General features: G+C 67.9%; 47 protein-coding genes and 1 riboswitch (2 of these 48 only partly in view). Of the genes, 15 read left to right on the top strand and 32 right to left on the bottom strand.

From position 1 onward, the window contains the following. From AC1RL8_RS23495 to AC1RL8_RS23445, 11 genes are all read right to left on the bottom strand, one after another. Positions 1 to 1,249: the 5' portion of an esterase-like activity of phytase family protein gene (locus AC1RL8_RS23495; protein WP_492686747.1), read on the bottom strand. Its footprint begins 104 nt before the window's first position; the window shows 1,249 of its 1,353 coding nt (coding positions 1-1,249); it begins with the start codon at positions 1,247 to 1,249; its stop codon lies off the left edge, out of view. A gap of 75 nt (positions 1,250 to 1,324) precedes the next feature. Next, positions 1,325 to 3,646, bottom strand: coding sequence for a penicillin-binding protein 1C (gene pbpC / locus AC1RL8_RS23490; RefSeq protein WP_492686748.1), 2,322 nt, complete (start codon positions 3,644 to 3,646; stop codon positions 1,325 to 1,327). A gap of 21 nt (positions 3,647 to 3,667) precedes the next feature. Continuing rightward, positions 3,668 to 9,670: an alpha-2-macroglobulin gene (locus AC1RL8_RS23485; RefSeq protein ID WP_492686749.1), complete on the bottom strand. Its 6,003-nt coding sequence runs from the start codon at positions 9,668 to 9,670 to the stop codon at positions 3,668 to 3,670. Positions 9,671 to 9,794: 124 nt separating this feature from the next. Next, entirely contained in the window at positions 9,795 to 10,271 is a 477-nt protein-coding gene (locus AC1RL8_RS23480; RefSeq protein ID WP_492686750.1) for a DUF2269 family protein, read from the bottom strand. Next, a complete protein-coding gene (locus AC1RL8_RS23475; protein ID WP_492686751.1) occupies positions 10,268 to 10,654 on the bottom strand; it encodes a DoxX-like family protein in 387 nt (128 codons plus the stop codon). The genes AC1RL8_RS23480 and AC1RL8_RS23475 overlap by 4 nt, the downstream gene beginning before the upstream one ends. Next, positions 10,651 to 11,769, bottom strand: a complete 1,119-nt coding sequence (locus AC1RL8_RS23470) for a saccharopine dehydrogenase family protein (protein WP_492686752.1) — start codon at positions 11,767 to 11,769, stop codon at positions 10,651 to 10,653. The genes AC1RL8_RS23475 and AC1RL8_RS23470 overlap by 4 nt, the downstream gene beginning before the upstream one ends. Then, complete coding sequence (locus AC1RL8_RS23465) at positions 11,766 to 13,376, bottom strand: FAD-dependent oxidoreductase (RefSeq protein ID WP_492686753.1); 1,611 nt, start codon at positions 13,374 to 13,376, stop codon at positions 11,766 to 11,768. Before AC1RL8_RS23465 ends, AC1RL8_RS23470 begins: the two co-directional genes overlap by 4 nt. A 117-nt stretch (positions 13,377 to 13,493) precedes the next feature. Continuing rightward, positions 13,494 to 15,050: a polyamine aminopropyltransferase gene (locus AC1RL8_RS23460; RefSeq protein WP_370680733.1), complete on the bottom strand. Its 1,557-nt coding sequence runs from the start codon at positions 15,048 to 15,050 to the stop codon at positions 13,494 to 13,496. Further along, the gene (locus AC1RL8_RS23455; RefSeq protein WP_062473571.1) at positions 15,047 to 15,265 is read right to left on the bottom strand and encodes a DUF350 domain-containing protein; all 219 of its coding nucleotides are present in this window, start codon (positions 15,263 to 15,265) and stop codon (positions 15,047 to 15,049) included. The genes AC1RL8_RS23460 and AC1RL8_RS23455 overlap by 4 nt, the downstream gene beginning before the upstream one ends. Before the next feature lie 60 nt (positions 15,266 to 15,325). Further along, positions 15,326 to 16,807: a DUF4178 domain-containing protein gene (locus AC1RL8_RS23450; protein ID WP_492686754.1), complete on the bottom strand. Its 1,482-nt coding sequence runs from the start codon at positions 16,805 to 16,807 to the stop codon at positions 15,326 to 15,328. 106 nt (positions 16,808 to 16,913) lie between these two features. Further along, complete coding sequence (locus AC1RL8_RS23445; protein WP_101490731.1) at positions 16,914 to 17,963, bottom strand: SPFH domain-containing protein; 1,050 nt, start codon at positions 17,961 to 17,963, stop codon at positions 16,914 to 16,916. A 176-nt stretch (positions 17,964 to 18,139) separates the two neighbouring features. Here AC1RL8_RS23445 and AC1RL8_RS23440 point away from each other — a divergent pair, with 176 nt between their 5' ends. The 3 genes from AC1RL8_RS23440 (at position 18,140) to AC1RL8_RS23430 (ending at position 21,558) form a co-directional block, all read left to right on the top strand. After that, the gene (locus AC1RL8_RS23440; RefSeq protein ID WP_062473579.1) at positions 18,140 to 20,488 is read left to right on the top strand and encodes an NADP-dependent malic enzyme; all 2,349 of its coding nucleotides are present in this window, start codon (positions 18,140 to 18,142) and stop codon (positions 20,486 to 20,488) included. Between the two features lie 180 nt (positions 20,489 to 20,668). Next, on the top strand, positions 20,669 to 21,082 hold the full coding sequence (locus AC1RL8_RS23435) for a guanyl-specific ribonuclease (protein WP_056574987.1): 414 nt from the start codon (positions 20,669 to 20,671) through the stop codon (positions 21,080 to 21,082). 50 nt (positions 21,083 to 21,132) lie between these two features. Beyond that, complete coding sequence (locus AC1RL8_RS23430) at positions 21,133 to 21,558, top strand: barstar family protein (RefSeq protein ID WP_095747788.1); 426 nt, start codon at positions 21,133 to 21,135, stop codon at positions 21,556 to 21,558. A gap of 284 nt (positions 21,559 to 21,842) precedes the next feature. On the opposite strand, the gene rsmA is transcribed toward AC1RL8_RS23430, so the two are convergent. The 3 genes from rsmA to AC1RL8_RS23415 are packed head-to-tail and all read right to left on the bottom strand — an operon-like array spanning position 21,843 to position 26,651. After that, positions 21,843 to 22,610, bottom strand: coding sequence for a 16S rRNA (adenine(1518)-N(6)/adenine(1519)-N(6))-dimethyltransferase RsmA (gene rsmA / locus AC1RL8_RS23425; protein ID WP_139702942.1), 768 nt, complete (start codon positions 22,608 to 22,610; stop codon positions 21,843 to 21,845). A gap of 26 nt (positions 22,611 to 22,636) precedes the next feature. Further along, positions 22,637 to 24,040 (bottom strand): peptidylprolyl isomerase, encoded by a 1,404-nt coding sequence (locus AC1RL8_RS23420; protein ID WP_062473582.1) that lies wholly within the window; start codon positions 24,038 to 24,040, stop codon positions 22,637 to 22,639. A gap of 19 nt (positions 24,041 to 24,059) precedes the next feature. Next, a complete protein-coding gene (locus tag AC1RL8_RS23415; RefSeq protein ID WP_492686755.1) occupies positions 24,060 to 26,651 on the bottom strand; it encodes an LPS-assembly protein LptD in 2,592 nt (863 codons plus the stop codon). Between the two features lie 132 nt (positions 26,652 to 26,783). On the opposite strand from AC1RL8_RS23415, the gene AC1RL8_RS23410 reads away from it, so the two are divergent. The 5 genes from AC1RL8_RS23410 (at position 26,784) to AC1RL8_RS23390 (ending at position 32,006) form a co-directional block, all read left to right on the top strand. Beyond that, on the top strand, positions 26,784 to 27,881 hold the full coding sequence (locus AC1RL8_RS23410) for an aminoglycoside phosphotransferase family protein (RefSeq protein WP_492686756.1): 1,098 nt from the start codon (positions 26,784 to 26,786) through the stop codon (positions 27,879 to 27,881). 79 nt (positions 27,882 to 27,960) lie between these two features. Continuing rightward, the gene (locus AC1RL8_RS23405) at positions 27,961 to 28,692 is read left to right on the top strand and encodes a 16S rRNA (uracil(1498)-N(3))-methyltransferase (protein WP_492686757.1); all 732 of its coding nucleotides are present in this window, start codon (positions 27,961 to 27,963) and stop codon (positions 28,690 to 28,692) included. Between the two features lie 107 nt (positions 28,693 to 28,799). Beyond that, positions 28,800 to 30,155 (top strand): M20/M25/M40 family metallo-hydrolase, encoded by a 1,356-nt coding sequence (locus AC1RL8_RS23400; protein WP_492686758.1) that lies wholly within the window; start codon positions 28,800 to 28,802, stop codon positions 30,153 to 30,155. Positions 30,156 to 30,255: 100 nt separating this feature from the next. Beyond that, a complete protein-coding gene (locus tag AC1RL8_RS23395) occupies positions 30,256 to 30,720 on the top strand; it encodes a YidB family protein (protein WP_095948391.1) in 465 nt (154 codons plus the stop codon). A 107-nt stretch (positions 30,721 to 30,827) separates the two neighbouring features. Continuing rightward, entirely contained in the window at positions 30,828 to 32,006 is a 1,179-nt protein-coding gene (locus tag AC1RL8_RS23390; protein ID WP_492686759.1) for an MFS transporter, read from the top strand. 3 nt (positions 32,007 to 32,009) lie between these two features. On the opposite strand, the gene AC1RL8_RS23385 is transcribed toward AC1RL8_RS23390, so the two are convergent. Together AC1RL8_RS23385 and AC1RL8_RS23380 are read right to left on the bottom strand one after the other, a co-directional pair. Continuing rightward, positions 32,010 to 32,885 carry an alpha/beta hydrolase gene (locus AC1RL8_RS23385; RefSeq protein WP_492686760.1) on the bottom strand — a complete coding sequence of 292 codons (876 nt, stop codon included), beginning with the start codon at positions 32,883 to 32,885 and terminating at the stop codon, positions 32,010 to 32,012. A gap of 150 nt (positions 32,886 to 33,035) precedes the next feature. Then, positions 33,036 to 34,547: a M20 family metallopeptidase gene (locus tag AC1RL8_RS23380; protein WP_492686761.1), complete on the bottom strand. Its 1,512-nt coding sequence runs from the start codon at positions 34,545 to 34,547 to the stop codon at positions 33,036 to 33,038. A gap of 92 nt (positions 34,548 to 34,639) precedes the next feature. Here AC1RL8_RS23380 and AC1RL8_RS23375 point away from each other — a divergent pair, with 92 nt between their 5' ends. Next, on the top strand, positions 34,640 to 35,419 hold the full coding sequence (locus AC1RL8_RS23375; protein ID WP_492686762.1) for a DUF72 domain-containing protein: 780 nt from the start codon (positions 34,640 to 34,642) through the stop codon (positions 35,417 to 35,419). Between the two features lie 21 nt (positions 35,420 to 35,440). Here AC1RL8_RS23375 and AC1RL8_RS23370 read toward each other — a convergent pair whose 3' ends face one another. Beyond that, on the bottom strand, positions 35,441 to 35,944 hold the full coding sequence (locus tag AC1RL8_RS23370) for a bactofilin family protein (protein WP_099794230.1): 504 nt from the start codon (positions 35,942 to 35,944) through the stop codon (positions 35,441 to 35,443). Between the two features lie 113 nt (positions 35,945 to 36,057). Between AC1RL8_RS23370 and AC1RL8_RS23365 the strand changes: the two genes are divergently transcribed. Then, entirely contained in the window at positions 36,058 to 36,990 is a 933-nt protein-coding gene (locus AC1RL8_RS23365; protein WP_492686763.1) for an ion transporter, read from the top strand. On the opposite strand, the gene AC1RL8_RS23360 is transcribed toward AC1RL8_RS23365, so the two are convergent. The 4 genes from AC1RL8_RS23360 to AC1RL8_RS23345 all read right to left on the bottom strand — a co-directional run bounded on the left by AC1RL8_RS23360 (position 36,935) and on the right by AC1RL8_RS23345 (position 39,995). After that, positions 36,935 to 37,522: an IMPACT family protein gene (locus AC1RL8_RS23360; RefSeq protein ID WP_099794232.1), complete on the bottom strand. Its 588-nt coding sequence runs from the start codon at positions 37,520 to 37,522 to the stop codon at positions 36,935 to 36,937. The genes AC1RL8_RS23365 and AC1RL8_RS23360 overlap by 56 nt on opposite strands. Before the next feature lie 37 nt (positions 37,523 to 37,559). Beyond that, positions 37,560 to 38,147, bottom strand: coding sequence for a methionine biosynthesis protein MetW (gene metW / locus AC1RL8_RS23355; RefSeq protein WP_159279095.1), 588 nt, complete (start codon positions 38,145 to 38,147; stop codon positions 37,560 to 37,562). Further along, entirely contained in the window at positions 38,144 to 39,304 is a 1,161-nt protein-coding gene (gene metX / locus AC1RL8_RS23350; RefSeq protein WP_062473608.1) for a homoserine O-succinyltransferase MetX, read from the bottom strand. The genes metW and metX overlap by 4 nt, the downstream gene beginning before the upstream one ends. A gap of 127 nt (positions 39,305 to 39,431) precedes the next feature. Further along, entirely contained in the window at positions 39,432 to 39,995 is a 564-nt protein-coding gene (locus tag AC1RL8_RS23345; protein ID WP_062473609.1) for a TMEM165/GDT1 family protein, read from the bottom strand. Between the two features lie 9 nt (positions 39,996 to 40,004). Next, a riboswitch (yybP-ykoY riboswitch) is annotated at positions 40,005 to 40,191 on the bottom strand. Positions 40,192 to 40,450: 259 nt separating this feature from the next. Here AC1RL8_RS23345 and rbp point away from each other — a divergent pair. Then, positions 40,451 to 40,993, top strand: a complete 543-nt coding sequence (rbp, locus tag AC1RL8_RS23340) for an RNA-binding regulator (RefSeq protein ID WP_492686764.1) — start codon at positions 40,451 to 40,453, stop codon at positions 40,991 to 40,993. 108 nt (positions 40,994 to 41,101) lie between these two features. Here the strand turns inward: rbp and AC1RL8_RS23335 are convergent, their stop codons facing one another. From AC1RL8_RS23335 to AC1RL8_RS23320, 4 genes are read right to left on the bottom strand one after another with little or no spacing between them, the layout of a single operon-like run. Beyond that, positions 41,102 to 41,887 carry an SDR family oxidoreductase gene (locus tag AC1RL8_RS23335; protein WP_492686765.1) on the bottom strand — a complete coding sequence of 262 codons (786 nt, stop codon included), beginning with the start codon at positions 41,885 to 41,887 and terminating at the stop codon, positions 41,102 to 41,104. Between the two features lie 43 nt (positions 41,888 to 41,930). Then, positions 41,931 to 42,581, bottom strand: coding sequence for an LPS export ABC transporter periplasmic protein LptC (lptC, locus tag AC1RL8_RS23330; RefSeq protein WP_070063362.1), 651 nt, complete (start codon positions 42,579 to 42,581; stop codon positions 41,931 to 41,933). Further along, on the bottom strand, positions 42,578 to 43,126 hold the full coding sequence (locus tag AC1RL8_RS23325) for a KdsC family phosphatase (RefSeq protein WP_062473615.1): 549 nt from the start codon (positions 43,124 to 43,126) through the stop codon (positions 42,578 to 42,580). Before AC1RL8_RS23325 ends, lptC begins: the two co-directional genes overlap by 4 nt. Then, on the bottom strand, positions 43,126 to 44,127 hold the full coding sequence (locus AC1RL8_RS23320) for a KpsF/GutQ family sugar-phosphate isomerase (protein ID WP_062473617.1): 1,002 nt from the start codon (positions 44,125 to 44,127) through the stop codon (positions 43,126 to 43,128). Before AC1RL8_RS23320 ends, AC1RL8_RS23325 begins: the two co-directional genes overlap by 1 nt. A gap of 86 nt (positions 44,128 to 44,213) precedes the next feature. Here AC1RL8_RS23320 and AC1RL8_RS23315 point away from each other — a divergent pair, with 86 nt between their 5' ends. After that, on the top strand, positions 44,214 to 46,205 hold the full coding sequence (locus tag AC1RL8_RS23315) for a monovalent cation:proton antiporter family protein (RefSeq protein ID WP_492686766.1): 1,992 nt from the start codon (positions 44,214 to 44,216) through the stop codon (positions 46,203 to 46,205). A gap of 16 nt (positions 46,206 to 46,221) precedes the next feature. Here the strand turns inward: AC1RL8_RS23315 and AC1RL8_RS23310 are convergent, their stop codons facing one another. The 7 genes from AC1RL8_RS23310 to rpmH all read right to left on the bottom strand — a co-directional run bounded on the left by AC1RL8_RS23310 (position 46,222) and on the right by rpmH (position 51,914). Continuing rightward, a complete protein-coding gene (locus tag AC1RL8_RS23310; RefSeq protein ID WP_492686767.1) occupies positions 46,222 to 47,142 on the bottom strand; it encodes a zinc ribbon domain-containing protein in 921 nt (306 codons plus the stop codon). A 96-nt stretch (positions 47,143 to 47,238) separates the two neighbouring features. After that, positions 47,239 to 47,700: a Crp/Fnr family transcriptional regulator gene (locus tag AC1RL8_RS23305; protein WP_070063366.1), complete on the bottom strand. Its 462-nt coding sequence runs from the start codon at positions 47,698 to 47,700 to the stop codon at positions 47,239 to 47,241. Between the two features lie 101 nt (positions 47,701 to 47,801). Further along, the gene (gene mnmE / locus AC1RL8_RS23300) at positions 47,802 to 49,214 is read right to left on the bottom strand and encodes a tRNA uridine-5-carboxymethylaminomethyl(34) synthesis GTPase MnmE (RefSeq protein ID WP_492686768.1); all 1,413 of its coding nucleotides are present in this window, start codon (positions 49,212 to 49,214) and stop codon (positions 47,802 to 47,804) included. Between the two features lie 78 nt (positions 49,215 to 49,292). After that, positions 49,293 to 50,975, bottom strand: a complete 1,683-nt coding sequence (yidC, locus tag AC1RL8_RS23295; RefSeq protein ID WP_492686769.1) for a membrane protein insertase YidC — start codon at positions 50,973 to 50,975, stop codon at positions 49,293 to 49,295. Next, positions 50,972 to 51,259 (bottom strand): membrane protein insertion efficiency factor YidD, encoded by a 288-nt coding sequence (yidD, locus tag AC1RL8_RS23290; protein WP_056574909.1) that lies wholly within the window; start codon positions 51,257 to 51,259, stop codon positions 50,972 to 50,974. Before yidD ends, yidC begins: the two co-directional genes overlap by 4 nt. Next, positions 51,256 to 51,678, bottom strand: a complete 423-nt coding sequence (locus AC1RL8_RS23285; RefSeq protein WP_492686770.1) for a ribonuclease P protein component — start codon at positions 51,676 to 51,678, stop codon at positions 51,256 to 51,258. Before AC1RL8_RS23285 ends, yidD begins: the two co-directional genes overlap by 4 nt. 101 nt (positions 51,679 to 51,779) lie before the next feature. Further along, entirely contained in the window at positions 51,780 to 51,914 is a 135-nt protein-coding gene (gene rpmH / locus AC1RL8_RS23280) for a 50S ribosomal protein L34 (protein WP_007834827.1), read from the bottom strand. 308 nt (positions 51,915 to 52,222) lie between these two features. Between rpmH and dnaA the strand changes: the two genes are divergently transcribed. From dnaA to gyrB, 3 genes are all read left to right on the top strand, one after another. Next, complete coding sequence (gene dnaA / locus AC1RL8_RS23275) at positions 52,223 to 53,602, top strand: chromosomal replication initiator protein DnaA (RefSeq protein WP_062480418.1); 1,380 nt, start codon at positions 52,223 to 52,225, stop codon at positions 53,600 to 53,602. A gap of 89 nt (positions 53,603 to 53,691) precedes the next feature. Beyond that, entirely contained in the window at positions 53,692 to 54,798 is a 1,107-nt protein-coding gene (dnaN, locus tag AC1RL8_RS23270) for a DNA polymerase III subunit beta (RefSeq protein ID WP_056574900.1), read from the top strand. 134 nt (positions 54,799 to 54,932) lie between these two features. Further along, positions 54,933 to 56,683 carry the 5' portion of a DNA topoisomerase (ATP-hydrolyzing) subunit B gene (gene gyrB, locus AC1RL8_RS23265; protein WP_062480420.1) on the top strand. The gene runs 871 nt beyond the window's last position, so 1,751 of the gene's 2,622 nt are visible here — the first part of the coding sequence; the start codon lies at positions 54,933 to 54,935; its stop codon lies beyond the right edge, outside the window.

Genomic DNA, 56,683 nt, shown 5'->3' with positions numbered 1-56,683 from the left:
CGACCACGATGTGCGTGGCGTCGACCACGTCGACGTTCTCGATGGTGAAGAACGGGAACTTGAGCACGCCGTCGTTCAGCGGTTTGCGCGCGAGCTTGTTCGGGTCGGCGATGTTCAGCAGGTCGATGTAGCCGATCTTGCGCACTGCGCCGCCCACGTTCGCGTCGCTCAGCTCGACCTTGTAGACGCGCTTGAACTTCGCGATGTCATGGAAGCAGTCGGTGCGTTTCTGGCCTTCGGGGCAGGCCTTGTCGCTCGTGCCTTCGCCGTTGTCGCGCTCGATGATGAGGCCGGTGGTACCGTCGATCATGTTGAAGTCGCCGATGGCGTGGCCGTTGGCTTCGAGCACGTACTTCCAGTGGCGGCCCGTCCATTTTTCCGAGGCCACGTCGAACTCCAGCACGCGCAGCGCTTCCTTGCCGTCGAGCTTCTCGTAGTCCTTGGCTTCGGCGTTCCACACCGGGCCTTCGAGCAGTGCATAGAGCTTGCTGCCGTCCTTGGACGAGGCCATGCCTTCGAAGCCCTTGGAGCGCTTGATCTGGAAATCGACCGCACCACCCGGTGCGCCCGGCGTGGTCACGGCCGGATGGTCGGGCGAGCGCACGGCCTTGCCGTCGACCTGCGTATCGAACACCGCGAGCACCTTGCCCTTCAGGTCGGCCTTGATCAGGAAGGGGCCGAACTCCTCGCCGATCCACAGCGCGCCGCCGGCGAACTGGAAGCTCTCGGGATCGAAGTCCGAGCCCGTCAGGTAGCGCTGCTTCGTGCCTTCGTGAACGATGCGGAACGGCACCTTCTTGTCGGGGTCGTGCAGGAAGATGGTGTTCAGGCGATTGAACTTGCCGCTCTTGAAGTCCACCTTGTAGTGGTTCAGGTAGAGCATGAAGTCGGGCGAGTTGGCCTTCGCGCCGGCGCCGTTGTCGGTGAGGATCCAGAACGAGCCGTCGTCCATCTTCTTGATGCCCGAGTGCCCCTGCAGCGGCTGGCCCTTGAAGGGCACCGACACGCCGGTGCCACGGCCCGCCGAGAGGCCTTCGACGGTGCCCAGCGCCTCGACGCGCTTGCCCGAGGTGAACTTGCCGCTGGCCTGCAGGTCGGCCGGCGCATCTTTCGGTGCGGCGACGAAGCTCTGCGCAGGCAGCACGGCGTGGCCGGCGAGCGTGGCGGGGAAGGCGGTCTGTGCGGCCGCGCTGCCGCAGGCGAGCGCGGTGGCAAGAGCGATGAAGGAGAGGGAGGCGAGACGCGTCATGGGCAGAAGAAAGGTTTCAGTCGAAACGCGAGACCATGCCGATTGCGCGTGACGGCGCCGTGACATCCACCAGCTTCAAGGTGCGATGTCCACCGTCACTTCGCGCGACTCGGCGCGGCCTTGGTCATCGACCGCGCGCAGCACGTAGCGCCGGCCTGAATCGGCCATGTCCGGCATCCAGGTGATGCCTTCGCCGGGCGCGGCCTTGCCGACCAGTGCGTCATCGGCAAACCAGTAGATCGTCTGCGTGCCCGCCGCGGCTTCGGCGCGCAGCACGAGCGGCTCGGGCTTCTTCACGCGCAGCGTGTGCCGCACGCCGCGCAAGGGCGATGTAATGAGCGGCGCCGTCTCCGAAGCCTCGCCCTTCTCGCAGCCATCGGTCGGCAGGCTCGCGCGCGGCAGGCCCGCCTGGCGGAACAGCCGCCGCATGTCGCTGCCCCACTGCTCGACCACCTGCTGGCGCGCATGGGGCTGCGGCCCGCACACCACCTTGCCGGTGGTTTCATCGACCCACACGGCGCGGTGCAGGTTGCTCACCTGGATCGGCGACTTGCCGGCGATGAACCATGTCGTGGTGCGCACCGGGCACAGCGCATCGGGCAGTCCGCCCGTCGCGGTGCACACCTCGACCTGGCGCAGATCGGGCGGCTGTCGCGTCGCGATCTCGCCGGGATCGAGCCGCTCCGCGCGCAGCGCATCGACCATGCGCAGGAACAGCGGCGCGGCCGCATCGACGCCCACCAGCGCGGGGTTGCTCGTGCCATCGAAGTTACCGACCCACACCACCAGCACATGGCGGCCGAACACGCCCGCGGTCCACGCGTCGCGAAAGCCCCACGAGGTGCCCGTCTTCCATGCGATGGCGGGGCGCGCAGGCAGCGTGGTGTCGGGGCGCGGCGTGTGGCGCAGCATGTCGAGCGTGATGAACGAGGCCTCTTCGCTCAGGAGGCGCAGCGGCTGCACCGGCCGCTCGTCGGGCGCGGGCTGCGTGTAGCGCAGCGGCTGCGAGATGCCGCCGTTCGCGAGCGTGGCGTAGAGACCCGCAAGCTCCTCGGGCGTGACTTCTCCGCCGCCCAGCACCAGCGCAAGGCCGTAGTGCGATTCGCTCTGCAGCTTCTGCACGCCCGCGAGCCGCATGAAGTCGTAGAGCCCTGGCTTCGACAGCTTCGCGGCGACGGCCACCGCGGGGATGTTGCGGCTGCGAATCAGCGCCTCTTGCGCGGGCAGCGGGCCGGCGAAGCGGTGGTCGAAGTTCTCGGGCGTGTAGGGGCCGAAGGAGGTCGGTGCGTCCTTCAGCATCGTCTTCGGATGCAGCAACCCTTGGTCGAGCGCGAGTGCGTAGATGAAGGGCTTGAGCGTGGACCCCGGCGAGCGCTTGGCCTGCGTGCCGTTGACCTGCCCGGCGATGGCGTCGTTGTGCCAGTCGGCCGAACCGATCAGCGCGCGCACCTGCATGGTCGAGGCGTCGAGCAGCAGTGCGCTCGCGTTGGTCATGCCCACGTCGGCGTGCGTGCGCAGGTACTGGCCCATCACGCGTTCGAGCGTGGCCTGCATGCGCAGGTCGATGGTGGTGCGAACTTCCTGCACACCGCGCTCCTGCGCGAGCAGCATGTCGGTGGCGTGCGGCGCGAGAAAGGGGAGGCTGCCGCGCGACTGCGCGGAGAGCGCGAGCTGCGCATCGGGCGCGTGCTGCTTTGCCGTCGGATCGCGCTCGGCCCACAGCGCCCACAAACGTTCGCGTGCCGACTGCAGCTCGGCATTGCGACCGCGCTCGGCGATGCGCTTGACGGGGTTCTGCGGAATCACCGCGAGCGTCAGCGCTTCGGGCAGGCTGAGCTTGGCGGCGTCCTTGCGAAAGTAGATGAGGCTCGCGGCCTGCACGCCTTCGATGTTGCCGCCGTAGGGCGCGGTGTTGAGGTACGCCTCGAGGATCTCGCGCTTGCTGAAGCGCGCTTCGAGCCAGAGCGCCGCGCCGATCTGCGCGATCTTGCCCCCGGCCGTGCGGCTGTCGATGCCGTAGACACGCCGCGCCAGCTGCATCGTGAGCGTCGAGCCGCCCTGCCTGCGCTCGCCGCTCGCAATGCGCCATGCGCTGCGCGCGAGCGCGGCAGGGTTGACGCCGGGGTGCGCGTAGAAGCGCCGGTCTTCGTACAGCAGCACCGCATCGACCAGCGTCGGCGAGATGCGATCGAGCGGCACCCAGAGGCGGTATTGCTCGTCGCTTGCGAGGGTGAGGCGCAAGAGTTCGCCGCCTTGCGCGTACACGGCACGCGAGCTGCCGACGGTTTCGCTGAGCGGGGCGTGCGGCCACAGGCGCAGCAAGGCGAGCAGGAAGGCGACCGCCAGCGCCCACAGCGCTGGCTTGCGGAGCCTTCCCAACTTCACGCTGAAGCGCATGACGGCCTCCGCTGCCTTGCGTCAGTTCGCGACGACCTGGAAGCGAGCGCCCGCCGAGCGCGAATACACGCGCCGGTCGTACATCGCCTCGCCATACGCGGCCGGCACCACGAAGTCGCCGACGTTGGTGGCCCGCGCCTTGTAGGTCACTTCGAGCAGGTTCTTGTCGACGGCGCCGTAGAACACGACGCGGTCTTCGCGGATGTCGGCGTACTGCACCTTCCACGAACCGCCGCCGCCGAGGCGCTTCTTCCAGATCGGCGCATCGGCATTGGCTTCCTGGTCGTCGCCCACGGCCTGCAGCACCGGCTCCAGGCCGCCGGGCAGCAGGTCGACCAGCGCCACGTCGTTGAGCTGTGCGCGCTCCAGGCTGCGCACGCGCACCCGCACGGTGACCTCTTCGCCAAGCTTGGCCTTGGTGATCGGGTTGCCCTTGGCATCGAGCACTTCATGGAAGATCTCCAGGCCCTGGTTCACCGGCGTGGTGGGCACGTTGCGCTCGAAGCCCTGTTCGGCCCAGCTGTAGTACAGGTTGAAGTCGCTGTCGTTCGACAGCTTGAGCTTGGCCGTGCCGGCCGGCACCGCGGCACGCGTGATCGGGTTCACCGAGCCCAGCGCGAGTGCCGCGACCTGCCCTTGCGCGTTCACGCTCTGCGCCGTGAGCTTGCCCTCGGCGTTCTGCGCCACCGCTTCGAAGTACGCATCGACCGCGAGCAGCATCGAGGCCGACGACAGGCTGTTGTACCAACCGTCGCGCACCATCGCGCCCATGCCTTCCCACACGTCGGGCTTCAGCGTCTTCAGGCGCGAAGGGAAGTGGCGGCCCACCAGGTGCAGCGTCATGCTGTCGTGCACCAGCGGGTCGTAGTACGCGCCCCACACGTTGCGGCGCTGCTTCTTCTCGGTGCGCGCGAGCAGGTCGGACCACACCGGGTTGAGCAGCTCGTTGGCCACTTGCTCCTGCTTCACGAGCTGGTAGCTCGCGGCGAGGTACACGGCGCCGAGGTCGTCGCTCCAGCCTTGGGTCTGCTTGTTGCGCCACGCTTCGCGCAGGTTGGCCAGCGCAGCGGGCGCGATGATGCCCTGGCGCGTGAGCAGGTAGGCCGCCTGCGTACGCTGGCGCCAGCCGTCGAGCGAGGTGTCGCCGCTGCCGAGCCAGCCCTGCAGGTAGGTGTTCGCCTTTTGCAGCAGGTCTTGCGGCACGGGCAGCTTGTGGTCCTTGGCTTCGATGAGCAGGTGCACCGCGTAGAGCGTGGCGAAGGCATCGGCGCCCGCGCCGGGCCACAGCGAGAAACCGCCGTCGGCCGTCTGCCGTGCGCGCAGCTGCACGAGGTAGCGCTCGAAGGTCTTGCGCGCCTCGGGCATCGGGCCCTGCTCGGGCGTGCGGCCGCGCGCCATTTCCTTCACCAGCTCGGGGCGGCCCGACAGCAGCACCGCCGGGAAGGTCTGGCTCGTGATCTGCTCGGTGCAGCCGTGCGGGTACACCTCCAGGTACTGCATGAGGCCGGTTGCGAAGGCCCACGGCGCGGCGGACACCGCGACATCGCTCTTGCGGAAGTTCGGATACAGGTCGGCCTTGCTGCTCAGCTCCCCCGCGCGCTGGAAGCTGCCCGCCTGCACCAGCGTGACGAACGGCGACGCAGGCCGCACGCTCACTTCGGTCGAGAGGCGCGCGCTGAAGGTCTTGTGCGTCGAGGTGAACACCAGCGCCGACGAACCCAGCACCGCCTGCTCGCCCGGCTTGGCACGCACGTTGAATTTGGTGCTCGCTTCGCCGCGCTCGTTGACCTTGAGCGTCTGCGTCGCATCGCCCACCACTTCGAGTCCGCCCGAGGCGGTGAGCGTGAGCGCAATGGGCACGTCCTTGCCCGACCCCACGATGTTGTTCGCGAGACCCACGCCCACTTCGACCGTGTCGCCGGGCGCCATCGCGAGCGGTGCGTTCGGCAATATCACCATGTCGCCGCGCACCACGGTGCGGGTGCTCTTGGCGGCGGTGGTCTCGTCGTTCACCGCGACGGCCATCACGCGCAGGCTGCCGTTGAAGCTCTCGGGCACGGTGTAGCTGAACTCGCGGCTGCCGTTCACGTCGACCAGCCCCGACCAGTAGGCCACCGGCTTGTCGCGCTTGCGCTTGAACGGATTCAGGTGCTTGCCGAGCTCGCCTTCGCCGTCACCGCCGGGGGCCGCGCCCTGCATGAGCTTCTTGAACTCCGGCAGGATCAGGTCGAGCGTCTGCAAGGTGCCCACTTCGAGCGCCCGCTTCTGGAAGAAGTGCTTGAGCGGATCGGGCGTCTTGTAGCGCGCCACCTGCAGGATGCCTTCGTCCACCGCGAACAGCACGGCGCGCGTGGGCTTGTCGCTGGTGAGCTTCATCTTCACCGTCTGGCCGGGCTTGACCAGTTCGCTGCTGGTGAGCTGCAGGTTCGCGGTGCGCTTGGCCAGGCTGGTGGCGAAGGGCACGACGCCGTACGACAGCGGGCTCATGTAGACCTCGTCCGAGGCCGGGTCGCGCACGAAGTGCACGTTGATGTAGCCGGTGCCCTCGAAGTCCTTGGGCAGCACGATCTTCTGCACCGAAGCGGTCTTGTCGGTCTTGAACCATGCGTGGGCATAGACCTTGTCGCGCTCGATGGTGATGAGGCCCGCGCCCACGTACGGCGCGCGGATGCTCACCTCGATCTCCTGGCCCGGCTCGTAGTCCTTGCGGTCGAGCGTGAGCTGCAGTTCGGCGTTGCGGTCCAGCGAGCGCGAAACGTTCGCGTTGCCCGCCACGCTGTACTCGACGCGGTTCAGCTCCAGCCCGCCGGCATTGCGCACCACATAGGCGAAGTTGCCGGGCGTGGAGGTGTTCAGCGCGATGGTGTTGCCGGCCGCGACGATGGCCAGCGGCTTCTCGTCGATCACGATTTCCTTCTTGCGCGACTCGTAGCGGTAGAGGCCGTTGTCCTGCTTCACGAGCACCGACAGCACCTTGCGCTCCACGTGCTCGATCTTCAGGGCGTCCACGGCGGTCTTCTTGGCCTGCGGGTCGATCGCGATCACGGTCGCATTGCGCGCGGCGCCCTTGCTCACGTAGCTGGTGTCGCCATCGACCTTCACGCCCACGAGGTAGGGCATGTCGCTCACCAGCGTCTGCGCCTCGGCAGAGACGCTGCGCCCGCCCTCGGGCTCGAAGGCCTTGGCGAGCACGTGCACCTGGTAGGTGGCCGCATCGAAGCGCGAGAGGCGCAGGTCGAACTCGGCCTTGCCCTCGGCGCTGGTCTGCACGCTGCCCAGGTCGTCGACCTGCTTCTCGGTGGCGCGCTGCGGATCGAAGAAGGCGTAGTCGGCGAACGCGCGGAACACCGGGAAGGCCGGGCTCAGCGTGAGCGTGCCTTCGACCTTGCGGTCGGGCGCGGGCGTGCCGAAGAGGTTCTGCACGTCGATGAGCGCCTTCAGGTCCTTGGGCTTGACCCAGCCTTCGGCGACTTCGCTGCTGAGCTTGGCGACGACCTTGGTGCGGTCGGGCAGGAACTCCTGCACCTTCACCGTGGTGCTGCCGATCAGCAGGCCCTGCACCTCGGGGTTGCCGGGCGAGGATTCGCGTGGCAGGTAGAGGTTGACGGTGTAGTTGCCGGTGGGCGAGGTGTCCTGCGTGGCGTGGGCGATTTCCGCCGCGCCGCCGGGGCCGAGCTTGAGCTTCTCGCGGCGCACGCTGAGGCCGCGCGCATCGATGATCTCCGCCTCGAGCGGCAGGTCGCGCAGCGACGTGGCCCAGTTGCCCGCCTTGACCATCATCGCGATGTGCATGGTGTCGCCCGGGCGATAGATGCCGCGGTCGCTGAACACGTAGGCGGTCATCTGGTTCGGCACGCCGGCCGCGCGCAGGCCGCCGACGTCGAAGCGCGAGATGTCGAGCGTGCGGTCGCTGCGGTTGAAGGGCAGGAAGCTCAGGTCGCCGTCCTTGCGCACCACCAGCACCACGGGCGCTTTCTCGCGCTGGTAGCCGGCGAGGTTGGGCAGCTTGGCGGCGCCCGTGGCGTCGGTGGACTGCGACGCGACGATCATGCCGTTGCGGCCCCACACCTCGACCAGCGCACCGGCCACGGGCTGGCCGTTGGCGATGCTCTGCACGAACACGTCGCGTGTGCCGTCGAGCGCCTTCTTGGCGACGATGCCCAGGTCGGTGACGAGCACCAGGCGCTGGTCCTTCTGGTCTTCGGGGTTGCCGCTTTCGGGGTCGCCTTCGCCTTCCGAGGGCTGTTCTTCCTGTTGTTCCTCTTCGGACTGCGTCGCATCGCCTTCGGCCTTCTTCTTGGCCTTGGGGTCGTAGCCCTGCACCTTGAGCAGGAACACGCCGCGGCGGTCGGCCACGTCGCTGCGCAGGTACTGCGCGAAGTCGACGGTCTCGTAGTGCGCCTTGCCGGCGGGGATGCTGAGCGGAATCTCCTTCTGGAAGCGGTCGACGAGGTTGTCCGACTGCAGGCCGCTGTTGAACTGCGGATGCGCGAAGTCGCCGTTGGTCTGCGTGACCAGGTGCTGCAGCTGCTGCGGCAGCAGGCGTCCGATTTCCAGGCGGATGCCCGGCAGGTCGCGCACCAGGATCGGCAGCTTGCGTTCACCCGAGAGCGCGAGCAGCGAGCCCTGGCTCATGATGGTGAGCTCGGGCGCGAAGGTCTTGAGCAGGCGCACGTCTTGCCGCGCCGCGCCGAGCTGGTAGCCGCCCGGCGTCTTCAGGCCCTTGGCCACGCGCACCAGCAGGTAGCGGCCACCCTCGGCCTGCGGGAGGCGGAAGCTGACCATCTCGGTCACTTCGCGTTCGCTGGCAATGGGCTGCAGGTTGATCTTCTTCGCGCGACGCAGCACGGCGTCGGTGACCTTCGAGGGGTCGGCGGACCAGTCGAACTTTTCTTCGGGGTCGCCCTTGGCTTCTTCCGTGGCAGGCAGCAGCCAGGCCTGCACCACGCGCGCCATTTCGCGCTCGTGCACCGGCATCGAGGCGGTGACGTGCATCACATGCTCGGGCTCGCCGTTCTCGCCGGTGACGATGGTCGGGTCGATGCTCGAGATGTCGAGGCTGAAGAGGCCGGGGATGTCGACCGCGCGCGAGATGTCGTTGCGCTGGCCGGGGCCGCCCTTCTGCGCGACCGCGCCGGAGGTGAGGCTGAGCACCACGGGGCGCGTCTTCTCGGGAATGGGCAGCGGCTCGGACTGGAGGGTGGCGGTGAGGCGCAGCTTGTCGTAGCTGACGGTGAACTTCTCGCTCGCGCACTTGCCCACGCTGAAGATCGAGGTGCCGCAGGCCTGGTCATAGGTCAGCACCAGGCGCTTTTCGAACTCTGCCGTGTTCACGGGGTGCGAGAAACGCACCTGGAAAAGCGCGCGCCGCACGTTGGCCTGCACCGGGTCCTGGTAGAACTCCGCGCCCGCGATGCGCGCGCTGAATTCGGGCGAGGTGAACTCGTACTTGCGCTGCTCGATCTCGATGTGCGGCGCGAGCGCGTCCTTCGCCAGCTGCACCTTGTAGGGTTGACCGACCGGCCAATCCTGCGCGGGAAGGAATTCGAGCTTCTTCTGGCTGCTCCACGACCAGCGCCCGGCAATGGCGGGCTCGATGCTGACGCCGGTCGCCTCCTGGCCGATGCGCGCGATCGGCGCGACCGAGGCGGAGAAGTTGATGACGACCGGGTTGGGCCCCTTGTCGTTTTCAATCTGCGTGCGCGCCGGCGCCACGATCTGCGCGGTGGAAACGACGGGCTCGACGCGGTCGGGCGTGAGGCCGTGCCACCACTTCAGCACATGCGGGCTCGCGAACCAGCCGGCCAGCACCAGCAGCGCCAGCACCACCACCCAGGCCAGCCGTTGCTGCAGCCACTGCAGCCCGAAGAGAAGAAAGGCGCCCACGATGCGCAGCCACCCCGGAGGTCGCCAGGAACCGATGAGTCCGCGTGACAGCGGACGCAGGAACCCGAGCACGCGGCCCAGCCCAGTGAAGAGCACGTCGCTGAGCGACGCGAGTTTTCGATTGGCAACTTGAAGCATGGACGCTCCCCCGATGTTTTTTGTTGGCGCCTGACAGTCTCTGCCCGGTCTGTGAAGCCATGGCGCTGTGTGTGAAGTCTGCGTGAAAACCGCACAGGGCCCGCGCACCGGCCCGTCTCGAACGTCAGAACGAAAGTGCGGGCTTGTTCACCATCAACCAGAACACGACGGCCATGGCCACGAAGGCCGGGTAGCCGAGCAGTTCCCAGTAGCGCTGGTAGCGCAGATACAGCGACGGGAGCGCCGTGCCCTCGTGGTCCGCCTGCCCCGCCAGGGCCGCCATGCGGATCTGCAGCCACACGACCGGCAGCCAGCACGCCCCCGCGAACGCGAACAGCCCCAGCGACAGCGCCAGCCACGGCGTCGACAGCGGCCAGCCCGCCAGGTGCGCCAGCGCGAAGCCGGTGACCGGCTGCAGGATGACCGTGGGCGTAGTGAACCACCAGTCGGCCCGCACCACCAGCCGGCTCACCACCGCCTGCGCCGGCACGCTGCCGCTGCGGTTGGCAAAGAACATGTAGAAGGCCGAGCCCAACCCCGTGCCGACCATCAGCACGCTGGAGACGATGTGCAGCCACTTGAGGACGAGGTAGGTGTTCATGGCGTGGCGCGTCGGTACAAATGCCAGAGCAGCGCGGCGATGGGCAGGTTCTTGAGCAGCGGGCCCAGCGGATGCAGCCACAGGTCCGGCTGCAGCACGGTCGCCACGAGCGTCATGGCGAGCATCAACGCGAAGGCGGCCAGGTAGACGGTGCGGCCGGGTCGCAGCCACAGCGCCAGGCCGATCGCCAGATCGGCCGCCGCGCCGCCGACGATCAGCGCCTGCACCAGCCACGGCGGCGAGGCGACGCCCGCGTCGGCCAGCACGCGGCGGCTCTGGCCGTCGAGTTCGACGATGCTGGCGACGGCAGTGAAGAGCCAGACGGCGACGAGGCTCAGGCGCAGCAGGCGATCGTCGCCGTCGGCAGCAGCAGGGCGCGTCATGGCGCGGGCGCCCCTTCGTCGACCACATCCGTCACCATGCCCCAGCGCGCGAACTCGGGGTCGAACTCGGGCAGCGTGAGCAGGCCGGCGCAGGCGTGCGCGCCCACCGGCAAGGCCTCGCCGCGCGCGAGCCGCCGGGCCAGCAGGATGGCGGCCATGCAGGGAATCTCGGGGCCGTGGTTGTCGTCGGCCGCGATGTGCCAGGCGCGGCGCGCGATGGCGCCGTGTGCATCGGTGCCTTCGACGCGCACCACCATGCCGCCCAGCGCGGTGCCGAACGCATCGAACACACCGCCCGTCGCGTGCAGCAGCGGCGCCAGCTTCTGCGGTGCGCGCAGCAGGCCTGTGCGACGCAGGAAAGCCAGGAAGGCGAAGGCCCGCTGGGTCAGGCCGACTTCGAGTGCGGCGCGGAACATGACCGACTGCACGCCGCCGTAGCGCGCCGGAAAGAGTTCGAGATCGGGGATGTCGCACAAGGCGCCGCGGCGCGGCTTCATGCGCGCGAACTGCACCTTCGCGGGATGCGCCCAGCCGGGCTGCTCGGTCCAGCGGCCGCCCTGCCAGACGCGGATCGGCGCGCCGCAGTAGGCGAGCACGCCCGCGAGCGTGGCTTCGCCGCGCGGTGCGCCCTGTGCCGGTGCGATGCAGATGTCGATGCTGCGCAGGCTTTGCCAGTCGGCGGCGAGGTGATCGACCACCGCCGACGACAGCGCCGGCACGGTGCTGGCGCCGGCCACGGCGGTGCAGCCTGCGCTGCGGAAAGCGGTGTCCATCGCGGCGGGAAAGTCGCAGACGAAGCGCCGGCCGTCGGCCAGGTCGATGTAGTGCGCGCCGGCAGCTGCCACGGCCTGCGGCACGCGGTAGTCCTGGCCCTGGAACGGGCCGGCGGTGTGGATGACGAGGTCGACGCCCAGAAAGCCCAGGCCCTGCGCGAGGTCGGGCGACTGTGCATCGACGCGCACACCGCGTGCACTGCCGCCCAGCGATTGCGCGAAGGCCGTGGCCCGTTCGAGGTCGCGCCCGCCAACCCACAACTCGATGCCCGGGTCCTGCGCGAGCGCGCGGCTGATGCGCGCGCCGAAGTTGCCGTAGCCGCCGAGCACCAGCGTCTTCATGCGAGGCGGGCTCCGGCGATGTGGCCGCGCGTGAAGGCTTCCTCGAAGATCGAATAGCCCGACCAGTCCGCGTGCGCGAACGACAGCCGGCCGGCGGCCACGCGGTCACCGTGCGCGCCGATCTGCGCGAGCAGGCCCGGCCGCGGGATCGACATGGCGTGCCCGTAGCGCGTGATCTCGACGCGCGTGGCGAGCGCGGGCAGGTCGGGGTGCGGCACCGACAGCTCGGCCAGCAGCTCGTCGCGCCATGCGGTCCACGGGCGCTCGAGCAGCAGCTGGCGGCCGTCGCCGGTGTCGTAGCCACTCGGGCCCAGCGGGCGGTACCAGCTGAGCACGGTGCCGCGCGGCGTGGGGTCGAGCGTCTGGTGGCGCGCATCGACGTAGCCGAGGCCGCGCGTGCCGTAGATCACGTTGTCCCAGCTCGGCGCGGCGCCGACGCGATCGGCCAGCGGGCCGCGCAGGTGCACGTTGGCGACCAGCCAGGGGGCGTAGCGCAGGTGCGCGGCGGCGCTGGTCAGCAGCGAGGGCGGGTTCTCGACCACGCGCGCGGCGATGAACACGGGCAGCGCGACGATGCAGCGCTCGGCCTGCCAGCGCACCATCGATTTCGACGCGGCATCCCATGCATCGACCTCGACGCCCGCACGCCCTTCGGCGATGCGCGTGACGACCTGGCCGGTGTGCAGGCGCTCGCCCAGCGGCGTGGCCAGCTGCTTCGTGAGCCAGCCGTTGCCTTCGGGCCAGGTGAGCACGCCGTCGCGATCGGGGTTGGTGTCGTTGACGCTCCCGCTCGCGTCACCGGGCGCATGGAAGCCGTGCCGGCTCGCGAAGTAGTGGATGCCGGCCCAGGCCGACACCTGCGCGATGCCGGCACCGTAGTCGTCGCGGCAGCAGTAGTCGAGGTACCAGCGCAGGTGGGCATCGTCGAAGCCTTCGCGGTCGAGCCAGCCGGCGAAGGGCAGGGCGTCGAGCGCGAGCAGTTCGGGCGTGACGGCAAAGCGCAGCGTGGGAATGGCGAAGTGGGCGGCGTGCTGCAGGGCGTCGATGCGCTGTGCGAAGCGGCGGTATTGGGCGTGCGTGCCATCGCCGACGTCGTGCACGGGCAGCAGCCCGTCCTGCCACTCGCCTCGGAAGAACAGGCGTTCCTGCGGGCTGTGGCAGAGGTGGCGCTCGTCATACGTCCAGCGGCCGGCCACGCGGCGGCGCAGGCCGAGTTCTTCGAGCAGGTCCTGCACCTCGTGCGCGTCGTCGCCGGGCGTGGGCAGGTAGTGCGCGCCGAGCGGGCAGGCGATGCCGCCGACCGAGCCGCCGCGCGCGTTGCCGCCGGCGGTATCTTCGAGTTCGAGCAGCGCGAAGTCGTCGATGCCCGCGAGGCGCAGCGCACGCGCCGCCGCCAAGCCGGCGACGCCACCACCCGCGATGACGACGCGGGTGCGTTTGACGGTGGCCGGGGCCTGCGACTTGAGCGTGGCGTCGCGCATGGCATGGCCGCGCGCGACATCGATGCCGGTGAAGCCGCCTTCGATGACCGGCGGCGGCGCCTCGCAGCCGGCCAGCGCCAGGGCGCCTGCACCGGCAGCGACGCCAAGAAAGCCACGACGCCTCATGGCACACGGTTCCTTCGTGGAACACCGCGGAACCGGCTTTGCCGGGCCGCAGGTGTTGCCCCCGGCAGGGGGTTGGCGAAGCGACACGAAGTGCGCGCAGCCTGGAGGCGAGCCATATCAGTGCGCCATGACCTTGCCCCACTCCTGCTCATAGGTGGTGACCAAGGTCTGGTTCGACAGGCGGTTCACTTCGGTCGGCACGCGCGCCATGTCGAGCGGAAAGTCGAACATCAAAGGCAGCGTTGCCGGCGTCAGAAAGCGCATGCCGCCCGGCAGCGCGTCGGGCTGCCGGTAGGGCCGGTGGCTCGCAATGATGTAGCCCCATTCGCCGAAGCTGGGCACGTGCGCGTGGTACGGCGTGGCCTTCAGGCCGACCGACTCGATCGTGCTTGCCACGGTCCAGTAGCTCTTGCGCGCCACCAGCGGCGAGGTGGTCTGGATCACGGCGTAGCCGCTGGCCGACAGGCGCCGGTCGAGCAGCGCGTAGAAGCTGTTGGTATAGAGCTTGCCGATGGCGAAGTTGGTGGGATCGGGAAAGTCGACCACGATGACGTCGAAGGTGTCGCCCTCCTGCTGCAGCCACTGGAACGCGTCGGTGTTGACCACCTTCACCTTCGGCGACGAGAGCGCGTGCCCGTTGAGCGCGGCCAGCGTCTCGTGCGTGGTGAAGAGCTGCGTCATGTTCGGATCGAGCTCCACCAACGTGACCGACTCGACCGAGGGGTACTTGAGGATCTCGCGCACCGCCATGCCGTCGCCGCCGCCGAGCACGGCGACTTTCTTGGGCGCGCCGTGCGCCGCCATCGCGGGGTGCACCAGCGCCTCGTGGTAGCGGTACTCGTCGCGCTCGGCGAACTGCAGGTTGCCGTTGAGGAACAGCCGGTGGCCCAGCGCGCCGCGCGTGACCACGATGCGCTGGTAGGGCGAGCTGGCGCTGAAGACGATGCGGTCCTGGTAGAACTTGTCTTCCGCCAGCGTGGTGATGTGGTCGGCGCCCCAGAAGGCGCCGATGAGCGCGGCCAGCGTGAGAAAGCAGGCCACCGCGTGCGCGCCGGCGCGGCGCAGCTCATGGCGGAACAGCCACAGCGCCCACACGGCCACCGCGGCGTTCATCACGCCGAACAGCAGGCCGGTGCGGATCATGCCCAGCTGCGGCACGAGGATCAGCGGGAACGCGACCGACACGGCAAGCGCGCCCAGGTAGTCGAAGGTCAGCACCTGCGACACGAGGTCCTTGAGCACGATGTTGCGCTTGAGGATGCGCATCACCAGCGGAATCTCGAGCCCCACCAGCGTGCCCACCACCACCACGAGGCCGTACAGCAGCAGCCGGAACGCGCCCGGCACGTAGGCGTTGGCCAGGAACAGGATCGCCGGCAGCGCGCCGCCGATCAGCGCCACGAGCAGTTCGATGCGAAGGAAGTGCGCCGGCAGCTGCCGGTCGAAATAGCGCGAGAGCCACGAGCCGACGCCCATGGCGAACAGGTAGGTGCCGATGATGGTGCTGAACTGCAGCACTGAGTCGCCGAGCAGGTAGGAGCTCAGCGCGGCCGCGCTCAGTTCGTAGACGAGGCCGCAGGCCGCGACGACGAACACGCTGGCGAGCAGCGCGATCTCCACGGGTTGCGGCCCCCGCGCATCCGGGGTGCGCGCGGGCAGGGCCGCGTCGCTCAATGGATTGCTGCGGCCACGATGACGCTGATGCCGAGGCACATGGCGGCCACGACGAGCGCCAGCGCCCTGTTCTGCTTCTCGACGATCTCGCCCCACAGGTCATAGGGGGTGATCTTGTCGATGATCAGAAAGCAGATCCAGAAGACCACCACGCCGATCAGCGCATACACGAGCGATCCGAGGACCACGCCCGGTTTCAGCCATTCAATTCCCATGGGGACCTCCAGTCGTAGCAATAAAGAGAGAAACAAGAGAGCGCCTGCGCGCGATCTTCGTCATTTGTGGCCGCCGCCGCTCGAGTAGCCGCCGTACGAACCGCCCGAGCTGCGGTACCCGCTCGAGGAGCCGCCGCTGCAGTTGCTCATCATGATCAGGACAAAGAGGATGACCACGATGACGAGGATGATCGTGCCGCAGCCCATGCCCGACGCGGCGCTCACGGGCAGCGCGTCGCCGCGCGAGAACAGGTCTTTCTTGGCGTCGAGCTTGAAGGCCGTGGCCACCGCGCCGCTGTCGATCTTGCTGCCCGAGGACCAGGTCAGCTCGTTGGCCGAGCGTTCCATCGAGAGCAGCGCGCCGCCGCTGGCGAAGTCGCGGTTGAAGGTTTTCTGCCCGCGCTCGACCTGCCAGTAGAACTCGCCGGCCACGTAGGTGGTCTCGGCGTTGTAGGCGTACTGCTGCTGGTAGCGCTTGTTGAGGTAGGTGGCGGTGTTGCCGTTCTCGGCCATCACGGGCGCGCCGGTGGTCGGCTTGACCATGCTCCAGCCGTCTTCGGCATCGACCAGGAAGCTGAAGCCGCGCTTCTTGTTGTACAGCAGGTACTCGTCCCAGCCGAACTGCTCGTCGTCGCCGGGCTCCTGGCCCATGCGGTGCTGGAAGCCCACCACCTGCCACTGCGCGCCCTGCAGCTGGCCCACGCTGCCCAGCGCGATGAGCGGGCGCACCGGCTCGTTCTGCTCGGCGTGCTTGAGTTCGCCGCCGATGCCTTGCGACAGGTCGATGATGCTGTTGCACGAGCCGCAGGTGATGCTCTTGCTGTCGGCCAGGTTGACCGTGACGGGCGAGCCGCAATTGGGGCAGTTGAAGCTGCGGCCCTTTTCGTCCTTCGCCGATTCGTCGCGCAGGCCGGTGAGCTGCAGGTCGTCCAGCTGCACCGAGCGGCCGAGGTACGCGGTGGGCGGGGCGGTGCCGTAGTCGATGCTGAGCACCAGCCCCTTGTCGTTGCGCAGCTCGACCATCGCGAACGCTTGGCCGAGCTCGGGCAGGTGCGGCAGTTCGCCCTGCGCGGAGGTCAGCGCCACCTGTTCGTTGGAGGCGACGGTGTAGCTCTGGCCGGCGAAGGCGGTGGTGGCGCCCACGCGCAGGTCGGCGGGCGGTGGCGCGGCGCGCTGCAGGTCGAAGGGCAGCGCGAAGACGTAGGCGCCGTTGTCCTCGCTGAGGACGCCGGTGCGGTCGCCGTCGAGCGCGGCGATCCACTCGGTCCAGCGCCCGCCGGGGTAGGTGTACTGCAGCCGGCCGATCAGCGTGAAGGGCTTGTCCTGGATGCGGCCGGCGGCGAACAGCTGGAGCGGGCTGAAGTCGTCGAACAGCTCGGCCATCTTGCCGGTGCGCGCGAGCGTGTCGCCCTGGCGCACGACGGTGCTCTGGCAATAGGGGCAGACCGCGTGCGTCGATTGCGCCGAGCGGAATTCGACCGGCGCGCCGCAGCCGGGGCAGGGCGCGCGGTAGTAGCGTTGGGAGCCGGTTTCCTCAGCCATGGCGCACCGGGTGCGATGGCGCGGCCGGCCACGAATGATTCAAGCCCAAAAGGCCTCTGACACCCGCTGGGCGGGCGTCAGTCGCTATCGAAAACATTGCGACGAATCAGACGAGCTTTTTCAGCAGTTCGGCCTTCTTGGCGTCGAACTCTTCCTGCGTGAGGATGCCCTTGGTCTTGAGTTCGCCGAGCTTCTCGAGCGTGGTCATCACGTCGGCGGCGCTCACCACGGCCACGGCCGGCTGCTGCGTCGTGGCCGCGGCCTGGGCTGCCGCATTGGGGCTCAGGCCCTGCGCGAGGTTCTGCGCCAGCACCTGGCCGAGCGCCACGCCGGCACCCAGGCCCATCGCGTCGCCCGCGATGCCGCCGCCACCGGCTGCGCCTTCGGCGAACTTGGGAATGGCCTGCGCCGTCTGGTACTGCATGAACTTGCCCATGTCGTTGCCGACCATGCCCATGCCGATCTTCTGGTCGAGGATCTTCTGCAGCTCTTCGGGCAGCGAGACGTTCTGGACCGTGATGTTCTCGAGCTTGATGCCGATCTTCTCGAACTCGGGCACCAGCTGGGTCGCCAGCGCGGTCGCGAACTGGATCTGGTTGGCCGCCAGGTCGAGGAAGGGCAGGCCGCTGGAGGCGATGGCGTTGCTGATGTTCTGCAGCACCAGGCCGCGCAGCTGGCCGTCGAGGTCGGCCACGGAGTAGATGTCGCGCGTGCCGGAGATTTCGGTGTGGAACAGCTTCGGGTCGCCGATGCGGAAGCTGTAGTTGCCGAAGGCGCGCAGGCGCACGGCGCCGAAGTCCTTGTCGCGGATCGTGATCGGCTGGGGCGTGCCCCACTTCTGGTCGACCTGCTGGCGGGTGCTGAAGAAATAGACGTCGCTCTTGAAGGGAGATTCGAAGAGCTTGTCCCAGTTCTTCAGGTACGTGAGCACGGGCAGCGTCTGCGTCGTGAGCTTGTACATGCCGGGGCCGAACACGTCGGCCACCTGGCCTTCGTTGACGAACACCGCCATCTGCGACTCGCGCACGGTGAGCGAGGCGCCGTTCTGGATTTCCATCTCGGCCATCGGGAAACGCCAGGCCAGCGTGCCATCGCCGGACTCGGTCCACTGGATGATGTCGATGAACTGTTTCTTGATGAAATCCATCAGGGCCATGGTCGTTCCTCTCGAGATGTTGTCGGTTTGTGTCCCAGCCACACATATTGCCACAGGGCCTTGACGGTGCCCCGTGCTTTTGGTCATGCCTGCCACCGGCCATGCGGCGTAGGGCGGTATGGACCGAGGTCTACAATCGGCGCCCCCAGAAGAAGCGCCACCAGGAGCAACGGCACATGTCCGATTCGACCGCATCGTCCCCTTCGACCCCCACCCCGGAAGACAAGCGCGCCCTGCTGCGCCGTGCCGCCCTCGAGTACCACGAGTTTCCCGTCCCCGGCAAGATCGCCATCGCGGCGACCAAGCAGATGGTCAACCAGCGCGACCTGTCGCTGGCCTACTCGCCCGGCGTGGCCGCGCCCTGCGAGGAAATCGTCAAGGACCCGGCCAACGCCTTCAAGTACACCTCGCGCGGCAACCTCGTGGGTGTCATTTCCAACGGCACCGCCGTGCTGGGCCTGGGCGACATCGGCCCGCTGGCCTCCAAGCCGGTGATGGAAGGCAAGGGCGTTCTCTTCAAGAAATTCGCCGGCGTCGACGTGTTCGACATCGAGATCGACGAGAAGGACCCGGTCAAGCTGGTCGAGATCATCGCCTCGCTGGAGCCCACCTTCGGCGCCATCAACCTGGAAGACATCAAGGCCCCGGACTGCTTCTACGTCGAGCGCGAGCTGCGCAAGCGCATGAAGATCCCGGTGTTCCACGACGACCAGCACGGCACGGCCATCACCGTGGCGGCCGCCATGCTCAACGGCCTGAAGGTGGCCGGCAAGAACATCGCCGAAGTGAAGCTGGTCACCTCGGGCGCGGGCGCCGCGGCGCTGGCCTGCCTGAACCTGCTGCTCAAGGTGGGCCTGAAGCGCGAAAACGTGTTCGTCACCGACCTGGCCGGCGTGGTCTACGAAGGCCGCGAAGAGCTGATGGACGACGACAAGCGCCAGTACATGCAAAAGACCGACATGCGCAAGCTGTCGGAAGTGATCGCCGGCGCCGACGTGTTCCTCGGCCTGTCGGCCGGCGGCGTGCTCAAGCCTGAGATGGTCGCCAAGATGGCGCCCAAGCCGGTGATCTTCGCGCTGGCCAACCCGAACCCCGAGATCGCGCCCGAAGACGCCCATGCGGTGCGCAACGACGTGATCATGGCCACGGGCCGCACCGATTACCCGAACCAGGTCAACAACGTCCTGTGCTTCCCGTACATCTTCCGCGGCGCGCTCGACTCGGGCGCCACCACCATCACCGACGAGATGGAGATTGCCGCGGTGCACGCCATCGCCGAGCTGGCCCAGGCCGAGCAGAGCGAGCGTGTGGCCGCCGCCTACGCCGGTGAAAAGCTGAGCTTCGGCCCCGAATACCTGATTCCGAAGCCCTTCGACCCGCGCCTGATGATGAAGATCGCGCCGGCCGTGGCCAAGGCGGCCGAGGAAAGCGGCGTGGCGCTGCGCCCGATCAAGGACCTGGACGCCTACCGCGACAAGCTGCAGAGCTTCGTCTACGCCTCGGGCACCACCATGAAGCCGATCTTCGACGCCGCCAAGCGCGCGCCGAAGAAGCGCGTGGCGTATTGCGAAGGCGAGGAAGAACGCGTGCTGCGCGCCGCGCAGATCGTGGTGGACGAAGGCCTGGCGCGCCCGACGCTCATCGGCCGTCCGGCCATCATCGCCCAGCGCATCGAGAAGTTCGGCCTGCGCCTGAAGGAAGAGCTCGACTACGACGTCGTCAACGTCGAGCAGGACCACCGCTACCGCGACTTCTGGCAGACCTACCACCGCATGACCGAGCGCAAGGGCCAGACGGTGCAGACCGCCAAGATCGAGATGCGCCGCCGCCTCACGCTGATCGGCGCCATGCTGCTGCACAAGGGCGAGGTCGACGGCATGATCTGCGGCACCTGGGGCACCACGCTGATCCACCTGCACTACATCGACCAGGTGATCGGCAAGCGCCCCGGCGGCTGCGCCAGCACCCCGCAGGACGTGCCGGTGTACGCCTGCATGAACGGCCTGCTGCTGCCCGACCGCCAGGTGTTCCTGGTCGACACGCACGTCAACTACGACCCGACGCCCGAGGAACTGGCCGAGATCACGACCATGGCGGCCGAGGAAATGATGCGCTTCGGCCTCAAGCCGAAGGCTGCGCTGCTGTCGCACTCCAACTTCGGCACCAGCAACGAGCCCAGCGCCGTCAAGATGCGCAAGACGCTCGACCTGCTGCGCGTGCAGGCGCCCTGGCTCGAGGTGGACGGCGAAATGCACGGCGACGTGGCGCTGGACAGCAAGCAGCGCGCGGTCGTCATGCCGCACAGCGCGCTCGCGGGCGACGCCAACCTGCTGGTGTTCCCCAACATCGACGCCGCCAACATTTCTTACAACCTGCTCAAGACCGCGGCCGGCGGCAACATCGCCATCGGCCCGGTTCTGCTCGGCGCGGCCAAACCTGTGCACATTCTCACGGCGAGCGCGACTGTTCGCCGCATCGTGAACATGACGGCCTTGACAGTGGCCGACGCAAACGCCGAGAGATAGGCCATTTGGCGAGAGTGGACGCCAACTTAAGGCGTCGCTTTCCGCCCCCGCGACTGCTCAAACTTTGGGCAGTCGCTTGCTATTTTCGCCAGCGTGGTGCACACTCGCGGGCTTGAATTTGCGGGTTAACCCCGAGGTTGAGCGCAATTCAAACCCCCCGCTCTTTTCTTGTGGTGCCCCATGGCGGCTTACGCCTCGATCACGTCCTCTGTCACTAAGTTTGCGCTCACCAGCTTGATGCTGGTGGCTCTGACGACGGGGGCCGAGGCCCGCGGATGGTTCGGCGCCGACAAAACGTCCTCCGAGGCATCGATTGCCCTGACCGATCTGCCGGTCCAGGGCCAGCGAACCTACCAGGCCATCCTTGACGGTGGCCCCTTCCGGTACGACAAAGACGGCACGGTATTCGGCAATCGCGAACGCATCCTGCCAGCGGCACGCCGCGGGCATTACCGCGAGTACACGGTGCCAACGCCCGGCGCGCGCAACCGCGGCGCCCGGCGAATCGTTTGCGGTGGCGAGCAGCGCACAGCGCCCGAGGCCTGCTGGTACACGGCGGACCACTATGCGAGTTTCAGACGGATTGCGCCATGAGCGATGACAACGACCTGAGCGGCGCCCCGAAGCGCCCCGACGAGATGATGATGACTATGGAAAGACCAGCGGATATGACCTTATCCCTTCGAGCCGTACGCCCGAACATCGTGCAATCGATCCGCGCGTTCCGCGTGAACGACCTGCAGGATGCCGCCAACGCGGCCGGCCAGCACTTCCTGTACGCCAACCTGGGCAACGCCCAGACCAAGCAGGACGTGCTCGACCTGATTGCCCAGCAGTTCACCTTCCCGGCGCACTTCGGCAAGAACTTCGACGCGCTGTACGACTGCATGACCGACCCGTTGCATAAATCGGGCCCACAGCCTGGTTTCGTCATCGTGCTCGAACAGATCCCGGCCAACGCCAAGTTCGACAAGGAAGCGCGCGAGCAACTGCTCGACATCTTCCGCGACGCTTCGGACTACTGGGGTGATCGCAAGGTCCCGTTCCGCTGCTTCTATTCTTTTCTGTAGCCCGTTCTGCATCCACCAGCCAAGCAGAACGGGCGAACGAGGCTCAGCCCACCGCTGAAACCCTCGATGGCATCCAAGTCAACACCACCGCCACGGCAGCCGCCGCGGCCACGCCCGCCGCCAGCACCGAGCCGGCCGGCGAGAAAATGCCGACGGACAAGCTCGTCGACGTGTCGCCCCTGGCGCTGCGCATGAGCAGCCCCTTCAACGCGGGGTACTGGCTGGCCGCTGCGTAACTGCAACCGCTCGCCGCCACAAAAAAGCCCGTCATCGACGGGCTTTTTTCATGGGGGAACGGCCTGGGCCAGTGCAACGTATTCGGCCACCGGCACCTCCTCGGCACGGCGCTGGATGTCGAATTCGCCGGTGAAGCCGTGCTCTCCCAGCCACTTGCCCAGCGTGTGCCGCAGGATCTTGCGCCGCTGGCTGAAGGCGACCTGCACGATCTCGCCAAGCCGCGCCGCATCGACCGCCGGCGGCTGCGCGAGCGGCACCATCCGCACCACGGCGCTGTCCACGCGCGGCGGCGGATCGAAGCTCTCGGGCGGCACGAACAGGACGTTCTCCATGTCGTAGCGCCACTGCAGCATCACGCTCAGGCGGCTGTAGTCCGAGGTGGCGGGCCGGGCCACCATGCGGTCGATCACTTCCTTTTGCAGCATGAAGTGCTGGTCGGCGATCAGGTGGGCATAGCCCAGCAGGTGGAACAGGATCGGCGTGGAGATGTTGTAGGGCAGGTTGCCCACCACGCGCAGCGGTTTCGGTTCGGCCTTGGCCGCGAGTTCGGCGAAGTCGACCTTGAGCACGTCCGACTCGATGACATCCAGCTGCGGATGTTCGCGCAGCCGCTTGGCCAGGTCGCGGTCGAGCTCGATGACCGTCAGGCGGCCGAGCCGCTCGACCAGCGGCTGCGTGAGCGCCGCCAACCCCGGCCCGATCTCGACCATCGCATCGCCGGGCTGCGGCGCGATCGCCTGCACGATCCCGTCGATGATCCCGCCGTCGGACAGGAAGTGCTGTCCGAACCGCTTTCTTGCAATGTGCTGTGCCATCGCGGCCTAGAGCGCTGCCGCGGCCATCAGGACTGCGGCGTCTCGCGGTATTCGACGTAAGCGCGCGCGCGCACTTCCTGCACCCAGGTGGTGAAGGCTTCTTCGACGCGCTGTTCGCGCAGCGCGGCACGTGCGGCTTCACGCTGCTCCGACTGGCTCAGCTTGGCTTCGCGGCGGCCGACCACCTGGATCAGGTGGACACCGAAGCGCGACACCACGGGGTCGCTGATCTGGCCCGGCGTGAGCCGGTCCATGGCTTCCTCGAACTCGGGCACGAACTGGCCGGGGCGCGACCAGCCGAGGTCGCCGCCTTCCTTGGCGCTCGCGTCCTGCGAGTTGTCGCGCGCCAGGCCGGCGAAGTCGGCGGTGCCGGCCTGCACGCGGCGCTTGAATTCCTGCAGCTGGGCCACCGCCTGCGCGGTCGTGCGCTTGGGGTCGTTCAGCAGCAGGATGTGGCGCACCTGGGTCTGGGTGATGGACGCATCCGACGAGCCCACCTGCGCCTTGGTCAGCACCTTGAGCACGTGGAAGCCGGCGCCCGAACGCACGGGTCCGGCGATGCCGTTCACCGCGGTCGATTGCGTGGCCTCGACGAACACCGGCGGGTAGCGGTCGGCGCTGCGCAGGCCGAGCGCGCCGCCGTTGGCGCGGTCGGGCGAATCGGAGTTTTCGCGCACCAGCTTGGCGAAGTCTTCGCCGCTGCGCGCGCGCTGTGCGAGGTCGGTGGCCTTCTTCTGTGCGGTCGCGACCTGCGCCTCGGTGGCGTTCTCGGGCACGGCCACCAGCAGCTGGGCGATGTTGAGGTTGAGCAGGGCGTTGTTCTTGACGGCGCTCTCGCGCTGGTCGCGCAGGTATTCGTCGGCCTCGGTGTCGCTGATCTTGACCTTGGACTCGACCTCGCGGTCGCGCAGGCGCGTGAGCAGCAGCTGGTCGCGCAGGTCGTTGCGGAATTCGCGCGGCGAGATGCCCTCGGCCGCGACGCGGCTGCGCAGTTCGGTGAGGCTGATCTCGTTCTGGCGCGCCACGGTCTGCTCGGCCTGGTCGATCGCCACGTCATCGACCTTGATGCCGTTTTCCTTCGCCAGCTGCAGCTGCGCGCGCTCGGTGATCAGGCGCTCCAGCACGAGGCGCGTGAGTTCGGCGCGCGGCACGCGCTCGGCGTCCGGGTTCTCGCGGATCAGGCGCGTGACACGCGACTGCACCTCGGTGTTGGTGATGGGCTCGGAGTTGACCAGCGCCACGATGTACTCGGCCGCGCGCTGCACCGGCGCCGCCGCGGGGCCGGCAGGGCGCGCCGCCGGCGGCACGATCCGGGGACCGGCACGCATGATGTCCGTGATGCCGCTGCCGGAACGAAAGCCCTGTGCGCCGGCCGTTGCGGCGATGGCCGCAAGGCAACCCAGGGTGATGAGGGAACGGATGTGTTTCATGGCGTGAACGGTCGTCGTTTCAGTCGTAATTGGTGAAGCGGCTCGGGGCTTCGGTCGGTTGACGCAGCGGCTGGTAGCGCTGGATGTTCTGTCGCAGCGCCTGCATCGGGCTCGATCCGATGCTGGAGAAACCGACGAATTCGAGCTGGAACATGATGCGGGTGTTGGCCGTCACCTGGCCGGTGGTGATGCGCTGCAGCACCACGCGGCTGATCCAGCAGCAGCCGTCGTACTCGACCCCGAGCACGCCGTCCGTGAGCTTCTTGTCCTGCAGGCTGTAGTTCAGGCGACCCACGGCGTACCAGCGGCCACCGCCTTCGCCCTTGCCCGGCCCGAGGTCCTTGCCCTTGTCGCCCCACAGGTCGTTGAGCGGCCATTGCCAGCCGAAGTCGATCGACTTGTTGCCGTCGGTTGCGGTGGGCGTGCTCGGCGCCTGGTAGCGGAAGGCGGCGCTGAGGTTGCGGTACGGCCCCGGGTTGTAGCGCGCGCTGATCGCGCTGCGCGTGGAGCGGCGCGAATCGGGGTTGTACTGGAGCAGCGTGTCCAGGCTCCACTTGGGCGTCCAGTTGATCTGGGCGCCCAGCAGCAGGTCGCTGGTGCGGTCGGTGACCGGCGCGACGCCCGGCAGCGTGACCTTCTGGTCGGCGAAGCGGAAGCGCTGCGCGATGCCGAAGCGCACGGCTTCGACGCCGGTGCCCGGGTCGATCAGGCGGGACGTGACGCCCAGCGTGAGCGCGTTGGTGTCCGAGATGCGGTCGGCGCCCGAGAACGCGTTCTCGGTGTAGATGGTCGCAAAGCTGAAGTCGTTGGCGGCCGAATCGTAGTTCGGCAGCATGCTCTGGTTGCGGTACGGCGTGTACACGTAGTACGCGCGCGGCTCCAGCGTCTGGCGGAAGGCGCGGCCGAAGTAGCTGGCGTCGCGCTCGAAGACCAGGCCGCTGTCCAGGCTGAAGGTCGGCACGACGCGGTTCGACGAGGTCGGGAAGAAGTACAGCTGGCTCGGGTTGTACGGCATCCCGTTCACGTAGTCGATGCCGTTGACCGACACCTTCGGAATGGACGACTGCGGCAGGTAGTAGTTGTACGAGGTCGCGTGCAGCTGCAGCTTGGGGATGACGAAGGAACTCGGCGTAAGGAACGGCCGGCTGATCGCCGCCTGCGCGAACACGCGGTCGCCGTCGGGCTGCGACTGCTGATTGAGGTCGAAGCCGGGCTGGCCGGCCAGGATGCTGTTGACGCGAAAGCGCGAGTAGTCGGTGTTCAGCGAGACGTCGAAACCGTGCCAGTCGTACTTGGCGTAATTGGCCGTGATCTGCGGCACGCGGTCGTACGAAGGCACCACCGGCGACAGGTTGTACTGCAGCGTCTGGTAGCGCAGGGCGCGCACGGCGCCGCTCCAGTCGCCCTTGGTCCAGTTCAGCGAGCCTTCGTTCGGCAGCTGCCGCTGCGCGAGCGTCGGCGTGCGTGTGAAGTCGCGCCAGTAGTCGTTGTCGCTGACGCGGTTGATGTTGAGGCTGGCGGACAGCGAGTCCAGGCCCAGCGCCTTGGCGTCGAAGTCGTGGCGATGGTTGAGCCACAGGCCCCAGCGCTTGCTGCTGTCGGGCGGCTTGCCGAAGTTCAGGTCCTTGAGCGCGATCTCGCCGTTGTTCAGCTTCTGCAGCTGCTCGGCGCGCGCCTCGTTGTAGCGCTGGCCCACGAGGCGGTCGCTGCCCATCAGGTCCAGGCGGATGCTGCCGCTGTAGTCCTTCTCGAGATAGCGGAACTCACTGGCCAGGTTGAGCCCGCGCTTGCTCATCAGCGTGGGCGTGAAGGTGGCGTCGCGGTTGGGCGCGATGTTCCAGTAGTAGGGCTGCGCGACCTCGAAGCCGTTGGTGTTGTCCAGCCCGATGGTGGGCGGCAGCAGGCCGCTCTTGCGCTCGTTCGACAGCGGGAAGGTCACGCGCGGGATCGGCGGCGTCGTGATGCCCATGAAGCTCATGCGCGCATCGATGGCCACGCCCTCGTTTTCCTCGGTGTCGGTGGTCAGCGTGGCGGCGGTCAGCAGCCAGGCCGGCATCCAGCCGGGGAAGTCTTCGCGGCGGCAGGTGGTGTAGCTGGCGCGCCGCGCGATCGAGACGTTGGAGTCGACGAAGTCGATGCGCTCGGCCTCGCCGTGGCCGCCGGTCGCGAGGAAGCGGTAGCGCACGTTGTTGAAGAAGCCCTCGAAGGTCTCGAGCTTGAGCTCCAGCTCGGGGCCCTCGTACACGTTGCCGGCCTGGTTGACCCGCACGTTGCCGGTGGCCTTGGCGCGGTCGTCCGGCTGGTAGTACTCGAGGCGGTCGGCCGTGATGGCGACCGGGCCACGGCGCAGCGTGGCGTTGCCCTCGACCACGGTCTCGAGGTCGGGGCGGCCGGAAATGCGGTCGCCAGTGACGAGGCTGGGCAGCTGGCTGCGTTGCACGGGCGTCAGCGTCTCGGTGAGCAGCGGCGTGCGCTTCAGCGTGAGCGGTCCCTCAAGCACACCGGCTTGCTGGGCAAAGGCGCCATGCGCGTGCAGCAGCGCCAGCGACAGCACGGCCAGTGGCAGCGGCGGGCTCGAACGTCGCAAGGCAGCGCGTGGGGTCGTAGGCATCGATTCGGAACGAAAAATCGTCGGGACGGCGCGGCAAGCCGGCGGGTTGCGGGGTCCGGCAGCCACCCCGCCCGGTCGGATCGACCTCGAGCAGGGGTGCCGCGCCAGGCGGATTTGTAGAATTGATTATCCATGACAGCACCTTCGACCCCGGCGTCCACGACCCCACACCCCGCCCAGGCCATTCTCTGGACAGATCCGCAGCGGGCCGAAGCGTTCCGGGGCTGGCTGGCCGGCATTGCCGACGCCCGGCAACTGCGCCCGGACACCGTCCGGCTGGCGTCGGCCGACGCCAGCTTTCGCCGCTACTTCCGCCTCGACACCACCGACGGCGGCACGCGCATCGTGATGGACGCGCCGCCCGACAAGGAAAACAGCGCCCCCTTCGTGCAGGTGGCGCAGCTGATGACCGGGGCCGGCGTGACGGCGCCGCAGGTGCTCGAATGGGACCGCGACCACGGCTTCCTGCTGCTCGATGACCTGGGCCGCCAGACCATGCTCGACGTGATCGACCCGGCCCGCCCGGACGCCAACCGGCCGCTCTACGACCTGGCCATCGACGCGCTGATCCGCTGGCAGCTGGCCTCCAGGCCCGGCGTGCTGCCACCCTATGACCGGGCCCTGCTCGAGCGCGAACTGGCGCTCTTCCCCGAGTGGTACATCGGCAAGCACCGCGGCGTGGCCGTGGAAGGCCAGCTGAAGGAGCGGCTGGACCGCGCCTTCGCGCTGATCGTCGAGAACAACCTCGCGTCGCCGAGCGTGTACGTGCACCGCGACTTCATGCCGCGCAACCTGATGGTGGGCGACGATGCCGGCCAGCCGCTGGGCGTGCTCGACTTCCAGGACGCCGTCTACGGCCCGATCACCTACGACATCGCCAGCCTGATGCGCGACGCCTTCCTCAGCTGGGACGAGGAGTTCGTGCTCGACATCACCATCCGCTACTGGACCGCCGCGCGCAAGGCCGGGCTGCCGGTCGACGAGGACTTCGGCGCCTTCTATCGCGCGGTCGAATGGATGGGTCTGCAGCGCCACCTCAAGGTGGCCGGCATCTTCGCGCGCCTCACGCTGCGCGACGGCAAGCCGCGCTACCTGGCCGACACACCTCGCTTCATCGCTTACATCCGCGCCACCGCCAGCCGCTACATCGAGCTGAAGCCGCTGTTGCGCGTGATCGACGAGGTCGAGGGCACCACGGCCGTCACCGGCTTCGCCTACGGCCGAGTCTGAAGAGAAACTGAAAAAAGCCGAAAAAGAAAATCGCTGTAGCGCCCGCACCACGGGCGCCGTCAGCTCCTGATCTCATCGCATGCCCCGTTTTCACTGCTCCGTGCCGCTGACCGCCGGCGCCAGCCTGGCGCTGCCGCCGGGCGCCGCGCGCCATGTGCAGGTGCTGCGCATGCAGCCCGGCGACACGCTCACCCTGTTCGACGGCGCGGGCGGCGAGTACGCCGCGACGGTCGAGCGCATGGGCCGCAGCGAGGTCGCTGTGACGGTGGGGGCCCACACGCCCATCGAGCGCGAAGCGGCCCGCGCCGTGCACCTCGCGGTCGGCATGCCGGCCAACGAGCGCATGGACTGGCTGGTCGAGAAGGCCACCGAGCTCGGCGTGGCCAGCATCCAGCCGCTGGCCACGGCGCACGGCGTGCTGCGCCTGTCGGGCGAACGCGCCGAGAAGAAGCGGGCGCACTGGGAAGCCATCGCCGTTGCGGCCTGCGAGCAGTGCGGTCGCAATCGCGTGCCGGTGATCCATCCGGTGCAGTCCTTCGCAGGCTGGCTCGGCAGCGCTGCCGCCGCGGATACGGCAGCGACGCGACTGGTGCTAAGCCTGGCCGACGGCACGCGCGCCGTCACCGCCGTGGCCGCAGAGACACCCACCGCGCAACCGGCGCTCGTGCTGAGCGGCCCCGAAGGCGGTCTCAGCGCCACCGAGGAACAGGACGCCATCGCGCGCGGCTTCGCACCGGCCACGCTCGGCGCGCGGGTGCTGCGCGCAGAAACCGCGGCACTCGCGGCGCTGGTGTCGCTCGTCGGCGCCTGAGCGGTTCGGGGGGTGTTTTCCGCGAGGCGCACACCGGGCGCCTGCGGAACAATGGCCGCTTCGTTTTTTCCTTGTTCAATCCGCCTCCCGGAAGGACCGCTCCCCCCATGCCTCGTTCATCCCGCGCGCTTCGTCTCGCCCCCCTCGTCCTGGCCGCGCTGTGCGCCATGCCCGCCGTTCACGCCCAGAGCCAGGCCGTTGCGCCCACGCCGGCGCAAGTCAGCCCCGCGGTCGACCAGGCCTACACCCAGCTCATGGCATCGCCCGCGATCCGCAAGCTGCTGGAATCGGTCAAGGCTGACCACGAACGCACGGTCGAAGAACTGAAGACGCTGACCGAGATCGAGGCGCCGCCCTTCAAGGAACAGAAGCGCGCCGAAGCCTTCCTGGCCCGACTAAAGGCGCTCGGCCTGCCGGACGCGAAGATCGACGCCGAGGGCAACGTGGTCGGCCTGCGCAAGGGCACGGGCAACGGCCCCAAGCTGCTGATCTCGGCGCACCTCGATACGGTCTTTCCGGCCGGCACCGATGTGAAGGTGAAGGAGCGCGACGGCAAGCTCTTCGCGCCCGGCATCGGCGACGACACGCGCGGCCTGTCGGTGCTGCTGTCGTGGCTCAAGGTGCTCAACGACAACAAGATCCAGACCGTGGGCGACCTGATGATCGTTGCCAACGTCGGCGAGGAAGAACTGGGCAACCTGCGCGGCATGAAGGCCATCTTCCGCGACCACCTGGACATCGACGGCATGGTCGGCCTGGAGCCCTCGCCCGACGGCCACGTGCTGGTGCTCGGTACCGCGAGCCACCGCTACGAAGTCACCTTCAAGGGCCCGGGCGGCCACAGCTTCGGCGCCTTCGGGCAGGTGCCCAGCGCGATCCACGGCATGGGCCGCGCGATCGCCAAGATCGCCGACGTGCGCACGCCGAGTTTCCCCAAGACCACCTTCACCGTCGGCACCGTCGGCGGCGGCACCTCGGTGAACACCATCGCGCCCGATGCGCGCATGGCCATCGACATCCGCTCGGACGACATGGCCTCGCTGCTCGAGACCGAGAAGAAGATCCTCGCCACGCTCGACGAGGCCGTGGCGGAAGAGAACAAGCGCTGGAACGTGAGCAGCCTGAGCGTGAGCACCAAGCTCATCGGCGACCGCCCGGGTGGCCGCACGGCGCCCGACTCGGTGATCGTCGAGGCCGCCACACGTGCCAACAGTGCTTTCGGCCACAAAACGCTGCTGCGCGGCGGCAGCACGGATGCGAACGTTCCCATTTCGCTGGGCATCCCGGCCATCATCATCGGCGGCGGCGGCAAGTCGGGCGGATTCCACTCGCTGGCCGAGTCGATTGACGTGACAGATGCATGGAAAGGCGCGCAGAATTCGCTCGTCACCGTGCTCGGCTTGGTCGGTGTGCAGGGCGTCAGCCCCGCGCTCCTGCCGAAACGCGCAGCACGCAGCAAGTAATTTGTCACGTTGCCAGTTCGAAAGTGGCCGCGCCACTTTCGGCAAGCGGGTCGCCACATTGGAAAATGTGAGCGTTTCTGTCACACACCAAGGAATGGTCATGGGGTTGCTCGATTCGGTACTCGGTCAGGTGCTAGGAGGCGCTGCACAGCAGCAGCAACCGCAGGGCGGTGGCCTCGGGGGATTGGGAGATCTCGGAAGCCTCGCCGGCGCCCTGGGCGGCCTGCTTGCCAACAACGGCGGGCAGGGCGGCCTCGGCGGCATGGTCTCGAAGTTCGAGCAGGCAGGCATGGGCGACGTGATCGGCTCGTGGATCGGCAACGGTGAAAACAAGCCGGTGTCGGGCGATCAGCTGCAGAACGCGCTGGGCGGCGACACGATCGCCGCCATCGCCTCCAAACTCGGCATCAACGCACAAATGCTGCTGCCGATGCTGGCCACCATGCTGCCGGCCCTCATCAACCAGCTCACGCCGCAGGGCAAGGTGCCCGAGCAAGGCCTCGGCAACCAGGACGACCTGCTGGGCTCGCTCAGCGGTCTGCTGCAAGGCAACAAGCCGACCTGACCTGCCACCCGGCGAATTTCATTCTCAGAATTCCGGCGCCCGCGAGGGCGCTTTTTTTTTTGGCCGGCGCCTTGCCTTCGCCGGCCAATCGCGTAGAACCGCGCCCCATGAATCGCAATCTGTGGCTCCTGGCCATCTGCCAGGGCCTGCTCCTGACCAACAACGTCACCTTCATCGCCATCAACGGTCTCGTGGGCCTGGGCATCGCGCCGCAGGGGTGGATGGCCACGCTGCCTGTGATGGGTTACGTGGTGGGCGGCGCGCTGAGCACGGGACTGGTGGCGCGCACGCAGCAGCGCTTCGGCCGCCGCGGTTCGTTCCAGATCGGGCTGGCGGTGGCGGTCGGCTCGGCGCTGCTGTGCGCCTACGCGGCGTCCTCGAAGAACTTCTGGCTGCTGTGCTTCGCCACCCTGGTCGCCGGCTACTACAACGCCAACGCCGGGCTCTACCGTTTCGCGGCGGCCGAGCTGGCACTGCCGGCCTGGCGCGAGAAGGCCGTGTCGATGGTGATGGCCGGGGGCCTGATCGGTGCGGTGGCGGGGCCGAACCTGGCGACCTTCACGCGCGAGGCGCTCTCCGTGCCCTTCGCCGGCGCCTACATCGCGCTGGCGGCGGTGGCATTGCTCTCGATGGCGGTGATGCATTTCATCGAATTCCCGCCCTCGCCGACCCGCAGGGAAGCCGGCGGCGGCAGGCCGCTGGGCGAGATCATGCGCCAGCCCGTGTTCATCGTGTCGGCCGCCGCAGGCGCGCTGAGCTACGGCGTGATGAACCTGCTGATGGCCGCCACGCCCATCGCGATGCAGATCTGCAGCCTGCCGTTTTCCGACGCGGCGCTGGTGCTCGAATGGCACGTGATCGGCATGTTCGCGCCAGGCTTCTTCACCGGCCACCTGATCCGCCGTTTCGGCGCGCTGCCGGTGATGGGGGTGGGGCTGGCGCTCAACCTCGGCTGCATCGTGGTGGCGCTGTCGGGCGTGGACCTGCACCACTTCCTGGTCGCGCTGTTCCTGCTCGGCGTGGGCTGGAATTTCCTGTTCACCGGCAGCACGACGCTGTCGCTCACGGCCTACACGGCCGAGGAGCGCGACCGGGCCCAGGGCGCGCTCAACTTCTGCGTGTTCGCGACGCTGGCGCTGACCTCGTTCGCCTCGGGCGTGCTCGTGACCACGCAGGGCTGGCAGCTGTTGAACTACGGCTCGCTGCTGCCGGTGGCCCTGACCGGCGCCGCGCTGCTCTGGCTCGCGCAGACGCAACGCCGGCGCGCGCCGGTGGCCAAGGCCTGAGCCTCAGGCCACGCGCGCGGGAACAGCCGCCACCGGAAACCGCCGGTCGAGCCAGCGCTGCAGCGTGTCGAACACGGGCTCCGCATCGAGTTCGTTGAAGAGCTCGTGGTACAGCGCGTCGAAGCACTTCGCCTCGACGTTGCCGCTGGGCGCGGCAGCGGCCGCGAAGGCGCGGCTGGCCGCCGGCCGCACGAGCCGGTCGTCGCCCGCGTAGACCAGCAGCGTGGGCACCGGCCAGCGCGCCGCGTGCTGCTGCACCGTGGCACCTTCGTAGGCGAGAAAACGCGCCAGCCGACTGCCGATACGGTCATGCGTGAGCGGATCGTCGCGGTAGGCCTGCACCACCACCGGGTCGTGCGAGAGGCAGTTGTCGTCGAGCCCGTTGCCCACGCGCAGGTTGGGCGCGATGCGCGGCAGCACCGCCAGCAGCATCTTCTGGAAACCGTTCAGCCCCGGGTCGAGCCCCGGCGACGAGAGCACCAACGCATCGACCGGCCGCACGCCGCGCGCCACCAGGCTCGCGGCGACCAGGCCGCCCAGGCTGTGGCCCAGCAGCACCAGCGGCACACCGGGGTTCTCGCGGCGCGCATCGTCGATCACCAGGGCCAGGTCGTCGACCAGCCGCAGCTCGCTGGGCAGGCCGCCGCGCGCACCGGTGGATTCGCCGTGCCCGTGGTGGTCGTGCGCCCAGACCGCGAAGCCCCAGCCGTGCAATTGCTTGGCCAGGCCGTGATAACGCCCCGCGTGCTCGCCCAGCCCGTGCACCACGACCACCACGGCGCGGGGCCTGCCGGCGGCGGGCAGCCGCCGCAGCGCCAGCGTCTCGCCGTCCTGCGTGGACAGCGACACGCGGTGCGGCAAGGGCAGCGCGTCGCTCATGGGTGCACCCTTGGCGCTGCGCGCCTTCCCGCCAGGCGGGAGCGAGCTTGCTTGGGGCGGCCCGGCGCGGCGCTCATTGGTGCACCCTTGGCGCTGCGCGCCGTCCCGCCAAGCGGGAGCGCGCTTGCTTGGGGCGGCCCGGCGCGGCGCTCAAGCCGCCACCGGCTCCGCAGCCGCGGCGCGGTGCGCGACGGGCAGGGCCGCAATGACCTCGGCCACGGCGGCCGTCAGCTTCTTGGCGTAGGGCACGTGCAGGAACTCGTTGGGGCCGTGCGCGTTGCTCTTCGGGCCCAGCACGCCGCAGACCATCATCTGCGCGGCCGGGAAGCCGGCGCTCAGCATGTTCATCAGCGGGATCGTGCCGCCCTGGCCGATGTAGCCGCAGGAGGCGCCGAAGTGCGCGCGCGAGGCCTTGTTGAGCGCGTCCTCGAACCACGGCGTGATGGTGGGCGCGTTCCAGCCAGTGGCGCCGCCGCCGCTCTCGAAGGTGACGCGTGCCTGGTAGGGCGCGTTGTCCTCGAGCAGGGCCTTGAGCTTTTGCACCGTCTCGGCCGCATCGACCAGCGGCGGCAGGCGCAGCGAGAGCTTGAAGGCGGTGTAGGGACGCAGCACGTTGCCCGCGTCCTTCAGGGCCGGGAAGCCTTCGGCGCCGGTGACCGACAGCGTGGGCTTCCAGGTGCGGTTGAGCAGCGCCTCGACCGGGTCGGTGGTGGTCGGCAGCGCGAACATGGTCGAGCCGCCGCAGTCGTAGTGCGCCCACGGGAAGCGCTTGTAGACCTCGTCGCCGAGGATGGCCGCGGTGGCCTTGGCCTGCGCCAGGCGGTCAGCCGGCACTTCGCAATGGAAGCTGGCGGGCAGCAGGCGGCCGGTGGCGCTGTCTTCGAGGCGGTCGAGCACCTGCCGCATGATGCGGAAGCTCGAGGGCACCAGGCCCGAGGCGTCGCCCGAATGGATGCCTTCGGTCAGCACCTCGACCTTGAGCGTGCCGCTGGCCATGCCGCGCAGCGAGGTCGTGAGCCACAGCTGGTCGTAGTTGCCGGCACCCGAGTCGAGGCAGATCACCAGCTCGACCTCGCCCAGGCGCGGACGCAGCGCGTCGACGTAGGGCAGCAGGTCGTAGGAGCCGCTTTCCTCGCAGGTCTCGATGAGGCCGACGATGCGCGGGTGCGCCACGCCCTGGGCCTTGAGCGCCTGCAGCGCGGCCACGCTGGCGTACACGGCGTAGCCGTCGTCGGCGCCGCCGCGGCCGTAGAGCAGGCCGTTCTCGTACTTGGGCGTCCACGGGCCGAGGTCGTTGCGCCAGCCGGTGAACTCGGGTTGCTTGTCGAGGTGGCCGTACATGAGCACGGTCTCGGCCATGTTCGTGCCGGTGGCCGGCACTTCGAAGAACAGCACCGGCGTGCGGCCTTCGAGGCGCACGATTTCCAGCTTCAGGCCCTCGACCTTCTGCGCCTCGACCCAGGCCGCGGCGTTGCGCAGCACGGTCTCCAGGTAGCCGTTGGCCGACCAGTCCTTGTCGAAGCCGGGCGACTTGGCGGGGATGGCGATGTAGTCGGTGAGTTGCTTGACGATGTCGCCGTCCCATTGGGCGGTGACATCAGAGAGGGCGCGCGTCGCGTCGAGCGTGCCGGCGGGCATTTCACGGTGCAGGGGGGCGTTCATCGGGGGGTTCTCCGCGGGGACGAAAAAACGCATTTTGCGCCTCGCGGCGAGCGCGCGTAGAGTGCGGGCGATCTCAAAACCCGGAGTGCAATGTGAGCAAGGCAACATCGACGCGGATCAAGGCAGGGATAGGCGGCTGGACCTTCGAGCCCTGGCGCGACAACTTCTACCCCAAGGGCCTCGCTCACGCGAAGGAGTTGAACTACGCCAGCCGGCAGGTCAGCGCCATCGAGATCAACGGCACCTACTACAGCACCTTCAAGCCCGAGACCTTCCGCAAGTGGCGCGACGACACGCCCGACGACTTCATGTTCTCGATGAAGGCCTCGCGCTTCACCACCAACCGCAAGGTGCTGGCGACCGCGGGCGAGTCGATCCAGCGCTTCATCGACAGCGGCGTGGCCGAGCTCGGAGACAAGCTCGGGCCGATCGTCTGGCAGTTCATGCCGACCAAGCAGTTCGATGCGGAAGACTTCGAGGCATTCCTGGAGCTGCTGCCCAAGAAGGAGGGCAGCCGCGTGCTGCGCCACGTGATGGACGTGCGCCACGAGAGCTTCATCGTGCCCGCCTACAAGGCGCTCGCGAAGAAGCACAAGGTGTCGACCGTGTTCACCGACGCCGACAAGTTTCCATCGTTCGAGGAGCCTGAAGGCGACGTCGCCTATGCGCGGCTCATGATGGCCGACGCCAAGCTCAAGACCGGCTACGGGCCGAAGGCGCTCGACACCTGGGCCGAGCGCGCGCAGGGCTGGGCCGCTGCACCGAAGGCGCGCGACGTGTTCGTGTACTTCATCAACGGCGCCAAAGAAAAGGCACCGGCCGCGGCCGGTGCCTTGCTGGAGCGCCTGGGATGGAAGCCGCCGGCCGCCTGAGGGCGGCCTGCGTGGGCTGGCTTACGACGCCTTGGCGCCGAAGCTGATTTCGCCCGACAGCTGGCCGCCTTCTTCGATCACGATCTTGCCGTAGCGGATCTTGCCGGTGACCTTGCCGGTCGAGTGGATGACGAGCTTTTCGCGCACGGTGAGGTTGCCGTCGAACACGCCGCGGATCTCGGCGATGTCGATTTCGGCCGAGCCCTTGAACTCGCCCTGTTCGGCGATCTGCATCAGGCGCGAGTCCATGGTCGCTTCGACCAGGCCCTCGACCACGAGCGTGTCGCAATCGGTGATCTCGACGCCCTTGAGCTTGATGTTCGGGCCGACGGTGAGCTTGCTGCCGCCTTCCTTGACGGCGGGAGCGGCGGCCACCGGGGCCAGGCCGGCCTGCGCGGTCAACGAGGAGGGATTGACGGGAGTGCCCGAGAGATTGGTGCCCGAACCAACCAGCGGTGCGGGACGGGACGTCAGCGAGTCGGTGTCACGATCGCGCTTGCCGAAAAAGGGGGACTGTGTGGCCAAAGGGGAGCTCCTCAAGAAAGGGGACTATCGTAAGAAGGCGCCCGCGGCATGCGGCACTTCATTGCGCAAGAAGCGTAACTGAATAAGTCGCCCGACCCCATGACAATGCCCTCATGACCCGCCTGATTCGTCCGAACATCGAAGCCCTCTCCACGCCTGCTGCCACCGACTCGCGGTTCGACAAGCCGGCCAGTGGTTGGCGCCGCAAGCTGTTCACCGTGATCTTCGAGGCCGACACGCCCGCCGGCCTGTGGTTCGACCTGACGCTGATCGCGGTGATCGTGATGAGCGTGCTGGTCGTCATCCTGGACAGCGTGCAGTCGATCCGCGACCAGTGGCGGCCTCTGTTCAATGCCCTCGAATGGGTGTTCACGATTCTCTTCACGCTGGAGTACATCGCGCGGCTGTGCTGCGTGAACAAGCCGCTGCGCTACGCATTGAGCTTCTACGGCGTGATCGACCTGCTGGCGCTGCTGCCGACCTTTCTCGTGGCCTTCGCGCCCGAACTGGCCTACCTGATCGACGTGCGCGTCCTGCGGCTGCTGCGCGTGTTCCGCATCTTCAAGCTCTCGCGCTATTCGGTGGAGTACCGCGCACTGGTGCAGGCGGTGGCATCGAGCCGCCGGAAGATCACGGTGTTCGTGGGCTTCGTGATGCTCGTGGTGCTGGTGATGGGCACGTTGATGTACGTGGTCGAAGGCCCGACGCACGGCTTCACCAGCATTCCGGTGGCGATCTACTGGGCGATCTCGACCATGGCCACGGTCGGCTTCGGCGACCTCGTGCCCAAGACCGACCTGGGCCGCGCGATCGCCTCGGTGATGATGCTGCTGGGCTGGGGCGTGCTGGCCGTGCCCACCGGCATCGTCACGGCCGAGATGACGCGGCGCAGCGTCGACGACGACCTGGCGGAGCCGATCGCGCTCGCATCGCGCGGCGTGCTCGCCCTCACGGCGGAGCAGGCTTCGGGCAAGGCGCCGGCGAAGCGGCTCACGCCGTCGGCCAGACGACGCGCCCTTGCGCAGCATCGTCGAGTCGCGCGATGAAAGCATCGGCCTCGGGCGCGGGCAGCGCGAAGGCAAAGCGCACGTCGTCGCCGTGCTGCACGTCTTCCAGCACCGCACCGATGGCGGCCAGCTCGCGCCGCACCAGCCCCTCGAGCGCATAGGGCACGGCGCACTGCAGCTGGCGCTGGCGCACGAGCGGCACCAGCGTGGCGCCGAGCAGGGCCTGCGCCACGGCGTCGGTGTAGGCCCGCACGAGCCCGCCGGCGCCGAGCTTCACGCCGCCGAAGTAGCGCACCACGGTCGCGAGCGCACCTTCCACCTGCTGGTGGCGCAGCACCTCCAACATCGGGCGTCCGGCCGTGCCGCCGGGCTCGCCGTCGTCGTTCGCCGCCGACTGGCCGCCGGCCATGAGGGCCCAGCACACGTGCGCTGCACCCGGGTGTTCCGCGCGCAGCGAGGCGACCACCGCCAGCGCGGCCGCGCGGTCGGGCACCGGTTGCACGCAGCCGATGAAGCGGCTTTTCTTGATGAGCAGTTCGCTGTGAACCGGCTGCGCGAGCGTGAAGCTCATTCCGACCCGATGTCCGTGCGGTGCAGGGGCGGCGTGCTCAGCCGCCCCGCTCGAACTTGAACACCGCCGTGCTGGCGCGCGCGTTGGGCAGCCAGCGCACGTCGCGCCCGTTCTGCAGGCCGAAGGCGTCGAGCACGCGCAGGTTGTTCTTGCCGGCCAGCACCTCGAAGTCCTTGTAGGTGCCGACGCGGATGTTGGGCGTGTCGTACCACTGGTAGGGCAGGCGGCGCGTCACGGGCATGCGCCCGCGCGCCACGCTCAGGCGGTTGGGCCAGTGCGCGAAATTGGGAAAGGCGACGATGCCGAAGCGGCCCACGCGTGCGGTCTCGCGCAGCATGACCTCGGCGTTGCGCAGGTGCTGTAGCGTGTCGATCTGCAGCACCACGTCGAAGGTGGCGTCGTCGAACATCGCCAGGCCTTCGTCGAGGTTCAGCTGGATCACGTCGACGCCGCGGCGGATGCACTGCAGCACGTTGCCGTCCGCGATCTCCACGCCGTAGCCGGTGCAGCCGCGCTCGCGCTGCAGCAGGTCGAGCAGGGCGCCGTCGCCGCAGCCCAGGTCGAGCACGCGCGAGCCTTGCGGCACGAGCTGTGCAATCAGTCGTTGGTGTTCGATGTCGCTCATTGGAATTCCTTGGCGACGCGTTCGAAGTACGAGCGCACCACGCCCATGTAGCGCACGTCGTCGAGCAGGAAGGCGTCGTGGCCGTGCGGCGCGTCGATCTCGGCGTAGCTCACGTTGCGGCGGTTGTCGAGCAGCGCCTTCACGATCTCGCGGCTGCGCGCGGGCGAGAAGCGCCAGTCGGTCTTGAAGCTCACGAGCAGGAACTTGGCCGTGGCCTGCGCCAGCGCCGTGCTGAGCTGGCCGCCGTGGTGGCGCGCGGGGTCGAAGTAGTCGAGCGCGCGGGTGATCAGCAGGTAGGTGTTGGCGTCGAAGTACTCGCTGAACTTGTCGCCCTGGTAGCGCAGGTAGCTTTCGATCTGGAACTCGATGTCCTGCGTGGAATAGCGGTAGTCGAGCCCCGCCACCTCGCCTTCGACGGCACTGCGCAGGATGCGCCCGAACTTGGCGTTCATCACGTCGTCGCTCAGGTAGGTGATGTGGCCGATCATGCGGGCGATGCGCAGGCCGCGCTTGGGCACCACGCCGTATTCGTAGAAGTGGCCGCCGTGGAAGTCGGGGTCGGTCACGATGGCGCGGCGCGCCACCTCGTTGAAGGCGATGTTCTCGGCCGTGAGGTTGGGCGCGCTGGCCACCACCACGGCGTGCCGCACGCGATCGGGGTACTGCAGCGTCCACGACAGCGCCTGCATGCCGCCGAGGCTGCCGCCCATCACGGCCGCGAGCGTGCGGATGCCGAGCGCATCGAGCAGCGCCGCCTGGGCGTCGACCCAGTCTTCGACCGTGACCACCGGGAAATCGGCGCCGTAGACGCGGCCGTTGGCGGGGTTCACGTGCATCGGACCGGTCGAGCCGAAGCAGGAGCCGAGGTTGTTGACGCCGATCACGAAGAAGCGGTCGGTGTCCAGCGGCTTGCCCGGGCCCACCATGTTGTCCCACCAGCCCTCGGAGCGGGCCTGGCCCTCGTACACGCCCGCGACGTGGTGCGAGGCGTTGAGCGCATGGCACACCAGCACCGCATTGCTGCGCTCGGCATTGAGGGTGCCGTAGGTTTCGTAGGCGAGCGTGTAGCCGCTGATCGAGGCGCCGCTGCGCAGGGCCAACGGACCTGCGAACTGCATCGACTGAGGGGTGACGACCAAAGGTGACGACGACGACATGAATGAAAAAACCCGGCCTCGCCAAAAACGAGCCGGGTTCGGCAGCCGTCTTTAGCAGAATTTATAAAGCGCCCGCAAGCTGAAGCAAATCGGCGCAGGGCAAGTATAGCCCCGTGACTTTTTCCTGCTACCAGCCGACGATCATCACGACGCCCAGCACCAGGAAGATCGCCGCCGAGATGCCGTGCACCAGCTTGATCGGCACGCGCCGCACGATCTTGTCGCCCAGCCACACGACCGGCGCATTGGCCAGCATCATGCCCAGCGTGGTGCCAACGACGACCCAGGCGTAGTCCTGCGTGAAGCGGGCGGCCAGCATGACGGTGGCGATCTGGGTCTTGTCGCCCATCTCGGCCAGGAAGAAGGCGATCACCGTGGTGCCGAAGACGCCGAACTTCGAGACGCCGGGGGCGTCGTCTTCATCGAGCTTGTCGGGAATCAGCATCCAGACGGCCATCGCGATGAACGAACCGCCCAGGATCCAGCGCAGCACCTCGGGGCCGAGCCAGCGCGTGATGTAGTTGCCGACCGCGCCGGCCAGCGCGTGGTTGATGACCGTGGCGACAAAGATGCCGAACACGATCGGCCAGGGTTTCCTGAAGCGCGCGGCCAGCAGAAGGGCCAGGAGTTGGGTCTTGTCGCCCATTTCGGCGAGCGCGACCACGCCCGTTGCAACGAGAAAAGCTTCCATGATGGATGTGGGGTTCCTTGGGCCGAAGGACGCAATTGACCGCACAACACCTTCGGCCATATTCCCGAAGTTGTGCGGTCAAAGGTCTCGCCAGGTGTGTTCACTGCACGCGCCATGTCCTCGTGGGGCAAGGACAAGTCTGTTGACGCGGGCCCTTCTCGTATGCGGAAGGCGGCTACTCCCCAATGACCCGCAAATTGTAGCCGCATCGTCAATTCCCCCGGCTCAAACAGGTAGGCGTGCGCTAACTTCTACTAGTTTCGAAAGGTGCTACCTCAAGACGCAAATTCCTGCTTGCTTTTTTGATATTTCACCCATAATGCACGAGCATCCCTCTTGATTTTGGGCGGGAGCAATTCGGTGATCGGTCAGTTTCGCGCGGCTCGGCGGCTCTCGTTTGAGTGATGCTTTCGGGACTCCATCGCTTTTCTTGATGTGTTTATAGGAGTCCCTTGATGGGCAACAAACTCTACGTCGGCAACCTGCCTTACTCGGTGCGCGACGGTGATCTCGAGCAGGCCTTCGGCCAGTTCGGCGCAGTGACCAGCGCCAAGGTCATGATGGAGCGCGACACGGGTCGCTCGAAGGGCTTCGGCTTCGTCGAGATGGGCAGTGACGCGGAAGCACAGGCCGCCATCAACGGCATGAACGGCCAACCCCTGGGCGGCCGCAGCGTGGTCGTCAATGAAGCACGTCCCATGGAAGCACGCCCCCCCCGCAGCGGTGGCGGCGGCTACGGCGGCGGCGGCGGTGGTTATGGCGGTGGTGGCGGCGGCGGTGGCTACGGCGGCGGCGGTGGTGGCGGCTACGGTGGTGGCGGCGGTGGCCGTTCCGGCGGTGGCGGCGGCTACGGCGGCGGCGGTGGTGGTCGTTCGGGTGGCGGCGGCGGTGGTGGCGATGGCGGTTTCCGCAGCCCCTACGGCGCAGGTCCCCGTGGCGGCGGCGGTGGTCGCAGCGGCGGTGGCGGCTACGGCGGCGGCGGCAACGGTGGGTACTGAACCCCGTTCACTCCTTCGCATGCCTCACGGCACACAAACACAAAAGGCTCCCGCGGGAGCCTTTTTCTTTGCCTGCGCGCTGTGCCCGCTGTGCAATCGGCATGAAGCTCAGGCTTCGCCGCTGCGCTTCTTGCGCGCCCGGCCCTGCACCGCGCGGTCGAGCACGGCATTGGGCAGCAGGCGCATGACCTTGGCGACCACGCCCATCTGCCACGGAATCACGCGGTAGCTCGTGCCGGCCTCGATGGCGCGCAACGCCTGGGCCGCAAAGTCCTCGGGCTGCATGAGAAAGGGCATGCCGTAGCGGTTGCCCTGCGTCAGCGGCGTGTCGATGTAGCCCGGGCAGAGCGTGACGACCTTCACCCCGCTGTTGTGCAGTTCCCCGCGCAGGCTTTCGCAGTACGCGACCACGCCGGCCTTGCTCGCGCAGTAGGCGCCGTGCCCCGGCAGCCCGCGGATGGCGGCGACGCTGCCGATGCCCACGAGCCGCCCGCTGCCGCGCTGCACCATGGCCTGCACGAAGGGATGGAAGGTGGCGGCCAGCCCCACGTTGTTGACGGCGAAGGTGCGCGCCAGCACGTCGAGGTCCGAACGCTCGGCCGTGTCGATGCCGATGCTGATGCCGGCGTTGGCGATCACCACGTCGGGCACGCCCTGGCGCACGATGCAGTCGGCACCGGCGGCCACGATGCTGTCGGTGTCGGCCACGTCGGCGCCGTAGACCTGGTAGCGGCCCACGTCCAGCTGGCGGCCTGTCGCCCAGGTGTCGATCTCGCCCGTGCGCCGCGCAACCAGTGCCAGCCGGTAGCCCGCGTCGTAGAAAGACGCGGCCAGGGCCTGGCCGATGCCGCTGGAGGCGCCGGTGATGAAGACGAGCGGTGCGGCGGTGGTCATGCGTGGATCGTCTCCCGGGAACTTGTTCTTGTGTGGCCGCCGCTCAACGCGGCTTGCCTGCGGCGGCCGACGGCACCAGCACGCCGCGCACGCGGCCCGTGAGGTTGGCCACGCCGCTCAGGTTGTCGTAGTCGAGCGTATCGCCCGTGAACTGGTCGCTGCCGCGGATGAGCGTGACCGGCTTGTTCGACTGCACCTTCTCGGTGTCGAGGAACGCATGCAGGAACTCGCCGCGGAACTCGAGGCGCGGCGTGGCCTTGCCGCTCGCGCTGACCGCGGGTTCGCGGATCACGATCGCGTTGCCGAACAGCTGGATCTCGCTGCCATCGGAATTCGACAGCCCCCGGTTCGCCGACGAGCGCGTGACCAGCCCCTCGGGCGACACGGAGCGCATGCGCACCTGGTCGACCTCGATGGTGTCGGTGTCCGGGTAGTGCCGCCCCTCGGTGCCGTGCAGCTCGCTGCGCAGGTCGCCGTTGGGCAGGAAGTTCTTGATGACGAAGTCCCGCATGAAGTAGTCGGGCTCGTGCGTGGGCGCCGCCTTGACGGTGGGCTCCAGCAGCTTGGGCGCATTGCGCACCAGCCAGTAGGTGCCCAGCGCCACGCCCGCCATCAGGATGATCGGCAGGTAGATGGTGGTGCGGTCGAGCACATCGCGCGTCAGGTTCCAGGCGCGTCGCAGCTGCGGGCTCATGGCCGGGGGCCCAAGGCAGCGTCGAGCAGCGGGCGGTACTGGCCGCAAGCCGTCAACAGCAGGTCGCAGAATTCGCGCGCCGCGCCTTCGCCGCCGCGTGCGGTGGTGACATAGCGCGCCACGGCACGCACTTCGGCGTGCGCGTTGGCCGGCGCTGCTGCGAAGCCGACGCGGGTCAGCACCGGCAGGTCGGGCCAGTCGTCGCCGATGGCGGCGGCCTGCGCCCAGGTGAAGCCGAGCTGCTTCAGCATGGCCTCGGCGGCGGGCAGCTTGTCTTCGGTGCCGTAGCGCACGTGCTCGATGCCCAGCGCCTCGAGCCGCACGCGCAGCGGCTTGGAGTCGCGCCCGGTGATCACGGCCGGCGTGATGCCGGCCTTGCGCAGCAGCTTGAGGCCGTAGCCGTCGAGGATGCTGAAGCGCTTGAGCGTCTCGCCGTGCTCGGTGAAGTACACGCCGCCGTCGGTCAGCACGCCGTCGATGTCGAAGAAGACGATGCGCACGTCTTGCGCGGCCAGCAGGGTCTCGGCCTGGAAATCAAGCGGCATCAGATGACCTTCGCGCGCATCAAGTCGTTGGTGTTCACCGCGCCGACGATCACCCCCGCGCCGTCGATCACGAACAGGCGGGTGATGCCGCATTGCTCCATGAGTTCGGCCGCCTCCACCGCCAGCGCGTCGACGCGGATGGTGCGCGGGTCGCGGTGCATGATGTCGGCCGCCTTGGGCGTGCGCAGGTCGGCGCCGGCCTCGATCAGGCGGCGCAGGTCGCCGTCGGTGAAGATGCCCAGCGCCCGGCCGTCGGGCTCGACCACCGCGGCGGCGCCGAAGCCCTTGATGCTCATCGCGCGCATCAGCTCGCTGACGGTGGCGGTCGGCGGCACGCACGGCACTTCGTCGCCCGAGCGCATGACATCGCTCACGTGGGTGAGCAGCTTGCGACCCAGCGCGCCACCGGGGTGCGAGCGCGCGAAATCTTCGGAGCCGAAACCGCGCGCGTCGAGCAGGGCCACGGCCAGCGCGTCGCCCATGGCGATCTGCGCGGTGGTGCTCGCGGTGGGCGCGAGGTTCAACGGACAGGCTTCCTTGGCGACGCCGGCGTCGATCACGATGTCGGCATGGCGCGCCAGCGTGGAATCGGGGCGGCCGGTCATGGCGATCAGGGGCACGCCCTGGCGCTTGACCACCGGCAGCAGCACGGTGAGTTCGTCGACCTCGCCGCTGTTGGAGATGGCGAGCACGAGGTCGACCGCCTTGATCATGCCGAGGTCGCCATGGCTGGCCTCGGCCGGGTGCACGAACATCGCGGGCGTGCCGGTGGAGGCGAGGGTGGCGGCGATCTTGCGGCCGACGTGGCCGCTCTTGCCCATGCCCATCACGACCACGCGGCCGCGCACTTCAAGGATCTTGCGCACGGCCTCGACGAAACTCGGGCCGACGCGGGCCTTCAGGCCGAGGACGGCTTCGGCTTCGATGTCGAATGTGACGCGTGCCCGGGCCAGGATGGCGTCGGGGTCGACCACGTGGGTCGGGGCGGGGCGGGAGCTCATCGCCGGATTTTACGAGGCGGGCGCGGTCGGGGATCACATGGCCCGGGGAAGCCCGGGGCACGGACATTGCTCTAGCATCGGCGCCTATGTCTTCGTTCGATCTCACGCTGTTGTATCTGTTGGCCGCGGTGATCGGCGTGGTGGCCTGCCGGTCGCTCAAGCTGCCGCCGATGCTGGGCTATCTCTCGGCGGGGGTGCTGATCGGGCCGCATGCGTTTGCATTGACGGGCGGCAACGAAACCGAAGGCATCCGCCACCTGGGCGAATTCGGCGTGGTGTTCCTGATGTTTGTGATCGGGCTCGAGTTCAGCCTACCCAAGCTGCGCGCCATGCGCAAGCACGTGTTCGGGCTGGGCATGGCGCAGGTGCTGCTGACCATGGCGCTGGCCACCGCCGGCGCACTGATCATCGCCACGCAGCTGCCGCCGGCCTGGCAGCTGGGGTGGCAGACCACGCTGGCGCTGTCGAGCGCGCTCACCATGAGCAGCACCGCCATCGTGGTCAAGCTGATGGCCGAGCGGCTCGAACTGGAGAGCGAGCACGGCAAGCGCGTGATGGGCGTGCTGCTGTTTCAAGACTTGGCCGTGGTGCCGCTGCTGGTGCTGATTCCCGCATTGGGCGCGCCGCCCGAGGCGCTGGCCAAGGCCTTGGGCTTCGCGCTGGTGAAGGCCACCTTCCTCATCGGCGTGCTGCTGTACGGCGGGCCGCGCATCATGCGCTGGTGGCTCACGCTGGTCGCGCGGCGGCGCAGCGAGGAGCTGTTCATCCTGAACGTGCTGCTGATCACGCTGGGCCTGGCCTGGCTCACCGAGCTGGCCGGCCTGAGCCTGGCGCTGGGCGCCTTCATCGCCGGCATGCTGGTGTCGGAGACCGAATACAAGCACCAGGTCGAGACCGACATCCGCCCCTTTCACGATGTGCTGCTGGGGCTGTTCTTCATCACCGTCGGCATGTCGCTCGACTGGCACATCGTGGTCGAGCGCTGGCTGCTGGTGGCGGTGCTGCTGCTGGTGCCACTGCTGTTCAAGCTGGGGCTGGTGACGGTGCTGGCGCGGGTGCTGGGCGCGACCTCGGGCGTGTCGCTGCGCACCGGCCTGTACCTGGCGCAGGCCGGCGAGTTCGGCTTCGTGCTGCTGGCGCTCGCGCAGGACCGCAACCTGCTGCCGCCATGGCTGGCCAACCCCGTGCTGGCGTCGATGGTGCTGTCGATGCTGGCCACGCCGTTCATCATCATGTACAGCAACGCCATCGTGCGCAAGCTGGTGGCCAGCGACTGGCTGCAGCAGTCGCTGCAGATGACGACCATCGCGCGCAAGACCATCAACACCGCGCAGCACGTGATCATCTGCGGCTACGGACGCTGCGGCCAGAACCTGGCGCGCATCCTGGAGCGCGAAGGCATCCCCTACATGGCGCTCGACCTGGACCCCGACCGCGTGCGGCAGGCCGCCGCGGCCGGCGATTCGGTGGTGTTCGGCGACGCGGCGCGGCTGCAGGCGCTGATGGCCGCGGGCCTGGCGCGCGCCAGCGCGGTGGTCGTCACCTACCTCGACGTGGGGGGCGCGATGAAGGTGCTGGCCAACACCCGCGCCCACGCGCCGCACGTGCCGGTGATCGTGCGCACCCAGGACGACCACGACCTCGAGAAGCTGCAGGCCGCCGGCGCCACCGAGGTGGTGCCCGAGGCCATCGAGGGGTCCCTGATGCTCGCCAGCCATGCGCTGGCGCTGGTCGGCGTGCCGATGCGACGCGTGATTCGCGTGGTGCAGGACCAGCGCGACGCGCGCTACAACCTGCTGCGCGGCTACTTCCACGGCGCCGACGACGACAACGCCGACGAGATCGATCACGAGCGCCTGAACAGCTTCACGCTCACGCCGGGCGCACGCGCCATCGGCCAGACGCTCGGACGGATTGCGCTGCCGACGCTGGGTGTGCGGGTGGCCAGCCTGCGCCGCCAGGACGGCCAGGCGCGCGTGCCGGCCGACGACACGCTGCTGTCGGACGGCGACACCCTCGTGCTGTCGGGCAAGCCCGCCGCGCTGGCAATTGCCATCGAGCGGCTGCAAAAGGGCTGAGGCCGCCGGCGCGGGCTCAGTTCAAGAGCGACGGGTTGCGCTTTTCTTCTTCGATGCGCTGCTGACGGCGCACCGCTTCGCACTGTGCGTGCGACCTGTACTCGGGCTTCACGCACTGGGCCGCCATGCATTGCGCCTTGGCGATGAAGTTGCGGTCGCCGCATTGGGCCTGCGGGTCGACCGGCGGGGCCGGTGACGCGGGCGCAGGTGCCGGGGCAGCCGCCACGGGCGCCGCGGCTGCTGGAGCCTGGGGCGTCGGCGGAGGAGGCGTCACCGGCTTGCGCGGCTTCGCGACGGGTGTCGGCTTGGGTGCGGCTTCCGCCGGCTCGGTGATCGCTTCCGCGGGCGGCTCAGGCTCGGTCGCGACCGGCGGTGCTTCGACCACCGGTGGCGTCGCGGCGGGAGCCGGCGCGACGACAGGAGTCGGTGCCACGGCCGGCTCGGGCGCCTTGCTGCCGGTCCCATAGCCCAGCCAGCCCGCGACCACCAGCAGCAGCGCGACCGCGAGCAGCCCCAGCCACAGCCCGATGCCGCGCGGGCGCAGCACCGGTTCGGGCGGCTTGATGCGCTTGACCTTGATCCGCGTCTTTGGCCGGTCGGCCCGCGGGGACGGAGGCAAGGACGATGCGGCGCCCCCACGCCCCGATGCCACGATCACGGTTTTTTCATCCGCGGGCGGTGGCGGGGGCGGCGGCTCGGGCCTCCAGCCGTTGGACGCAGGCGACGACGCGCGCTTCGACTCGGAAGGATCGAACAGCGGCGCGGGAATGGTCGGCGCGCGCAACTGGGCCGGTGCGGTGGTGGCCCATTCGCGGTCGGCAGGGCTGGGCGCCGGGGGCGGCACGCGGTCGGCGGCCGACAGCCGGCCACCGCAGTTCCTGCAGAAATTGGCACCCTCGCGGTTGTCCGCGTCACAGACCGGGCAGATCAAGGCCATGGCTCACCAGCAATTCTCGGGATCGGAAACGAAGACTTGTTCTTGTTGTTGTGCGGCGGCTGGCAGCGCGCGGCGAGCGGGAAGGCTCCGCTCAACTCAGGTGACGGCCACCCGCTTGGAGCGGTGCGCCATGCGCTTGGCAATCACGGCGCCGAGCGCCATCGCGATGTCCAGCGCCATGTTGGGCTGGCGGTTCGACATCTCGGAGAACCGCACGGCCGTGAGGCGCCACACGCGCCCCGCGCCGGTGACCACCACGTTGGCCGCATGCGGCTCGCGCGAGAAGAACGAGCCTTCGCCCACCACCGAGCCCGGCGACAGCACGGCCAAGCGCATCTGCTCCTTGCTGCTGACGCGATGCACGCTGATGGCGCCGCTTTCGACGAAGAACACCGAGCGGTCGTGCGTGCCCTGCGAGATCAGCACGTCGCCGATCGCGGTTTCGATGGGCTGCAGATAACCCGCGAGCGTGTCCCACTGCGCGACGCTCAAGGTCAGCGCGAACGCGTCGGCGCTCAGGTTCTCCGCAATGGAGCGGCTCAGGTTCTGGATGGACATGTTTTTCTCGACCCCCGCAAGTGATCCGAAGTATCCGCGAAGGCCCCGAGGTTCGGCTACAACTGTTTACGCTTTCACCAGCGAAGCGCACGCATGTGTCGCTATTTCCCGATACAGAAGCGCGAAAAGATGACCCCCAGCAGGTCGTCCGCGCCGAACTCACCGGTGATCTCGTTGAGCGCGTTCTGCGCCAGCCGCAGCTCCTCGGCCAGCAGGTCGAGCAGCTGCGCCTGCGCCGCCAGGTGGGCCGCCGCCAGCGCGAGGTGCGTCTCGACGCGGGCCAGCGCCTGCACGTGGCGTGCGCGCGCCAGGTAGACGCCCTCGGGCACGGCCTGCCAGCCGGCCATCGCCAGCAACTGATCGCGCAGCGCCTCGATGCCCGCGCCGGTCTTGGCCGACAGCGCAATGCCTTCGGACGGCGGCGCGGCCGACGCCGCCGCGTCCTGCTTGTTCCACACATCGAGCACCGGCACGCTCGCCGGCAGCTTGCGCCGCAGGCCGGCCAGGATCTCGGCGTCGGCAGCGGCGTAGTCGGGCTGGCCGGCGCGCGTCAGGTCGTGCAGGAACAGCACGGCGTCGGCGCTTTCGATCTGCCCCCAGGCGCGCGCCACGCCGATCTGCTCGACCTCGTCGGTGCTGTCGCGCAGGCCGGCGGTGTCGGCCACGTGCAGCGGCACGCCGTGGATCTGGATGGTCTGCGAGACCACGTCGCGCGTGGTGCCCGCGATGGCGCTCACGATGGCCAGCTCGGCGCCGGCCAGCGCATTGAGCAGCGAGCTCTTGCCGGCGTTGGGCTGGCCCGCGATCACCACCTTGATGCCTTCGCGCAGCAACGCGCCTTGCTTGGCGCGCTGTTGCACGGCGGCCAGTTGCGCCTGCAGCCGCTGCAGCTGGCCGGTCGCGTCGGCTTTCTGGAGGAAGTCGATCTCTTCCTCGGGGAAATCGAGCGTGGCCTCGACCAGCATGCGCAGGTGGATCAGCGCGTCGCGCAGCGTGTGGATCTCGCGCGAGAAAGCGCCCGACAGCGAGCGCCCGGCGCTGCGCGCGGCGGCTTCGGTGCTCGCGTCGATCAGGTCGGCGATGGCCTCGGCCTGGGCCAGGTCGATCTTGCCGTTGAGAAAGGCGCGCTGACTGAACTCGCCCGGCTCGGCCACGCGCAGGCCGGGCAGGCGCGGGCGGCCGGTGGCCAGATCGATTTCGGCCGCGGCCTCGAGGCAGCGCGACAGCAACAGCTGCAGCACGACCGGGCCGCCGTGCGCCTGCAGTTCGAGCACGTCTTCGCCGGTGTAGGAATGCGGCGTCGGGAAATGGATCGCCAGGCCGTGGTCGACCGGCTCGCCCTGCGCATCGCGAAAGGGCAGGTAGGTGGCTTCGCGCGGCTTGAGGGCGCGGGCGCACAGCGCTTGGACCAGCGGCGCCAACCGGGCGCCCGACACGCGAACGATGCCGACCGCTCCGCGCCCCGGGGCGGTGGCGATGGCGACGATGGGATCGGTGGTGCGGGCGAGGGTCATGACAGCGCGATTCTTTCAGCAAAAAGCAAAGGGCCGCGGATGCGGCCCTTTGCGGGTGGCGGAGGCCGTGTGGCTTACTTATTTGCCCAGCACGCCCAGTCGCTTGTTGATGAACCACTGCTGCGCGATCGACAGCACGTTGTTCGTGATCCAGTACAGCACCAGGCCGGCCGGGAAGAAGATGAACATCACGCTGAACGCGAGCGGCATGATCCACATCAGCTTGGCCTGCATCGGATCGGGCGGCGTCGGGTTGAGCCAGGTCTGGAACAGCGAGGTGGCCGTCATGACGATCGGCAGGATGTACCAGGGATCGGGTGCCGACAGGTCGGTGATCCAGCCGATCCACGGGGCGTGGCGCATTTCAACCGACGACAGCAGCACCCAGTACAGCGCGATGAACACCGGGATCTGGATCACGATGGGGAAGCAGCCGCCCATCGGATTGACCTTCTCGGTCTTGTAGATCCGCATCATTTCCTGCTGCATCTCTTGCGGCTTGTCCTTCAGCCGCTCGCGCATTTCCATGATCTTGGGGTTGATGGCCTTCATCTTGGCCATGCTGGCGTAGGCCTTGGCGTTGAGCCAGTAGAAGGCCGCCTTCAGCAGCACCACCAGCGCCACGATCGCCCAGCCCCAGTTGCCCAGGATGCCGTGCAGTTGCGTGAGCAGCCAGTACAGCGGCTTGGAGATGATCGCGAAGATGCCGTAGTCCTTCACTAGGTCCAGGCCGGGGGCGATGGCTTCGAGCTTCTTTTCTTCTTCGGGGCCGGCGAACAGCGCGCTGTTCACGACCTGCGTGGCGCCCGGGGCGATCTTCGGCAGCGTGGCGACCATGGCCACGGTGAAGAGGTTGTCGCCCAGGTCCTTCACGCGGAATTCGCGGCGCAGCTGTTCGCTGGCCGGGTCGCCCTTGAGCAGCCAGGCCGACGCGAAGTAGTGCTGCACCATCGCGATCCAGCCGTCATTGGCCGGCGGCGGCGGCTCGACCTTGCCCTTGGCGATGTCCTTGAAGTCGAGCTTGTGGAACTTCTTTTCGTTGGTGTACGCGGCCGGGCCGGTGAAGGTGTTGGTGCCGAACATGGTGCCGGCGGCCACGGTGCCGTGGCGCAGCAGCTGCATGTACAGCTGCGCGTCGCGCGGCTGGTCGCTCATGTTGACCACTTCGTGGCGCACGCCGATGACGTAGTCGTCACGCTTGAACACGTAGGTCTTGATGTACTTCAGGCCGCCGACCGGGGCGCTTTCGAAGCTCACCTCGAGCGTGTTCTGGCCGTCGGCCATCGTGCGCGGACCGGCCTTGGGCGTCATGGCCGTCAGGTGGTTGGGGAAAGCGTCGCCGGCCACGGGGTTCAGCAGGCCGGTCTGCGCCACGTAGCGCGTGGCGGGCGAGCCGTTCTCGAACAGCACGACGCGCTTGGTGCGGTCGGCTTCGTCGTACTTGAGCAGTTCGAGGTGGTTGACCGTGGCGCCTTCGCTGTCGATCGTCGCCTTGAACAGGTCGGAGGTCACCACGACCTGCTCGCGCGGTGCGGCCGGGGCCGCCTGCGTGGGCACGGCGCCCGCGGTGCCGCCGGCTGCGGCAGCCGCGGTCGGCACGCCGTTGTTGGCAGCGCTGCCCGTGGCCGGCGCCGTGGCGGCGGGCTTGGTCGACGGCAGGAAGGTCGGCTTGTTGCCGTTGAAGACCTGCCATTGGTCCCACAGCAGCACGAGCGAGAAACCAAAAATCACCCACAGGATCGTGCGGCGGATATCGTTCATGACGAAGACTTCTTGTCGGAGGAGAGAAGAGACGAAAACAGCGATCCTGACTTGTCAGTGCGACGCTGTGATTTCGGTGGAACCGGATCGTGGCCGCCCTGGCACCAAGGCTGGCAGCGCGCGATGCGGTGCAGAGTCAGGTAGCTGCCCTTGAGCGCGCCGTGCACTTCCAGCGCCTCGATCGAATACACGGAGCAGGTCGGCGTGAAGCGGCACGACTGCCCGAGCCAGGGGCTCAGCAGCAGGCGGTAGCCCTTCACGAGGCCAATCAGCAGGCGTTTCATGCGGAGGCAGGTGCGGGGGAGGCGGCAGCCGGTGCCGGCGGACGCCCGGCGCGCGCCAGCAGCTGCTGGAGCTCGGCGCGCACGGCGGCCTTGAGCTTGTCCGAGGAGGCGCTCACGAACGCCTTGCGATCGAAACCGGCGCGCAAACGCACCACGTGCGCGGCACGCGGCAACACGACGCCGGGCCCGGCGCTCACGGCGTAGATCTGGCGCTTGATGGCGTTGCGCGTCACCGCGCGGCGTGCCCAGCGCTTGGGCACCATGGCGCCCAGCCAGACCTCATCGGACGGAAACAGCGAAGCGGCGCCCGATGGAGAAACATCGAGCGCACAGCGGTGCAATGCGAAATGGGCAGTGCGCGCCACGGTGGCACCTGCGAGGACGGCCTGGAATTGCGCGCGGGTCTTGAGCCGCTGCAAGGAAGCCGGGCCGCGGACGTCGCTGCTGGCGGGGCCAGGCGCAGAGGCTGCAGGAGCCTGCGCGGACGTGTCGGCGGCTGACAACGGCAGGTGGGGTGCCGTCAGACGGCCAGGCGCTTGCGGCCCTTGGCGCGGCGTGCGTTGATCACGGCGCGGCCGCCACGGGTCTTCATGCGGACCAGAAAGCCGTGGGTACGGGCGCGGCGGACTTTGGATGCTTGGTAAGTGCGTTTCATGATGGTTTCCTGATTCCCTGTTTGCGCCGGTTTCCGCATGAAGGCATGCAAAAACCCGGCGAGCGCTGGGGGAGCGAGTTTCGGATGGCCCCCGAAAGACGCTGTGAAGGCTTTTCAGGGAAACCCGCAATTATCGCAAACATTGGCCGCCGGAACAATCTTCGACTGGATTTGCGGGCCTTTCCATGTGCAGCGCAGCATGTGGATAAGGTTTTGACAAGTTAGAATGCCCAGCGCCTTCCAGCAGAGAATATCCACAATACCTATACAAGAAATGCCCGAGGGTTCCATCACTTTTTCAAGCGCCCATGTCGACTGACGGCATCGGCGAAAGCCTGTGGCAGGCCTGCGTCGACCAGCTCGCGCAGGAGCTGTCCGAGCAGCAGTTCAACACCTGGATCAAGCCCCTCACCGCGCAGGTCGCCGACGACCTTTCGCGCATGACGGTGTTCGTCGCCAACCGCTTCAAGCTCGACTGGATCCGTGCCCAGTACGCGGGCAAGATCGCGGCCATGGCCGAGAAGATGTACGGCCAGCCGGTCACCATCGAGTTAGCGCTCGCTCCGCGAGAAACCCCCGTCCGTGTTGCACCCATGGCCATCATGGCCGAAACGGATGTGCCGCGCGACGTGGCCGGCCCGGGCGAGGAACCGGCGGCCGCCGGCTTCAAGAACCGGCTCAATTCGGGGCTCACTTTCGACACCCTGGTCGAGGGCACGGCCAACCGCATGGCGCGCGCCGCGGCCATGCACGTGGCCGGCATGCCGGGTCACCTGTACAACCCGCTTTTCATCTACGGCGGCGTCGGCCTGGGCAAGACCCACCTGATGCACGCTGTGGGTAACCGGCTGCTGGCCGACCGGCCCGATTCCAAAGTTCTCTACATCCACGCCGAGCAGTTCGTGTCGGATGTGGTCAAGGCCTATCAGCGCAAGACTTTCGATGAGTTCAAGGAACGCTACCACTCGCTCGATCTGCTGCTGATCGACGACGTGCAGTTCTTCGCCAACAAGGACCGCACGCAGGAAGAGTTCTTCAACGCCTTCGAGGCCCTGCTGGCCAAGAAGTCGCACATCGTGATGACCAGCGACACCTACCCCAAGGGGCTGGCCGACATCCACGAGCGGCTGGTGTCGCGCTTCGATTCGGGCCTCACGGTGGCGATCGAGCCGCCCGAGCTCGAGATGCGCGTGGCGATTCTGATCAACAAGGCCCGCGTCGAAGGCACCGAAATGCCCGAGGAAGTCGCCTTCTTCGTGGCCAAGAACGTGCGCTCCAACGTGCGCGAGCTCGAAGGCGCCCTGCGCAAGATCCTGGCGTACTCGCGCTTCAACCAGAAGGAGATCTCGATCGCCCTGGCGCGCGAGGCGCTGCGCGACCTGCTGTCGATCCAGAATCGGCAGATCTCGGTCGAAAATATCCAGAAGACGGTGGCCGACTACTACAAGATCAAGGTCGCCGACATGTACAGCAAGAAACGCCCGGCCAGCATTGCGCGGCCGCGGCAGATCGCGATGTACCTGGCCAAGGAGCTCACGCAGAAGAGCCTGCCGGAAATCGGCGAGCTGTTCGGCGGTCGCGACCACACGACGGTGCTCCACGCAGTGCGCAAGATTTCGGGCGAGCGCCAGCAGCTCACCGAACTCAACCAGCAGCTGCACGTCCTCGAACAGACCCTCAAAGGCTGAAGCCGAATGTCATCAAGAACGCCCCTCGCGACAGCGGAGAATGGCGTCCTGAAAGCTGATTCAAAGAGATAAGAGAAGAGGAAGAAGACATGATCGTTTTGAAGGCAACCCAAGACAAAGTTCTTGCCGCGCTGCAATCGGTGGCCGGCATCGTGGAGCGGCGTCACACCCTGCCGATCCTGGCCAATGTGCTGATCCGCAAGACCGGCGGCCAGCTGCAGCTGACCACCAGCGACCTCGAGATCCAGATCCGCACCACCGCCGAGCTCGGCGGCGACGAAGGCAACTTCACGACCACCATCGGCGCGCGCAAGCTGATCGACATCCTGCGCACCATGCCGGCCGACCAGACCGTGAGCCTCGAGTCGAGCGCCAGCAAGCTCGTGCTCAAGGGCGGCAAGAGCCGCTTCACGCTGCAGTCGCTGCCCGCCGAAGACTTCCCGCTGGTGCAGGAAGCCGCCAATTTCGGCCCCGTGTTCAGCGTGCCGCAAAAGACGCTGAAAGACCTGCTCTCGCAGGTCTCGTTCGCGATGGCCGTGCACGACATCCGCTACTACCTGAACGGCATCCTGTTCGTGGCCGAAGGCAAGCAGCTGAGCCTGGTGGCCACCGACGGCCACCGCCTGGCGTTCTCGTCGGCCATGCTCGACGTCGAAGTGCCGCGGCAAGAAGTGATCCTGCCGCGCAAGACCGTGCTCGAAATGCAGCGCCTCCTGTCCGACGCCGAAGGCGCCATCGAGATGCAGTTCGCGAACAACCAGGCCAAGTTCAGCTTCGGCGGCATGGAGTTCGTCACTAAGCTGGTCGAGGGCAAGTTCCCCGACTACAACCGAGTGATTCCCAAGAACCACAAGAACACCGTCACGCTCGGCCGCGCGCCGCTCCTGGCCAGCCTGCAGCGCACCGCCATCCTGACCAGCGAGAAGTTCAAGGGCGTGCGCCTGAACATCGAGCCGGGCACGCTGCGCATCGCGTCGAACAACGCCGAGCAGGAAGAAGCCCAGGACGAGCTCGACATCGACTACGGCGGCGACAGCATCGAGATCGGCTTCAACGTCACCTACCTGATCGACGCGCTGTCGAACATGGACCAGGACATGGTCAAGCTGGACCTGGCCGACTCCAACAGCTCGGCCTTGTTAACCATCCCCGAGAACGCATCTTTCAAGTACGTCGTGATGCCGATGCGCATCTAGACCCTGGAAAACACAGCGCCTTGCGCACACGACCCGCGGCCCCCCGCGGGTTTGCGCTTTCAAGAGGCGGCGAATTGAGCTTTTGAGAGCCCGAAAAATCACGGGAAACCCGTGAGAGACAGAGGAATATCCGAATGAGTGCAGAAGAGAACAAGCCCGACGTGCCGCACACCGAGCCGGTCTATACCCCCGAAATCCAGATCGTGGCGCCCGAAGGCGTCCCCGCCGACTCCAGCTACGGCGAAGGTGCGATCACGATCCTCGAAGGTCTGGAAGCCGTGCGCAAGCGCCCGGGCATGTACATCGGCGACACCTCCGACGGCACGGGCCTGCACCACCTCGTGTTCGAAGTGGTGGACAACTCCATCGACGAAGCGCTCGCGGGCCATTGCGACGACATCGTCGTGACGATCCACTCCGACAATTCGATCTCCGTCACCGACAACGGCCGCGGCATTCCCACCGGCGTGAAGATGGACGACAAGCACGAGCCCAAGCGCTCGGCCGCTGAAATCGCGCTCACCGAACTGCACGCCGGCGGCAAGTTCAACCAGAACAGCTACAAGGTCTCGGGCGGCCTGCACGGCGTGGGCGTCTCGTGCGTGAACGCGCTGAGCGTGAAGCTGCGCCTGATCGTGCGCCGCGAAGGCAAGATCCACGAGCTCGAATTCAGCCGCGGCTTCGTGCAGAACCGCCTGCTCGAAACCGTGAACGGCTTCGAGGTCTCGCCCATGAAGGTCATCGGCGACACAGACAAGCGCGGCACCGAGGTGCACTTCCTGCCCGACACGGAAATCTTCAAGGAAAACAACGATTTCCACTACGAGATCCTCTCCAAGCGCCTGCGCGAGCTGAGCTTCCTGAACAACGGCGTGCGCATCCGCCTGCTCGACGAACGCACCGGCAAGGAAGACGATTTCTCCGGCGCCGGCGGCGTGCGCGGCTTCGTGGAGTTCATCAACAAGGGCAAGACCGTCCTGCACCCGAACTCGTTCTACGCCGCGGGCGAGAAGCCGGCCGACACCTACGGCGGCATCCCCGGCACGCACATCGGCGTCGAAGTGGCGATGCAGTGGAACAGCGGCTACAACGAGCAGGTCCTCTGTTTCACCAACAACATCCCGCAGCGTGACGGCGGCACCCACCTCACGGGCCTGCGCGCCGCGATGACCCGCGTCATCAACAAGTACATCGAAGAAAACGAGTTCGCGAAAAAGGCGAAGGTCGAGGTCACCGGCGACGACATGCGCGAAGGCCTGTGCTGCGTGCTGAGCGTGAAGGTGCCCGAGCCCAAGTTCTCCAGCCAGACCAAGGACAAGCTGGTGTCCAGCGAAGTGCGCGCGCCGGTGGAAGACATCGTCGGTCGCCTGCTGACCGACTACCTGCAGGAGCGTCCGAACGACGCCAAGATCATCTGCGGCAAGATCGTCGAGGCCGCCCGCGCCCGCGAAGCCGCCCGCAAGGCCCGCGAAATGACGCGCCGCAAGGGCGTGCTGGACGGCATGGGCCTGCCCGGCAAGCTGGCCGACTGCCAGGAAAAGGACCCCGCCCTGTGCGAGGTCTACCTGGTGGAGGGTGACTCCGCCGGCGGCTCCGCCAAGCAGGGCCGCGACCGGAAGTTCCAGGCCATCCTGCCGCTGCGCGGCAAGATCCTGAACGTCGAGAAGGCCCGCTACGAGAAGCTGCTCACCAGCAACGAAATCCTGACGATGATCACCGCGCTGGGCACCGGCATCGGCCGCGCCGGTGCGACCACCGCAGGCGGCGGCGCGGACGACTTCAACGTCGCCAAGCTGCGCTACCACCGCATCATCATCATGACCGACGCCGACGTGGACGGCGCGCACATCCGCACGCTGCTGCTCACCTTCTTCTACCGGCAGAT

The organism is Variovorax sp. GW822-FHT04E09 (genome assembly GCF_058800845.1).
This window is presented reverse-complemented; position numbering and strand designations above follow the sequence as displayed.

Bases quoted from the DNA above. Each gene is read 5' to 3' on its own strand.
- pbpC (WP_492686748.1), bottom strand. From the start codon at position 3,646: ATGCGCTTCAGCGTGAAGTTGGGAAGGCTCCGCAAGCCAGCGCTGTGG.
- AC1RL8_RS23485 (WP_492686749.1), bottom strand. From the start codon at position 9,670: ATGCTTCAAGTTGCCAATCGAAAACTCGCGTCGCTCAGCGACGTGCTC.
- AC1RL8_RS23480 (WP_492686750.1), bottom strand. From the start codon at position 10,271: ATGAACACCTACCTCGTCCTCAAGTGGCTGCACATCGTCTCCAGCGTG.
- AC1RL8_RS23475 (WP_492686751.1), bottom strand. From the start codon at position 10,654: ATGACGCGCCCTGCTGCTGCCGACGGCGACGATCGCCTGCTGCGCCTG.
- AC1RL8_RS23470 (WP_492686752.1), bottom strand. From the start codon at position 11,769: ATGAAGACGCTGGTGCTCGGCGGCTACGGCAACTTCGGCGCGCGCATC.
- AC1RL8_RS23465 (WP_492686753.1), bottom strand. From the start codon at position 13,376: ATGAGGCGTCGTGGCTTTCTTGGCGTCGCTGCCGGTGCAGGCGCCCTG.
- AC1RL8_RS23455 (WP_062473571.1), bottom strand. From the start codon at position 15,265: ATGGGAATTGAATGGCTGAAACCGGGCGTGGTCCTCGGATCGCTCGTG.
- AC1RL8_RS23450 (WP_492686754.1), bottom strand. From the start codon at position 16,807: ATGGCTGAGGAAACCGGCTCCCAACGCTACTACCGCGCGCCCTGCCCC.
- AC1RL8_RS23445 (WP_101490731.1), bottom strand. From the start codon at position 17,963: ATGGCCCTGATGGATTTCATCAAGAAACAGTTCATCGACATCATCCAG.
- AC1RL8_RS23440 (WP_062473579.1), top strand. From the start codon at position 18,140: ATGTCCGATTCGACCGCATCGTCCCCTTCGACCCCCACCCCGGAAGAC.
- AC1RL8_RS23435 (WP_056574987.1), top strand. From the start codon at position 20,669: ATGGCGGCTTACGCCTCGATCACGTCCTCTGTCACTAAGTTTGCGCTC.
- AC1RL8_RS23430 (WP_095747788.1), top strand. From the start codon at position 21,133: ATGACTATGGAAAGACCAGCGGATATGACCTTATCCCTTCGAGCCGTA.
- rsmA (WP_139702942.1), bottom strand. From the start codon at position 22,610: ATGGCACAGCACATTGCAAGAAAGCGGTTCGGACAGCACTTCCTGTCC.
- AC1RL8_RS23420 (WP_062473582.1), bottom strand. From the start codon at position 24,040: ATGAAACACATCCGTTCCCTCATCACCCTGGGTTGCCTTGCGGCCATC.
- AC1RL8_RS23415 (WP_492686755.1), bottom strand. From the start codon at position 26,651: ATGCCTACGACCCCACGCGCTGCCTTGCGACGTTCGAGCCCGCCGCTG.
- AC1RL8_RS23410 (WP_492686756.1), top strand. From the start codon at position 26,784: ATGACAGCACCTTCGACCCCGGCGTCCACGACCCCACACCCCGCCCAG.
- AC1RL8_RS23405 (WP_492686757.1), top strand. From the start codon at position 27,961: ATGCCCCGTTTTCACTGCTCCGTGCCGCTGACCGCCGGCGCCAGCCTG.
- AC1RL8_RS23400 (WP_492686758.1), top strand. From the start codon at position 28,800: ATGCCTCGTTCATCCCGCGCGCTTCGTCTCGCCCCCCTCGTCCTGGCC.
- AC1RL8_RS23395 (WP_095948391.1), top strand. From the start codon at position 30,256: ATGGGGTTGCTCGATTCGGTACTCGGTCAGGTGCTAGGAGGCGCTGCA.
- AC1RL8_RS23390 (WP_492686759.1), top strand. From the start codon at position 30,828: ATGAATCGCAATCTGTGGCTCCTGGCCATCTGCCAGGGCCTGCTCCTG.
- AC1RL8_RS23385 (WP_492686760.1), bottom strand. From the start codon at position 32,885: ATGAGCGACGCGCTGCCCTTGCCGCACCGCGTGTCGCTGTCCACGCAG.
- AC1RL8_RS23380 (WP_492686761.1), bottom strand. From the start codon at position 34,547: ATGAACGCCCCCCTGCACCGTGAAATGCCCGCCGGCACGCTCGACGCG.
- AC1RL8_RS23365 (WP_492686763.1), top strand. From the start codon at position 36,058: ATGACCCGCCTGATTCGTCCGAACATCGAAGCCCTCTCCACGCCTGCT.
- AC1RL8_RS23360 (WP_099794232.1), bottom strand. From the start codon at position 37,522: ATGAGCTTCACGCTCGCGCAGCCGGTTCACAGCGAACTGCTCATCAAG.
- metW (WP_159279095.1), bottom strand. From the start codon at position 38,147: ATGAGCGACATCGAACACCAACGACTGATTGCACAGCTCGTGCCGCAA.
- metX (WP_062473608.1), bottom strand. From the start codon at position 39,304: ATGTCGTCGTCGTCACCTTTGGTCGTCACCCCTCAGTCGATGCAGTTC.
- AC1RL8_RS23345 (WP_062473609.1), bottom strand. From the start codon at position 39,995: ATGGAAGCTTTTCTCGTTGCAACGGGCGTGGTCGCGCTCGCCGAAATG.
- rbp (WP_492686764.1), top strand. From the start codon at position 40,451: ATGGGCAACAAACTCTACGTCGGCAACCTGCCTTACTCGGTGCGCGAC.
- AC1RL8_RS23335 (WP_492686765.1), bottom strand. From the start codon at position 41,887: ATGACCACCGCCGCACCGCTCGTCTTCATCACCGGCGCCTCCAGCGGC.
- lptC (WP_070063362.1), bottom strand. From the start codon at position 42,581: ATGAGCCCGCAGCTGCGACGCGCCTGGAACCTGACGCGCGATGTGCTC.
- AC1RL8_RS23325 (WP_062473615.1), bottom strand. From the start codon at position 43,126: ATGCCGCTTGATTTCCAGGCCGAGACCCTGCTGGCCGCGCAAGACGTG.
- AC1RL8_RS23320 (WP_062473617.1), bottom strand. From the start codon at position 44,127: ATGAGCTCCCGCCCCGCCCCGACCCACGTGGTCGACCCCGACGCCATC.
- AC1RL8_RS23315 (WP_492686766.1), top strand. From the start codon at position 44,214: ATGTCTTCGTTCGATCTCACGCTGTTGTATCTGTTGGCCGCGGTGATC.
- AC1RL8_RS23310 (WP_492686767.1), bottom strand. From the start codon at position 47,142: ATGGCCTTGATCTGCCCGGTCTGTGACGCGGACAACCGCGAGGGTGCC.
- AC1RL8_RS23305 (WP_070063366.1), bottom strand. From the start codon at position 47,700: ATGTCCATCCAGAACCTGAGCCGCTCCATTGCGGAGAACCTGAGCGCC.
- mnmE (WP_492686768.1), bottom strand. From the start codon at position 49,214: ATGACCCTCGCCCGCACCACCGATCCCATCGTCGCCATCGCCACCGCC.
- yidC (WP_492686769.1), bottom strand. From the start codon at position 50,975: ATGAACGATATCCGCCGCACGATCCTGTGGGTGATTTTTGGTTTCTCG.
- yidD (WP_056574909.1), bottom strand. From the start codon at position 51,259: ATGAAACGCCTGCTGATTGGCCTCGTGAAGGGCTACCGCCTGCTGCTG.
- rpmH (WP_007834827.1), bottom strand. From the start codon at position 51,914: ATGAAACGCACTTACCAAGCATCCAAAGTCCGCCGCGCCCGTACCCAC.
- dnaA (WP_062480418.1), top strand. From the start codon at position 52,223: ATGTCGACTGACGGCATCGGCGAAAGCCTGTGGCAGGCCTGCGTCGAC.
- dnaN (WP_056574900.1), top strand. From the start codon at position 53,692: ATGATCGTTTTGAAGGCAACCCAAGACAAAGTTCTTGCCGCGCTGCAA.